This window comes from Bacillus sp. RC242, from assembly GCF_044908245.1.
GTDB classification, from domain to species: Bacteria; Bacillota; Bacilli; order Bacillales; family Bacillaceae_G; genus Bacillus_A; species Bacillus_A mycoides.
Genome location: NZ_JBIYCZ010000015.1, coordinates 57,672 through 115,342 on the forward strand (window position 1 = coordinate 57,672; position 57,671 = coordinate 115,342).

The window sequence follows — 57,671 nt, forward strand, 5'->3', positions numbered from 1 at the left end:
TGGTAAGCTTGATTTAGAAGTAGAATTACCAGAACGTGAAAATAAAGCATACTTCAAGCGTTATGAAGTAACAGAAGATGGGATTTCACCACGTGTTTTACCTGGTATGAAAAATGGTATTCACCATGTTACAGGTGTAGAACATGATGAAACGGGTAAACCATCTGAATCAGCGTTAAATCGTAAAGATCAAATGGACAAACGTTTCCGTAAAATGGCGAATTTACAGTTTAATACCCCTATTTACAAAAATGCTAAGCATGATGACGCAGACGTATTGTTAGTAGGCTTTAACTCAACTCGTGGTGCGATCGAAGAGGCAATGCAGCGTTTAGAACAAGAAGGAATGAAAGTAAACCATGCCCATGTACGTTTAATTCATCCGTTCCCAACAGCTGAAATCGGTCCACTTGTGAAAAAAGCGAAGCGTGTTGTAGTAGTAGAAAACAATGCAACTGGTCAGCTTGCTAACATTATGAAAATGAATCTTGGCAATGGTGAGAAAATTTCTAGTCTTTTAAAATACGATGGAAATCCATTCTTGCCGAAAGAGATTTACAACGAATGTAAAAAAGGGGTTGTATTAAATGGCAACATTTAAGGACTTTCGTAACAGTGTAAAACCAAACTGGTGCCCAGGTTGCGGAGACTTCTCGGTGCAGGCTGCGATTCAGCGTGCGGCAGCTAACGTTGGTTTAAATCCAGATGAGCTAGCTGTTATTTCTGGTATCGGCTGTTCCGGTCGTATTTCAGGGTATATTAATTCATATGGTTTGCATAGTATTCACGGACGTGCTCTTCCGATTGCACAAGGTGTGAAAATGGCAAATCGTGATTTAACAGTTATTGCATCCGGTGGTGACGGTGATGGTTTTGCGATTGGTATGGGACATACAATCCATTCTATTCGTCGTAACATTGATATTACGTACATCGTAATGGATAACCAAATTTACGGATTAACAAAAGGTCAAACTTCACCACGTAGTGAAGCTGGATTTAAAACGAAAAGTACACCACAAGGTTCAATTGAACCATCACTAAATGTTATGGAAATGGCTTTAACAGCTGGTGCGACATTTGTGGCGCAAAGCTTTTCAAGTGATTTAAAAGAATTAACGCAAATTATTGAAGCTGGTATTAATCATAAAGGCTTTTCATTAATTAATGTATTTAGTCCATGTGTTACTTACAATAAAGTAAATACTTATGATTGGTTTAAAGAGAATTTAACGAAACTAAGTACAGTAGAAGGATACGATCCATCTAACCGCATGATGGCTATGCAAACATTAATGGAAAAGAACGGGTTAGTAACAGGTTTAATTTATCAAAATACAAAGCAGCCCTCTTACCAAGAGCTTGTAAAAGACTATAGTGAAAAACCTTTAGTGCAAGCTGATTTGAATATGGATCAGAAAATGTTTGATGAGCTTGTTGCTGAATTTATGTAATGATCGGAGAGAAGGTTGCCACTTGGTAACCTTCTTTTTGAGTGAATAAAAATAATTAATAGATTTGTTTACTTAGAAAATTCTGAATGATAAAATAATATATAAATCGTTGTATAAAAATAGCATGTTCATTAACTGTGAAATGAAATATAGGATAAGAAGCCTTCTTCGTTAAAGTTGGCTAAAGGCTCTATACTATGATAATGTGTATAGGGATAAAGCAATATGCTTTTGGGTAGGACAAGATGAAATAATAAAAAGGGAATGTCTATTTGTGTGGGGAAGACTTCATTCTTACGGATGATTAGATCGATTACTCAAGTTTCAAAGGGCAAGTTATCTCTCATGCTATCTAACATCATTGAGATGGGTCTAAGCGCATTAAAATGGACTACAGAGTGTGTGTATAGTTAAGGGTGAAAGGAGATTACCGATGAACGAGCAACAACGATTAGCAAGTCGACAAGCAAATTCCTCTACGAAAAAAGAAGAGAAAGATTATAGTAAATACTTTGAAAGTGTATACCAACCACCTTCCTTGAAATTGGCGAAAAAGCGTGGGAAAGAAGAAGTTAAAATTGAAAGAGATTTTGGCCTACCTGAAGAGTTTCGCGATTTTGGCGCAGGAAGAAAGTTTTACATTCGTACATATGGCTGTCAAATGAATGAGCATGATACAGAAGTAATGGCTGGGATTTTTACAACACTTGGATATGAGCCAACCTTTTCAACTGAAGAGGCAGATGTAATTTTATTAAATACTTGTGCAATTCGTGAAAATGCTGAAAATAAAGTGTTCGGTGAACTTGGTCATTTAAAATCATTAAAGCGAAGAAATCCGGATCTTATAATTGGTGTATGTGGTTGTATGTCTCAAGAGGAATCTGTTGTAAATAAAATTATGCAAAAAAATCAGCATGTAGATATGGTGTTTGGTACACACAATATTCATAGATTACCGTATATCTTAAAGGACGCAATGTTCTCAAAAGAGACGGTAGTTGAAGTTTGGTCAAAAGAAGGGGATGTAATTGAAAACCTTCCGAAAGTACGTCGTGGTGATATTAAAGCTTGGGTAAATATTATGTATGGCTGTGATAAGTTTTGTACATATTGTATTGTACCGTATACACGCGGAAAAGAGCGCAGTAGACGTCCAGAAGATATTATTAAAGAAATTCGCCATTTAGCTGCGAACGGTTATAAAGAAATTACGTTACTTGGACAAAACGTAAACGCATACGGTAAAGACTTTGAAGATATACAATATGGTCTTGGCGATTTAATGGATGAACTTCGTAAAATCGATATCGCGCGTATTCGTTTTACAACAAGCCATCCACGTGATTTTGACAATCATTTAATTGATGTTCTTGGAAAAGGTGGTAACCTAGTAGAACATATCCACTTACCAGTTCAATCTGGTAGTACAGATATGCTTAAAATTATGGCGCGTAAATATTCGCGAGAACACTATTTAGAGCTTGTACGAAAAATTAAAGAAACAATTCCAAATGCAGTACTAACGACTGATATTATCGTTGGTTTCCCAAATGAAACGGACGAACAGTTTGAAGAGACGATGTCGTTATATCGTGAAGTAGGATTTGATACGGCATTTACATTTATTTATTCTCCGCGTGAAGGTACACCAGCTGCAAAAATGCAGGATAATGTTCCGATGGAAGTGAAGAAAGAGCGATTACAACGCTTAAATACACTAGTGAATGAATATGCAGTTAATAAGAATAAGCGTTATATAGGTCAAGTTGTAGAAGTATTAGTTGAGGGAGAAAGTAAGAATAATCCTGAAGTACTTGCGGGATATACACGTACGAATAAACTTGTAAACTTTGTTGCTTCAAAATCTTTAATTGGTCAGCTTGTGAAAGTAAAAATAACGGAAGCAAAAACTTGGTCTCTTAACGGGGAATTGGTTAAGGAGCCGATTGAGGTGAAATAATAGATGAAAGTATATACGAAAGATGAAATTGTTGAGCAAGCGAAAGAATTAGCGAAAATGATCTCTGAAACAGAAGAAGTCGATTTCTTTAAGCGAGCAGAAGCACAAATTCATAAAAATGAAAATGTAAAGCGAGCAATTGATGAAATAAAAGCTTTGCAAAAACAAGCAGTAAACTTGCAACATTATGGGAAATGGGAAGCTTTGAAAAAAGTAGAAGCTGAAATTGATGCACTTCAAGATAAGTTAGATAATATCCCAGTTGTACAGGAGTTTAAATCTTCACAAACGTATGTAAATGACTTACTACAGCTAGTTGCTAGTACCATTTCTAACAATGTAACAGATGAAATATTAGTTTCAACTGGCGGCGATGTGTTGAAGGGTGAAACTGGTGCAGCAGTAGAAAGTAAAAAAGGAAATTGTGGTTGTTAAAGAGATGTCTTATTGACATCTCTTTTTTTTTGTGGGTTATATCGGAAATTCTTCTCAAAAAAAAGAATGACACATTCCGCTATTGTCACGCATATGATTAAGTGAATAGTGATTGAGGAGGGTTACGAATGTCCGAATTTAGAGAGATTATTACAAAAGCAGTGGTTGGAAAAGGACGTAAGTATACAAAGTCAACGCATACATGTGAATCGAATAATGAGCCAACAAGTATTTTAGGGTGCTGGGTAATTAACCATTCGTACGAAGCGAGAAAGAATGGAAAACATGTGGAAATTGAAGGTTTCTATGATGTAAACACTTGGTATTCATTTGATGGAAACACAAAGACTGAAGTTGTAACAGAACGTGTTAACTACAATGATGAAGTAAGTATTGGGTATCGTGATAAAAACTTCTCTGGTGACGATTTAGAAATTATCGCTCGTGTAATTCAGCCGCCAAATTGTTTAGAAGCTCTTGTATCGCCAAATGGTAATAAAATTGTTGTGACGGTAGAACGTGAATTTGTAACAGAAGTAGTTGGGGAAACGAAAATTTGTGTAAGTGTAAATCCTGAAGGTTGCGTAGAATCAGACGAGGATTTCCAAGTCGATGATGATGAGTTTGAAGAATTAGATCCGAACTTTATCGTCGATGCAGAAGAAGAGTAAGAGAAAGCTAGGGAGAAGTTCTTCCTAGCTTTTTACAGTACATAAGTGGTTCTGCATGAACATGATTCCTTATGAAATGTGCTATAATGAGGAGAGACTCCTGGAATAGGAGATATGGATGTCCGTGAAGTGTGACATATATGAATATAGATTATTATGTAAGAATTATGGAGGAAAGACATGACGCAATATACGCCTATGATACAGCAATACTTAAAGGTTAAGGCAGACTATCAAGATGCCTTTTTATTTTTCCGATTAGGTGATTTTTATGAAATGTTCTTTGAAGATGCGGTTAAAGCAGCTCATGAACTTGAAATTACATTAACGAGCCGAGATGGTGGTAGTAGTGAACGTATACCGATGTGTGGTGTACCACATCATGCAGCTAAAAATTATATTGAACAACTTGTTGAAAAAGGATATAAAGTAGCTGTTTGTGAGCAAGTGGAAGACCCAAAAACAGCTAAAGGTGTAGTACGTCGTGAAGTAGTACAACTAATTACGCCAGGAACGATGATGGAAGGGCGTACAATAGACGAGAAGGAGAATAACTTCTTAGCAGCATTAACACATTTCGAAGATGGATCTTATGCGCTAGCTTGTAATGACTTAACGACTGGACAAAATACAGTGACGTTATTAACTGGTTCAGTAGAAGATATTTTATTAGAAGTGTATGCGACTGGTTCAAAAGAAATTGTTGTAGATTCTACATTTTCAAAAGATGAATTAAATAAGTTAACTGAAACATTAAAAATGACGATTTCGTATGAAGATGCAACAACTATTCCAGAAGGATTAGAACATCTTGTGAAAAGTGTTTCCCAAGCAAAATTAATTAAAGCAATTGGACGCTTATTTAACTATGTGATAAGAACACAAAAACGTTCATTAGATCACTTGCAACCAGTAGAAATTTATTACACGAATCAATTTATGAAAATTGATGTGCATTCAAAACGTAATTTAGAGTTAACAGAGACTCTTCGCACGAAGGAAAAGACAGGCTCATTATTATGGCTATTAGACAAAACAAAAACGGCTATGGGTGGGCGTATGTTAAAACAGTGGATGGAACGTCCGCTTATCCAGAAAGAAAAAGTTGAAGAGCGTTTAGAAATGGTTGAAACGTTTGTAAATGATTACTTCTTACGTGAAGATTTAAAAGAAAAGTTAAAAGAAGTATATGATTTAGAGCGTTTAGCAGGGAAAGTTGCATTTGGTAATGTAAATGCACGGGACTTATTACAATTAAGACGTTCTTTACTGCAAGTACCAGCTATTTTAGAAGCGATTAGTCTTTTAGATAATGCTTATGCAGCAAGGTTAATTCAAGGTGCAGATCCATGTGAGAGCTTAACTGAATTACTAGGAAGAAGTATTCAAGAAAACCCACCGCTTTCTATTAAAGATGGAGATATTATTAAAGATGGCTATAATGATAAGCTTGATCAATATCGTTACGTTAGTAAAAACGGAAAAACGTGGATTGCTGAGCTTGAAAAACGAGAGCGTGATATTACAGGGGTTAAATCATTAAAAATTGGGTACAACCGTATTTTCGGCTACTATATTGAAGTGACGAAGGCTAATCTTGCAGCACTTCCAGAAGGGCGCTATGAGCGTAAACAAACACTTGCAAATGCAGAGCGTTTCATAACAGATGAGCTAAAAGAAAAAGAAACATTAATCTTAGAAGCAGAAGAGAAAATTGTACAATTAGAATACGATTTATTTACAGCACTTCGCGAAGAAGTAAAAGTATTCATTCCGAAATTACAGCATTTAGCGAAAGTAATTAGTGAACTAGACGTACTGCAAAGCTTTGCGACAGTTAGTGAAGAAGAGCAGTTTGTAAAACCTGTTTTAACAAATAAGCGCGAAATCTTTATTAAAGATGGTCGTCATCCTGTCGTTGAAAAAGTATTGAACGGGAAATTGTATGTACCGAATGATTGTATTATGCCGGAGAAGATGGATGTCTTTTTAATTACAGGACCGAACATGTCTGGTAAAAGTACGTATATGAGACAATTAGCACTTGTTACTGTTATGTCACAAATTGGTTGTTTTGTACCAGCGACAGAAGCAGTATTACCTGTCTTCGATCAAATCTTTACGAGAATTGGTGCAGCGGATGATTTAATCTCAGGTCAAAGTACATTTATGGTTGAAATGTTAGAAGCGAAAAATGCAATTGCAAATGCATCAGAGAGAAGTTTAATTTTATTCGATGAAATTGGACGCGGTACATCCACGTATGATGGTATGGCACTTGCGCAAGCAATCATTGAACATATTCATGACCAAATTGGTGCGAAAACATTATTCTCTACACATTATCATGAATTAACAGTGTTAGAAGAAAGTTTAGACCAACTAAAGAATGTACATGTTTCAGCAATTGAAGAGAATGGAAAAGTAGTTTTCCTTCATAAAATTCAAGATGGAGCGGCTGATAAAAGTTACGGAATTCACGTTGCTCAACTTGCCGAGCTTCCAGAGAGCTTAATCGCTCGCGCGAAAGAAGTGTTAGCACAACTAGAAGGACAGGAAGAAATTGTTATTCCGAAACGAGTAGAAGTGAAAGTGCCAGAAGTCGCTCCAGAACCAGTTGTTGTAAAAGAAGAACCAGCAGAAATACAAGAAAAGAAAGAAGAGACTGAAGAAGATTCACAACTATCTTTCTTTGGAGGAGAACAGTCTTCGAAAAATCAAGACAAGCCTGTGCTAAATCCAAAAGAAACGGCAGTACTTGCACAAATTAAAAAGATTGATTTACTCGATATGACGCCTTTAGAAGCGATGAATGAACTGTATCGTTTACAGAAAAAGTTAAAGAAAGGATGAGTAAGTAGATGGGGAAAATTCGCAAACTCGATGATCAACTCTCTAACTTAATTGCGGCAGGGGAAGTAGTAGAGCGCCCGGCCTCAGTTGTAAAAGAACTCGTGGAAAATTCCATCGATGCGAATAGTACATCTATTGAAATCCACTTAGAAGAAGCTGGATTATCGAAGATTCGCATCATCGATAATGGAGATGGTATTGCTGAAGAAGATTGTATCGTTGCATTTGAACGACACGCAACGAGTAAAATTAAAGATGAAAATGATTTATTTCGTATAAGAACGCTCGGTTTCCGCGGAGAGGCCCTGCCGAGTATTGCCTCAGTGAGTGAATTAGAATTAATTACGAGCACAGGTGATGCGCCTGGTACACACCTTAGTATTAAAGGTGGAGACATTATAAAACAAGAGAAAACGGCAAGCCGAAAAGGAACAGATATTACTGTACAAAACTTATTTTTTAATACACCAGCGCGTCTTAAATATATGAAAACTATTCATACAGAGCTTGGGAACATTACAGATATCGTGTATCGTATTGCAATGTCTCATCCAGAAGTATCGTTAAAACTGTTTCATAATGAAAAGAAATTGCTTCATACATCAGGGAATGGTGATGTAAGACAAGTACTTGCATCGATTTACAGCATTCAAGTTGCGAAGAAGCTTATTCCGATTGAAGCTGAATCTCTAGACTTTACAATTAAAGGATATGTAACATTACCAGAAGTAACGAGAGCGTCGCGTAACTATATGTCAACGATTGTAAATGGCCGTTACGTTCGAAATTTCGTATTAATGAAAGCCATTCAGCAAGGATATCATACGTTATTGCCAATCGGACGATACCCAATCGGTTTCTTATCAATTGAAATGGATCCAATGCTTGTTGATGTCAACGTACATCCAGCAAAATTAGAAGTACGCTTTAGTAAAGAACAAGAATTGCTAAAGCTTATCGAAGAAACATTGCAAGCTGCATTCAAAAAAATACAACTCATTCCAGATGCTGGTGTAACAACGAGGAAAAAAGAAAAAGATGAAAGTGTGCAAGAACAGTTCAAGTTTGAGCATACAAAACCGAGAGAATCATCTATGCCTAACATCGTTTTACCAACAGGAATGGATGAGAAACAAGAAGAAACAACGACTGTAAAACAACCAGCACAACTGTGGCAACCGCCGAAGCAAGAATGGCAACCACCACAGTCACTAGTAAGAGAAGAGCAAAGCTGGCAGCCATCCTCTAAGCCGGTAATAGAACAAACGGTTCGAGAGGAAAAGGAATGGACTAGCAACGATGACGATTTTGAATTAGAGGAATTGGAAGAAGAAGTTCACGAAATAAAAGAGATTGAAATGAACGGTAACGATTTACCACCACTTTATCCAATTGGACAGATGCACGGAACATATATTTTCGCTCAAAATGATAACGGGCTATATATGATTGATCAGCATGCTGCGCAGGAGCGCATCAATTATGAATATTTCCGTGATAAAGTGGGACGAGTTACGCAAGAAGTACAAGAATTACTTGTACCGTACCGCATAGATTTATCTCTTACCGAATTTTTACGTGTCGAAGAGCAGTTAGAAGAACTAAAAAAAGTCGGACTATTTTTAGAGCAGTTTGGCCATCAATCCTTTATCGTTCGTTCGCATCCAACGTGGTTCCCGAAAGGACAAGAAACAGAAATCATTGATGAGATGATGGAGCAAGTCGTCAAACTAAAAAAAGTTGATATTAAAAAATTACGTGAAGAAGCAGCTATTATGATGAGCTGTAAAGCATCGATTAAAGCAAATCAATATTTAACGAACGATCAAATATTCGCTTTACTTGAAGAACTTCGTACAACAACAAACCCATATACATGTCCGCATGGAAGACCGATTCTGGTGCATCATTCTACTTATGAGTTGGAGAAGATGTTTAAGAGGGTTATGTAGGTATACTGTCCATAGAGAAAAAATGGTTCCTGGTTATTTTAATAAAATATAGAGAGAAATAAAAAGGAGCGATAGTAACAAGTCGCTCCTTTTTTAACATTCATTTATAAACTAGAAATAACCTACTTGTAATGTATATGTGCTTTCTCATTTTTTTTGTAAGGAAAGGGGTTTTTAATTTACAGATTTATCAGAATTATGTAAAGTGTATATAAAACCATAAAATGGGGTGTTCTTTATGTGTACTAGTTTGACATTACAGACAAAAAACGGTCAGCATCTTTTTGCAAGAACGATGGACTTCACATTAGATTTGAATCAAGAAGTAATAATCATTCCTCGGCATTACCAGTGGAATAATATAACTGGTGAAATCATCAATACGAAACATGCTACGGTCGGAATGGGAATTAATCATCAAGGAAGGATTATTATGGCGGACGGAGTAAATGAAGCAGGTATGACATGTGCAACACTCTATTTTCCAGGATTCGCTACTTATAGTCAAAGCATAGATGACAACAAAACGAATTTGGCTCCATTTGATTTTGTGACTTGGAGTCTCACACAATTCAATTCTGTCAAAGAGTTAAAGAAGTCTGTAGATAGCATTACCTTTTTGGATATACCATTACCGGATTTAGGACTTACGCCACCACTACATTGGATTTTAGCGGATAAATGGGGAGATTGTATTGTACTGGAGCCGACAAATGAAGGATTAAAAATGTATGACAACCCACTAGGAGTGATGACGAATAGTCCGGAGTTTAATTGGCATTTACAAAATTTAAGACAATATATTGGCCTTAAAGCGCAGCCATTCGCGCCAACAGAGTGGAGTGATTTACCATTAAGTGCTTTTGGGCAAGGCTCAGGCTCAATGGGACTTCCTGGGGATTTCACCCCGCCATCAAGGTTTGTGCGGGCAGCATATGGCAAACAAAATATTCAAGATATAGATAGCGAAGAAGAGGGAGTATCGGCCCTTTTTCATATCTTATCAAATTGCGAGGTTCCTAAAGGTGGAGTAATAACAGAAGAGGGTACATTAGATAATACCATATATACAAGCGTAATGTGTATGGAGTCCGGAACATATTATTACCATACCTACGATTGTAGACAGATTATAGCCATTCATTTATTTCATGAAAATTTAGATACAGATGAGATTAAAGCCTATTCGTTCCAACGAAAACAAAAAATATTTTATGAAAACTAAGTAGCTTTGAAACAACGCTTAGTAAATTTTTAAATATATATAATAGAGCAATAATGACCTATAAAAAGTAGGAATCGGAAGGGATATAATTGATAATCTAATAAGTAACCCGAATAAATATCCCTTAAGAAAAAATAGACGCAAAATATTCAAGGTATTATATAAATTCAATACAACGACTTCTAGAAGGGGCATTAAAGTGCTATTATGCAAAGTAAACATGAGCGTACTCCATTTATAAATAGCAACGAACAAAAAAGGTATGGAAAAAATCCATACCTTATATTTATAATTCAAGTTCTTCCATTATCTATGTATAAAAAAAGCGCTGTATATCAGCACTTTTTAAAAGTACATGAGTTGTATAAGAAAGATTTATACATTAATAAAAACATAACTATGCAAGGTCTAATATAGATTCTTATTTGGCACATTGTTACAAGGATTTATGCGATTATTTATTTTTATTATTATTAATTTTTTCAGTATATAAAACCTGCTCTTTATAATGCTTTTTAATTGGGAAGTTATGTGTACCAGAGCCGTTTTTGAAAGTTTTATTGATGGGGTTTTTTAGAGGGACTGTTGTAGTTTCAGTAAATTCGTATGGGTAATTTATTTTAGATTTATCTTCAAACATGAAAATGCCTCCTTTTTAGGATTTCCTGAATTCTTTACTATAACATGATATGCATATAGATTTTTTTTGGACTAGTTATTTATATAGGTTAATGGAATTTAATTACGTAACTACTGAAATATTTCAAAGGAAAACAATGTGAGAAATATATTATAATGATTTCTTTTATTTATTAGCGAAGGGAATCTTGCATATATATTCGTTATAGATTGTTTTTATAATGTAATATATATATAGTTTTCCTGATAATATAATGTGGAATATTATAGTGTTATTAGGTTATTAGGAACATTTAATGTTGTTTCACAACTGAAAGGGAATTGAAAAAAAACTGAAATTTTTCTCATAAAAATTCAATCTTACTTGAAAAATGAAAGGAAAATGAAATTTTTCAAAAGGAATTCTTTGTTAAGATAAAAAGCATACATACAAAAAAGTATTGACATATCTCAAAAAATGTATTTTGAGATATAGTGGGGGAAAAGATGAGATTAGAAAAACAATTAATAAAAAAGATGTATTATGAAACATTCCTAATGGAGAATGAAACACACCCACCTCTTCAAGTACTTGGAGAAGCTTATGTAAACGAAGAAAAAAATGAGATTTCTGATGGATCTTATATTCGTTTTGCACAAGGTGAATTTTATTATCACCATCAAGATTTTGAAGCAGCTATTTTTAAATGGGAGAAAGTTAGTAATGAATTAGCGCCATGGGCACAAAAAAATATTGCGGATGCTTACTTCGAACTTAATAGATTATCAGTTGCTGAAAATGTGTATACTTCCATTACTACTGATAACAAAATACTTATGACCGAAATTGTACTGCAATTACTGTCTCTTTACATCGAGCAAAATAATTTTGATTCAGCTTTCGCTGTTATAAAAGAAGCGGTTTCTTTAAATCCCGATTATCCAAACGTCACAACAATTGCCCGTTCCTTTTATGAAGAACAGCAAGATTTTGATAGTGCAATAGAGCTTGCTGTGAACGAGTTAATTCGAACAGAATCTTATCCGTGGTTTGAGGTCCTAAAAGAATACATCGATAAAGGATTTACTAAAAATATTTCACCAGACTATTTTTATAAAGTATTAGTTACATTAAATAATGTAGATCAAGTACAATTTACGCAAATTGTTTCATCACTTTGGCACAGCTATAAAGATGAACAAAATTACTTATTATGGCTCAACACAATAAATGAATTTTTCATACATATCGAAATACATTCGTCCGATATATGGGACGAAATTTCTTCTCTTTACGAAGAAACATACTTTGAATTAATTCAAGGTCAATATATGCTTAGACAACTACACGATATCATTCCAAATCTGTTAACAAATTGGTTAAAGGTAGTCAATCCCTCTCATGCTGTATTTCCATCTGCAGCAGTATTGGCATGGGATGAGATTTTTCCTTCTAAAATAGATTCAGCGGATATAAAAGATGCGGAAAACCTACTTTCATATTCTATTAATCATGTGAATGGCTTAGAGTATAGTTTACATCTTTTTGAATCTATTACACACTGGGCACAAGAACATAATTTAGAAATGGGTCACCGATTTAGCTGGTTAGTTGGTGAGCTTGCAGATTTAAGAACAAATCGCCTATTAGTAACTGGAACTTCAGGAAACGGAAAAGCGTCGTTTATTAACTCTATTTTAGGAGAAAATATATTAGAAAATTCAATCTCAAATGTAGTTGTTTTTAAAAATGACACTTATACAGAAATTAACGCTATAACAGATTCGGAAATTACAACAACTGAGAATTTCTCTGATTTCCATAACATGATGGCAGTACACCGTCAAACATATAGAGATAGAGCATGTGTTGAATTTAAGTTACCATGCAGATTTTTAAGTAAAAACAAACTTACATGCGTTGTTACACCTAGCTTTAATAGGAACAATGATGCGAGAGATGAGGTGTTTGAATATTTAAATTCTGTAGATGAATTATTATTCGTATTGAATGCGGATTCACCTTTTACTGACAAAGAACGTGACATTCTATTAAGTATCCAAGAACATACACCACATCTACAAGTTCATTTTTTATTAAATAAAATTGATAACATTTACAATGAAGCAGAAGCAAAAAGAGTTATACAAGATACGCAAGTGAGAATTAACACATATTTCCCTAATGCAAGAGTTTTCCCTTATTCTTCGTTATATACAAATAGTAAACAACTAAACGATTTAACTGAGTTTATTCATTTTAACTTTAACTATAAAAATATCGATGCAGAACGTACTGAAAAGCTATTGTTTTTCATTCGAAAAACAATTACATATCTTTTGGATAAACGCGTCGAGAGGGAAAAAGATCTAGTGGATTCTATTAATTCGAATGAAGATATGTTAGTTAAACTTAATGGTTGTATTAATAACCTTACTGCTTTTGAGAAGGAAAAAATTCATTTAATTACAGAATCATATCGTACGATGAAAAGCGAAATTACTAATGATCTTAAAGAACATATTCCGAAACTATTGCAGAGTTGTTCCGATTTAATTAGTGAAGAAAGCGACTTTAGTCACATTGATATTGAACTAAACACAGCGATGAATGGAAGAGTGCAACAATATCTAGAACAAACTGTATTACCTAATCTTGCTCGCTCTATGCAAAATTGGATTGCGACCTCTAATAATGAGCTCCTTCAAAGTCAATTGTACTTAAAAGAAACCAGTGAAGGACTTAATTCTTTATTTGGAGAAAATCGAATACAGTTAGAATGTGACTTTAAAGTAATTGATGACTGGCGCAGAGATACTGATAGAATGACAACTAGAATACAAATGGAAGAAGTAAATATTTTACGCCGATTTACACCAGCGCAATTTTTACTGAAAAGTGCCGGTAAATTATTTGGAGTTCTTCCTAAAAATAAAGCTATGCTATATAACAAATACAAACAGTATTTAGAAAATGAAGATTATACCGATGTAACGACTTCTATTATGAAGAAGTTTTTCTTGCAATTTGAGCTGTTTGAAAACACACAAGAGCGGGATATTAATATGTTCTTTAGAAATCCATTTGGTGCGTTGGAACAAGCTATAGAAAACACTCATTTAGAAATAAAAGAAAAACAAGATAAATTGCATAAAATGAAATCAAACCCTGAAGTTTACCATGATCCTATAAAGCTCTTTGAATTGAGATTACGTCAATGTGAAGTAATCTTGAATATAGGTGAGGATAATTCCTATACAGATGTAACTTTAGAAACAAGCGTAGAATAAAAGTAAAATATATCAGATTTTTTATATAAAATTGCACCATGTGTTATAAGAAAGTAAAAAGGGAGCAACTTTTAATAAGTTGCTCCTTTGCCATTTAGATTATTTTTCAGTTTCTTTAATTTTAGTTTTTACTTCTCCAGTTTTAATTTTATTACTTTCTGAGAAACGTAATAAATCGCCTTCAATAATTTTGTCAGACATTCGTAATTCATTTTGTGCACGGTTAATCATTTCTTGAGCTTCTTTTTTTGGTAAATCTACAACCTCACCTGTTTCTCGATTATAAAAAGTATGATTTGTATATGCATACTGGTCTGTAATAAAGCTACCATCACGTAAAACAACAAAACCGGTATATTCATCTGAAAACATATCATGGCCAAAACGGATATCGTTAGTAGTATCAATCCCTAATAAATTTAGAATGGTAGGTTTCATATCGATTTGTCCCGTAGGCTTTGAAATAGTTTGACCTTCTGTTTGGCCAGGGATATGAATATATAAAGGTGTGCGTTGTAAATTTAAAGTATCAAATTCTGTTATTTGATCTTTTTCTAAAAACTGTGCCATTGCGCGATTATGTTTTTCAGAAATGCCGTAATGATCACCGTATAACACAATAATAGAATCATCATACATTCCCTCGGCTTTTAAACGTTCAATAAATTTTTTAATTGATTCGTCTAAGTAACGTGCTGTTACGATGTAACGATCAAATACGCCATTACCAGAGTTGTATGGTTCAATGAATTTTGTATCTTCATCATACGTAAATGGATAATGGTTTGTTAAAGTAAGGAAACGAGCGTAAAATGGTTGATCAACAGTTTTTAATATATCTACTGATTGATCAAAGTATTCGATATCTTTTAATCCCCAATTTAAATTTGTTTCGGGCGTAATTTTGTAATCAAGTTCATTATAGTAACGATCATAACCAAGAGCGGAGTACATAATATTACGATTCCAGAATGTTGCGTTATTCGCATGGAATACAGAAGTGAAATAGCCTTGCTGACGTAAAATTTCTGGAGTCGCAGTATAATCGTTGTTACCGTGCGTGAAGAATACAGCACCTCGATTTAATGGATACAACGATGTATCTATTAGAAATTCAGAATCCGATGTTTTTCCTTGACCAGTTTGGTGGAAAAAGTTATCGAAATAATAGCTTTCATTTATGAATTCATTTAAGAATGGCGTAACTTCTTGACCGTTAACTGATGCACCTATTAAAAAGGTTTGCAAAGATTCAAGAGTAACGACAATTACGTTTTTTCCTTTCGCTGCACCAAACATATTAGGATTTGGTTCACTTTGGTTTGATTTTACGTAGTTTTCAGTTTCTTGTAATTTACTACTATCTGCAAGTGCCTTTTGGGATCCAGCCTTTACTTGTAGTGTTAAATCATATACTTGATGAGTGTATAGTCCTAAATTTTTCACAAGCATTACGCGGTCGAAGGATCTCGTTAATAATTCAGGTCGTTCTTTTTCTGCAAGCTGTAGATTTGCAAAAAATACACCAATTGTTAAAAGAAAATATAATAAGCGTGAAGAATGAGTTACACGTTCTGTTTTAAAGACTATTGCTTTCTTTTTTAATAAAATAAAGAAGAAAATAATGTCTACGAATGCGAGTATAGTTTTGTAGTTCAATATTTCTATAATACTGCCGCCTAATTGGCCGAAGTTTGATGTTTGTCCAAGTACTGGTAACGTAACGAAATCATTATAAAAATCATAGAACATTACATTCCCAACAAGTACGATTGTTAATAAGAGATTAATACATAGCGCTATATAATTTCTCTTTTCACCGGTTGCAAATAATGCTAATCCAACAAATGCTAACGATGCAGCGAGAGGGCTAATAAACAAAATAAGTTCTTGTGTAGAAGACTCAATTTTTAAATCAAAACTGAATCGCGTAATAAGATATGTTTTTAACCATACTGCTAAAGCAATTATTATAACAAAGCTTATATTTTGCAGTTGTAAATTTATTTTATTTTTCATTTTTACACCTTCTTTATAGAATTTATTTAACTAATGTTATATATTATATTTTTATAACTATTAGAGTGTGGTGAACCATTTAGATTATATTTTTCTAAAGGTAATAATTTGAAGTATTCATATACATATAATGGAGAATTTTAAAGCGAAGTAACATAAATCTAATTTTTTTAGAAACGGAGCAGAAAAAGTCATAGTTGTAGTAAAAAATACTTATAGACATCCTAACATATTAAACACTACGGCGATGTTACAAAATATCGAACAAATGAAAGTGAAAATGAATAGATGATTTTTAAACTATTGACATTTAACCAGTTTAAATTTTCAGAAAAGAAAGCTTGAAGAAAACGGTTATATTAATTAGTAGAAAACTACATTCTATATAGAATGTAGTTTTTCATGTGTGTTCAATATATCCCGTAAAATCCTGATTCTTTGTGGCTTAATCATCAGCGGGGGAGGGATAATAATTTCGTTAAAGCTATTATTAGATAAGTAAAGTGTTGGTGAAACTTAAAACATTTGACTGGTATCTTAATTAAAAAGTTTAAATACCTGATAAATATTTTCCAACATACAGACCACTTGCAGCTGCTTGAGATAATGAATGAGTGACGCCTGAACAATCTCCAATTAAAAATAGCCCATTCATACTTGTTTCAAAATGGTTATTGATTTTTATTGTAGGAGCGTAGAACTTTCCATCAATTCCATATAATAAAGTATCTTTATCGATAGGTTCTTGGATAAATTGTTCTAAACGTAATAAAAATTTTTTGAGTCCTTCAATATATAATGGAGGAATTTCTTCATTCAAATCTCCATAATCTCCGTGTAGTGTAGGCTGTATACGATTATGTTTCATGTTGTTCTCCGCTGTAGGTTGTTTCTTTATTAAGTCCTCTAAACGCTGTATAACAATCCGATTTCGTCCTTGGTTAATGCTTTTAATAATTGAACTTGCGTATACATTTGCTTCTTTGAGAGTTGGAAAATAGCGCGGGATAAATAAAGTGAAATTTAAGTTAGAAGTGCCAGTTCCTTGCTCTCGAAAATTTTGACCGTCAGGCATAACTAAACCTTCTTCATACTTTCGAATAATGCGTCCTTTTGGATTCATACAGTAAGTAGTAGCCGTGAAATGTTCATGCTGATAAGAAAGTTTCGTCTCAAATGTATCTTTTAATATAGAACGTAATTGATGTTCTTTCATCTCTACCCTAATACCTAAATCTATACGGGTTTGCTCCTGTGCAATTTCAAGGGAAGAGCACATTTCTTTTAACCAATCCGTTCCAGAACGCCCAGTTGCAAATACTAATTGCTTAGAATGGACAGTTCCTTGATTTGTAGATATTTTAAAATGGTCTTGCTGCTTAACGACATGTTGTACATCTATATGAAATCGGATATTTATTTTCGTAAGTAAAAATTCGTAGAGCTGCTGAAAAATGTTACTTGAAAGTGTAGTACCAAGATGCCTTACTTCTGTTGTTAGCATTTGTAAACCACAAGCTTCAGCTCTCTTAGTGAGATTTAGATTTTCTGTAGAATATTTTGAAACGGAACTTCCACCAAACTGACATAGAATTTCATCTACTTCAGCCATGAGTTGTATAAAAGCTTTTTTACCTACTTTTTGCTCAAGTTCGCCACCAAATCCATTTGTATAATTAAATTTCCCTTCAGACTTTCCTAAACCACCAAATCCGAAATATTTATCACATGTAGTACAATTACACACTTTTCCTTGGTCTAAAGGACAATGGCGATCTTTTAGCGCTTTACCTTTATCAAGAATTAAAATCTTTTTGTTACTTTGGGCTAATGAATAAGCCATAAAGATGCTACTTACTCCAGCTCCGATAATTGTAACATCATACATATTCTTTCACCTGCTAACGAATAGTTTGTTTTTTATTTTCTTAGTGTATAACACTTTTATGAAGTTAAGAAATAGCTTTTATTAATAAAGAGGGAGTTTTTGAACTTGATGCTTTTTTAATTTCTCCGAGTGGTGGAGTAAATACAAATGTTTTTATTTGAAAGAAGAAATAGATTTAAATGATCACTATGTCATATGATTAATAAAATCTTACATATAAAAAAACAGACCTTTTAAGTGAAGAGGTCTGCTAATCATTGGAAATAGTTGTTAAGTGCATAAATTTGAAGAGAATTATAGTTTTATTTAGCGAAGACGTGGTTACCGATTACCGCTACTGTTTGACGTGTCGTAATCCATTTGTTTGTTGAAGTTTTTGGATTATAAAAATAAAGCCAATCAGAATTTATTCCATTTGTAGAGATAGCCTCTTCTACTGCCATTTTTGCTTCTGCGCTTGCAGGCTGATTAATTCTACCATCAGTAACAGGAGTAAATGCATATCCGCGTTTAATAGGTTCATAAATAACACCTGTTATTGTATTTGGAAAACCATTTGCATTTACACGATTCAAGATAACTTTCGCCACCGCTACTTTTCCTTTATATGATTCGCCACCTGCCTCAGCAGTAACTAAGCGTGCCATTAAGTCTTTTTCTTTTTCTGAAATACTTGAATTGATTTTTAAATGTTGTCCTGTATAAAGCTTGTTTCCGACTGTATTGTTAATTTGTTTTATAGATTGAACGGTAACATTGTAACGCTTTGCTATAATTTCTAATGAATCTCCCGGCTGTACTTGATAAATAATTTGTCCAGAGATGTTCTTAGGTTTGTCGTTTTGATGAACAGTGACCTCATTTGATTTCATGGATCCTGGAATATGTAACTGTTCACCAATAAAAGTTTGATCTTTTCCTTTATTATTTGCTTGTTTAATAGATTGTATTGAAACTCCATATTGTTTACTGATACCCCAAAGTGTATCATTCTTTTTTACTGTATGAATGGTGGAAGCCTCAGCTACACCTTGATTACATACGAATGTAATTGCTGCCGCAGATAAAGGAATTATATGTTTTATTTTTAATAATTTCATTGTAAATCCTCCCAATAAAAAATTAAGTTTTAACTGTTGAGTAATGTAGTTCAGAGTATATAAGGTATGTATTTATATTTTAATATAAGTATATTAGCACGTATAGAATAAATAATCATTATAAGTTTTTTATTTATATCATGTAGGACCCAAATATGAAATATTGCATATGAAAGCCCATTGAAGTTCGAGTTGTTGCTTACTATAATTTATCTAGTGAAAAGGGATATTAAATTTTTTTAATGCATTGAGATGAGAATATGTGGATGTTTTTAAATTTTACTTCTATGCAATATTCCATATTTATGAAACATTATTTATTAAGTAGTTTATATTATATTCAATAAGTTTGATATAAAACAGAAAAAGAGAGGGATAAAAATGAGCAATAAGAAGTTTATTTTGAAATTATTCATATGTAGTACTATACTTAGCACATTTGTATTTGCTTTCAATGATAAGCAAGCAGTTGCTGCTAGCGCTGGTAATGGGCTTGAAAACTGGTCAAAATGGATGCAACCTATACCCGATAACGTACCGTTAGCACGGATTTCAATTCCAGGAACACATGATAGTGGAACGTTCAAGTTGCAAAATCCGATAAAGCAAGTATGGGGAATGACGCAAGAATATAATTTTCGTTACCAAATGGATCACGGAGCTAGAATTTTTGATATTAGAGGGCGTTTAACAGATGATAATACGATAGTTCTTCATCATGGGCCATTATATCTTTATGTAACATTGCATGAATTTATAAATGAAGCGAAACAATTTTTAAAAGATAATCCAAGTGAAACGATTATTATGTCTTTAAAAAAAGAGTATGAGGATATGAAAGGGGCAGAAGATTCATTTAGTAGTACGTTTGAAAAAAAATATTTTCCTGATCCTATCTTTTTAAAAACAGAAGGGAATATAAGACTTGGAGATGCTCGAGGAAAAATTGTGCTACTAGAAAGATACAGTGGTAGTAATGAATCTGGAGGATATAATAATTTTTATTGGCCAGATAATGAGACGTTTACGACAACTGTAAATCAAAGTGTAAATGTAACAGTACAAGATAAATATAAAGTGAGTTATGATGAGAAAGTAAAATCTATTAAAGATACGATAAATGAAACGATTAACAACAGTGAAGATTGTAATCATCTATATATTAATTTTACAAGCTTGTCTTCTGGTGGTACAGCATGGAATAGTCCATATTATTATGCGTCCTACATAAATCCTGAAATTGCAAACTATATGAAGCAAAAGAATCCTACGAGAGTGGGCTGGGTAATTCAAGATTATATAAATGAAAAATGGTCCCCAATACTTTATGAAGAAGTTATAAGAGCGAATAAGTCACTTGTAAAAGAGTAAAGATTGTCATAGTAAGAAGCGATGAAATACATCGCTTCTTTTTTGTTTTCTAAAAATTAACATCAAATATAGCTTTACATATCGTACGTTCATGATAGAAAAAAATCGAAACTTAAGCTATAATTACTACATATAAAATTTGTACCTATAAATTTTATATGTAGTAATGAATTTGATTTGTTGTAATGAAACGGAGGTATATACTATGAAGTTTCCACATGATTTTTTATTCGGAGCTGCTTCAGCTTCTTATCAAGTAGAAGGTGCATGGAATGAGGATGGAAAAGGTGTTACGAATTGGGATGAGTTTTCAAAAATTCCTGGCAAAACATACGATGGAACAAATGGTGATATAGCGGTTGATCATTATCATCGATATAAGGAAGATGTTCGTTTAATGGCTGAGATGGGATTGGAATCGTATCGTTTTTCGATTTCTTGGGCGAGAATATTGCCGACTGGAGATGGAGAGGTAAATGAAAAAGGAATTGAATTTTATAACAATTTAATTGATGAATGTTTAAAGTACGGGATTGTACCGTTTGCCACTTTATATCATTGGGATCTACCATTACCGTTAGAAAAAGATGGTGGGTGGACGAATAAACGAACAGCAGAGGCTTTTGTAAAGTATGCAGAAATTTGCTTTAAGGCATTTGGTGATAGAGTGAAACATTGGATTACTTTCAATGAAACAGTAATGTTTTGTGGATTAGGCTATTTAAAAGGTGCACATCCACCAGGAATACAAAATGATGTTCCAAAGTATTTTCAAGCGACTCATTATGTATTTTATGCGCATGCGAAAACAGTTGCGGTGTACAAGCAGCTGAAACAGTATGGGGAGATTGGGATTACACATGTTTTCTTACCTGCTTATAGTGTGGATGATCAAAAAGAAAATATACTAGCAGCAACTCATGCGAATGAATATGAAACGTATTGGTACTACGATCCAGTTTTAAAAGGTGAGTATCCGTCTTATGTTGTACAACAATTAAAGGAAAATGGGTGGACTCCTAATTGGACGGTTGAAGAATTAGAAATCATTAAACAAAATGCCGAAAAAAATGATTTTATCGGCTTGAATTATTATCAGCCAATACGAGTAGAAAGATATGATATGGATATAAAGAGCGAGGAGCATTCTCGAGAAAACTCAACACTTGCTCCAGGTAATCCTTCTTTTGATGGTTTTTATCGAACAGTAAAAATGGATGATAAAACATATACCAAATGGGGTTGGGAAATATCTCCCGAAGGTTTCTTAGATGGATTGCATATGTTGAAAGCGCGTTACGGTGACATAAAGATGTATGTAACGGAAAATGGACTTGGTGATGAAGATCCAATCATTGACGGAGAAATTGTAGATGTTCCGCGAATTAAATTTATTGAAGAGCATTTAAAAGTAATGAAGCGTGCAATTCAAGAGGGAATTAATTTAAAAGGTTATTATGCATGGTCAGTTATTGATTTGTTAAGTTGGTTAAATGGATATAAAAAGCAATATGGCTTTATTTTTGTCGATCATAATGATAACTTAAAACGTAAGAAGAAACTTTCGTTTCATTGGTATAAACATGTGATCGAAACGAGAGGAGAAGAGTTATAACAGATAAAAGAGTATTTTAGGAGAAAGTGTATGAGTGCAAAGTATAAACAAATTGCAGATGTGTTAGAGCAAAACATTCGAGATGGGCTTTTTAATGAAACGAAAAAATTACCTACAGAAGAAGCGTTGATGAATCGATTTGAAGTAAGCCGTAATACGATACGTAAAGTAATTAGTCAACTTGTGAATAGAGGTTATATTTTTCAAGTGCAAGGTAGTGGTATGTTTTTACGTGAAACTTCTGTAACAGATTACATTAATTTAGGAAGTTTACGTGGATTAACGAAAAATCTCGTTTCACAAAATATTGAAACGAAAGTGCTAGAGATTGAAGTAATAGAGGCAAATGAAGAGATAGTAGAACGGATGCAATGTGAGATTGGAACTAGGCTATATTTTTTGAAGCGCTTAAGAATTGTAGATGGTAAACCATTCTCTATTGAAGTAAGTTATTTCAAAAAAGATATCATCCCATATTTGAATGAAGAAATAGCATTAAGTTCTGTATACAGTTATTTCATTGAGGATTTACGATTAAATATTGGCTTTGCCGATAAAGTTATTAGTTGTGAAAAAATAAATAAAGAAAATGCAAAGCTTTTAGAACTAAATGAAGGTGATCCAGCGCTTCTTATTGAAAATACAGTTTATCTTGTAAATGGAACAATTTTCGAGCTATCTCAATCAATGTTTCATTATGAAAAGACTAAACTTTTAAATCGGATTAATTTTAATTGAAAATGAATATAAGTAGCCTTGTAAAAAAGCAACTGGTCCTAAGTGAGCAGTTGCTTTTTATTTTTAAAGTGGATGAGCAAAAAAACACAAAAGTGGTTGGTCCGTTTTTTATAAACTTCTATTATGATAAGAGAAGAAAGGTAGTATTTTATTCATGCTTTAAAATAGACTGGCCTTAGAGAGGTGGAAGACAATGAGTTTTGCGATTTCACTAGTTGTTATTATTGTAGTTGTATCACTGTTTGGGACCGTACTAGTCGCACGAAATGTAGAGGAGAATTACGGTAAGTCTACAAAGAGGAATGTGAAAAACTTATCCGCTATCTATATCATTCTTCTTTTAGTGCTTCTTGTAGGAGTTACTTGGTATGCGGTCGTTATTTTATAAAGTTTGTATATGATGAAGGAGTTAATATATTGATGAAAAATGAGCGCCACGTTTTAGTTGTTTTCCCGCATCCGGATGATGAGTCGTATTGCGTGGCTGGAACAATTTTGGCTTATACTGAGCAGAAAGTCCCTCTTACTTATGTTTGCCTAACGTTAGGTGAAATGGGGAGAGCGATGGGAAATCCTCCTTTTGCAACACGTGAATCCTTATATGCTATAAGAGAGAAAGAACTAAAGAGCGCTACTAATATTTTAGGGATTAAAGATTTACGTATGATGGGATATCGTGATAAAACGCTTGAATTTGAAACTCCTGGAGAATTAAGAAGTGTAATACAAAAATATGTGGAAGAATTGAATCCTTCGTTAGTCATTTCTTTTTATCCGGGATATGCAGTGCATCCAGATCATGATGCAACAGGAGAAGCGGTAGCCAGGGCGTTAGCTAATATTCCGGAAAATAAAAGGCCAACATTTTATGCTGTAGCTTTTTCAAATAATCATGAAGCAGAAATAGGACCTCCAAGTTTTAAAAATGAAGTAAAAGAATATGTTCCAAAAAAGCTCGAGGCATTGCAAGCACATGCATCACAATTTGCGACTAAGGTAACGGAACTGAAAAGAGAGTATGAAGATGGTGTTCCAGAAACAGTTGAGTGGTTAGAAAGAGAACCGTTTTGGATATATTCATTCAAAGATAAAAATATGTGATGCTACATCTGAAGGTGATGAATATGTATTTTGAATATAAGAATCGAAAGGTTTTTTACAATATAGAAGGATCGGGGCCTGTCATATTGTTTTTACACGGTCTTGGAGGAAATTCGAATAATTGGTTATATCAAAGAAAATACTTCAAGAAGACATGGACCGTAATCTCACTCGATTTACCTGGGCATGGGAAATCCGAAGGGATGGAAATTAGTTTTAAAGAATATTCAAATGTTTTATATGAGTTATGTAATCATTTAAAGCTAAAATCAGTAACAATTTGTGGTCTTTCAAAAGGAGCTAGAGTGGGTATCGATTTTGCTATTCAATATCCACGTTTTGTTTCTAGCTTAATTGTTGTAAATGCATTTCCCTATTTAGAACAGGCAGATCGTAAAGAACGACTTGAAGTATATGATTTACTTAGCTTACAGGATAAAGGGAAAACTTGGGCGGATACGTTATTGAGAGCAATGGGAGTAGAAGATAATGATGCAATTGTCCGAGGATTTCATCAATCCCTACAAACGATTCATCCGATTCATATTCAAAGGTTATTTGCTGAATTAGTTGATTACGATCAAAGACCATACCTGTCTAACATTGCATGTCCTGCATTAATAATACGAGGAGAGAATGATTATTTTGTTCCGGAAAAGTATGTGAGAGAATTTGAAAAACACCTGAGAAACGTGACTTTCGTTGAGTTGAAAAATAGTGGGCACTTACCTTATTTAGAACAGCCTACTAGCTTTAATGTGACGGTAGAGGCATTTTTAAATCATGCGCTTGATTAATACCATTTTTACAGTGAATACTGTTATTAATGAGTTCAGGACACCAGCTTGGAGAGGAGGGAACTAAATGGAATGGCAACCGAATCGTGAAGATAAGATACCAGTTTATAAACAAATTGCTGATTACATTGAAAGAGGCATTTCTACCGGTGAATTCCCTTCTGATAGAAAATTACCTTCCGAGCGTATGTTAGCACAGAATTTACAAGTGAACCGGAGTACGGTCGTAGCTGCTTATGAAGAATTGAAATCACTTGGGGTAGTAGAACGGAAAAAAGGAAGCGGCACCCGGGTGAATACAGATATATGGGGTGTGTCACATAAACGAATACCGAACTGGGGTAGGTACGTTGAGGATGGATCATTCTTACCTAATGTACCACTTGTTCAGCAAATTCGAACGGAAACACAAAAAGATGATTTAATCAATTTAGCGAGTGGTGAATTGTCATCAGATTTAATTCCGAGTGATAGATTTCGAACAATTTTGTCGGAGAAAACATTTATGGGAAATCTCGGTTATGACCATCCGCTTGGAAATGAAATGTTGCGAAAAACCATTGCGGCACATGTCGAGCAATATAAACAAATAGAAGCAGATTCAAGCTCTATTCTTATTACATCTGGAGCTCAGCAAGCACTTAATCTTATCGTTCAATGTTTGTTAAAGCCTGGAGATGCGATTGCAATTGAGGATCCCTCCTATTGTTATTCACTTCCGATGTTTAAATCAGCAGGTTTAAAAATATTCCGTTTACCAGTTGATCAGCATGGTATGAATCCAGATGACTTAATCGATTTGCACAAAAAGCATCGCATTCGTATGGTGTTTTTAAATCCGGATTATCAAAATCCAACTGGAACGGTACTTTCATTGGCAAGACGTAAAAAGGTTTTAGAACTATCTTCTGAATTTGGTATACCGATTGTAGAAGATGATCCGTATAGTTTGACTTCTTTTAATGGAGAAGTGAATCCAACATTGAAATCGATGGATCAAAATGGGAATGTTCTTTATGTGAGCTCATTATCAAAAATTGTTGCATCAGGATTACGTATTGGTTGGGTAATTGGCCCCACGCGCGTAATTGAGAGATTGGCAGATGCGAAGCAGCAAGTTGATTTCGGTCATAGTGTATTTACACAGTGGGTAGCGAACCAATTTTTAGAATCTGAGGATTTTCATACGCATATTACGATGCTTCGTGGACAACTGAAACAAAGAAGAGATGAGTTAATTAGAAAGCTTGAAGAAATATTAGGGGACCAGATTGAATTTTTTGTTCCTGAGGGCGGAATACATTTATGGTGCAAAGTGCAAGGAACGTTTGATGAATATCATTTACTAGGTGAATCTATACAAAATGGTGTAGCATTTGTCCCAGGAAGCGTCCTAGGTTCGAAAAGTGAATATATCCGATTTACTTTTGGCAGAGCGAATGTAGAACAAATTCAGCTTGGAGTTACAAGGTTTGCGGAAACATTAAATGAGATTTCATAATAGTGAAGCGTAATATGGAAATGAGGGAAAGAAATGAAGTACGTGACGCTTTTACTTCAAGTAGGCGTGCTATATGTGTTTAGCTTAGCTGGTACGTGGATTCAAGGAGTATTCCATCTATCTATGCCAGGAAGTTTAATAGGGATGTTAATATTGTTCCTACTCCTTTCTACTCGTATTTTGCCATTAAAGTGGTTTGAGGTAGGTGCAGAAAAGTTAATAGTATTTTTACCCTTATTTCTAATTCCTTCGACAACAGGATTAATGGAATATGGATCTTTTCTTTTAAGTAAGGGGAGTATTATATTCCTTTTAGTAGTTGCAAGTACGGTAGTAACATTGATTGTTTCAGGGTATGTAAGTCAATTATTAGTAACATCAAAAAAATAAAATCGACAAGGTGCGCTATTCAAATGGTCTTAATTTTTATTACTGTAGTAATTTATTTATTGGCGACAAAGCTATATAAAAAATTTGCGTTTCCATTTACGTTACCGGTATTAACAGTTACAGCAATTATGATTTGTTTATTTTTGATATTTGGTATTTCTCATCATGAGTATAAGGAAAATGGGGGAGACATTCTTTCAGGCTTTTTGAGTCCTGCAATTGTAGCGTTAGCCATACCTCTATTTAAAGAGCGAAAGATACTTATGAAAAACTTTTTAGCGATACTAATCGGCGTAGTGATAGGTATAGTGGCTTTAACGAGTATGAATGTAGTGATTGGTGGAATTTTAAATATAGATAAGGAACTTATATTAACAACTTTACCACAATTAGCGACAATGCCCATTGCCATTTCATTAGCGGATCAAATTGGTGGCATTCCATCTATGACCTCTAGTTTTGTAGTTGTTGCAGGAATAACAGGTGCTATTATCGGACCGACAGTACTTAAGTTTTTCCGTATAACAAGTACGATTGGAAAAGGAGTGGGGATGGGCTGCGCATCACATATTATTGGTGTGAGCCGTCTAGTGAAAGAAGGAGAGAAAGAGGCAACTATCGGTTCGGTAACGATGATTGTAACAGGGATACTTATTAGTATATTAGTACCTTATGGAGTGAAATTTTTGTTTTGAAAATTAATGAATCGTAATAAGGAGTATAACACTACTCATTTTAGAGCGTAATGGAGATGATGAAAATGACAACATGGTTTATAGTTACATTATGTATTTTTGGTGCTCTTAAAGTACTAGTTTCTAGTATGCCAACTTCTGTTGTAGAATCAATTATTAGTAGATTTGAGTTACACCAAAAACTTGATGAGGAAAATACTACTGTAACGGTAGATGGGGAAAGTATAGAAGGAGAAATGAAACTTCAAGTTATTCATGAATTTAACGAGGCTTTATTTTTAGATAAACATTATTTTCCGCCGCAAGGGAATGGTACACCGATAGTCATTGAGACGAAGAAAGGAAAAAGAGAGATTAGATTTTCTATATATAGCTACGAGGAACACGTTGATGTAGTAAAGCAATATAAGAAGAAAGTAGTTGCATATCGTTTGCGATCAAAAAGCCTTCAAAGTCGTTCAGTAGCAGTAACTGAAGATTATGCTTAAGGAGAGACCGTTATTATAACGGTCTCTTTATTATAGGTAGGGTCTATATAATTATTAAACTTTTATTCATATCGTAGTCCATTTGAAAGTTCTTCAATAGCTTTCCAATCATCAACAATAATTTGCTTATTATTTTTATGAATTATATTGTTAGTTATTAGTTTTTCAATGACTCGATTAAGATGACGGGTAGTTGTCCCGACTAATGAGGCAATTTCATGATGATCTTTAGTATGAATTTCTCGCCCAAATAAATTAGAAGGATTTCGGGCTGTACATAAATAACTAGCAAAGCGTGTCTCCACAGAAGCCAGTAAATTGATACGTGAAGCTGTTGTGCAAGTTTGAAGCTTATAAGTGACATGATGAATTAGCTCTTGAAGAAAGACTACATCGTGTAATAAGTAACTTGTTACATAATTTTTATCGATAAAAAGAAAATCAGACTGTTGTTCGGAAGTTACATGAGATTGTATGTCTACGGATTGAATTAATTCAATATCCCCCATGATAGAAACTGCAGAACAAAATCGTAGTAATAATGCTTTACCTGTAATTACACTTGAAGTTATTTTTGTACGTCCTGACATTTGAATATAAAGGCCGTCGATAGCTGCACCTTCTTGTAATATAGTTTCTTTTGCTGCGTATCTGCGAATCTCAAATGGATGATTGAATTGTTGGAATAGCTTCTTTATGTACTCATTATTTAAGTAGCTTAATAATAAGGTATTATCTGCAATCTTTTGCATAATGTTTCTCCTTTTGGGACATCTGTCCTGTTTATTATAAAATAATTCATATACATTAAAAAGAAAGGAGTGATGTATATGAAATTTATTTTTGATATTGATGGTACTATTTGTTTTAAAGGAAACGCAGTAACGAAAGAGATTATTCAAGCGCTAGACGTTTGTCATAGTATAGGGCATGAGATTATATTTGCATCTGCTAGACCAATTAGAGATTTATTACCTGTTCTACCAACTCATATGCATCATTATTCAATGATTGGTGGAAATGGTGCTTTTATCGCAAAGGATAGAGAAATTGTTGAAGTTATACGTTTTGACATTGAAACAGTAAGTGCTATGCGTTCAATCATAGAAAAGTATAGTCTTTCATATTTGGTAGATAGTCAATGGAATTATGCTTATACAGGAAGTGAGAGTCACCCTATCTACAAAAACATAGACCCTAATCAGTTGGCTATTAATATGAATATTGATGAAATTGGTGAAGTAGTAAAAGTGGTTTTATTTCCTGATAATATAAAAAAAGAATTAATCATAAATGCGTTGGAAGAACTTCCTATAAGAATATATGAGCACGATAAAGAGGGGGTTATTGATATAAGTCCGCCACATATTGATAAATGGGAAGGTTTAAAACGATTAGGTATAAAAGAGGGAGAATTCGTAGTGTTTGGTAATGATTCGAACGACTTATCAATGTTTATACATGCTAAGGAAAGTATTTGTGTTGGGAGTCATGAAGTATTAATAAAACATGCGTCTATATGTTTAAAGATTGACGAGCAAAGTATTGTTGATAAAATTATTAAGTTAGCAGAGTCATATGCATAAAAATGTGTATGTGAAACATAATAAAAGCGGGTACTAAAAAGATTGTTTGCCTTTTAGTACCCGCTTTTATTAATAATTGACTGATAGACTTTCCATATGAAAAATAAAAATAACATATATCCAAACAAAGAATAACTATGCTGCCAATCCGTACTATGTACAAATAAGCCTAGCCTCTCAGCAACTTGTTCAAAAATACTAGCACAAAGCCCTATTAAAATAATAAATAGAGTTCTAGAAACTGCAGATAATGTTTTTGAAATTTGTATGAAAATGATTGTTAAAATTGGTAGCACAAACAACGTAAAGCCTATGTTAACTGAAAATATAGATGAGAAAGGTCTAACTGGAAAGGAATATATTTGTGTATGCACAAAGAAAGCATCTAAGCAAGTTCCAATAATAGAAGAAAGTAAGACTGTAACTAATAATGCTAAAAAATCATTCTTCTTCTCGAAGGAGGACATTTTTCTTTGCGAGAATTGCGAGTTCAATTTTTTCGAGTGTTTTGCAGTAGTCTTCTGTAATTTGTCCATTTATATTTTCCTCCTTATCAACTAAATAATTTACAACTTGCCAATCGTTAAACCAATCTTCATTTTCAACTTCTTCATGTTTCATATCCCGCCATGCATAGATGAGTGCAGGGCTGTATATACGATACGCGTCACTACGTAACTGGCATTTCTTTATCCGGCGTTTATAAAACTCACGCGAAAAAGATTCATTTACACTAGAAAATAAATGAGGCCAGTAATCTTTTCTTGAGCCTGTATGTGGATGGTGATCGACCCAGTTTATTATTTGAGATAAAATATGTGTATCCCGAAATAACAATGAATACAACCGTTTTCCAAGTGAAATTCGTTCATGCAAAGAGGTGAAATGTTTCATTGTATCACCAAATAGTAATACTTTTTGCTTTTTATCATTTTCGTAAAATGGGAAAAGGATATGATTAAACTGAAAAAAATCAAAGAGTTTAAATCCAATACTATTTAATACAGTCTTTTTAAAGTGTACATTTTGAATAACTCTTTTTTCTAAGTAGCTTTGTTCATTAATAATAGTTGCAATAGCTAACGTTTTTTTGTTACCTGTTTTCCAAAAATCGTTCCACATCGTTTCCATAAATGTAGAAACATTTAGGTGAGGGAGGAGGTGAAATAGCCTTTGCGATCTTTTTACACTTTGTTCATATAGCAAAAATTGAGGATATATATCTTGGAAAATAAGCCAATTTCCCCTTTCTAAAAAAGAAAAAAATGTAATTTGATCTTTCTCTGATAAAATTCTCGTATATAAATCTCCCTTTAAATCGGTCATATTCCAGCCACCGTTACGTGATACGATATGCCCAAGTAGTGCCCAATGTATTTCTGGATATTGAATGTAAAATTGGTAGTATGCACGTGTTCTTGTGACGTTATTTTTATTTAGTTCTTTTGTCTGAGCTTTAATTTTATCGATGATAAGTTGCTCTTCTTTCGTTAATTTACACATTGTATCAGAATGGATGAGGTTGCTTTTTTGTATTAACTCATTTTTCACGTCGAATAGGGAGAGAGGGAGTACTTTGGAAGGTTCGTTATTTGTGTTGCTTGAATTGCTTCGGTACATTCCATTACCTCCCTTTGCCATGAGTTTAAATGTGGTATTGGTTATGGATCATTCCATTTATCCCGCTATTAACGAGCAGTAAGACTCCCATCTCAAAAGTCGGCTAAAGCAAAGAAGTTAGGTGAGGGTGGGGCTGCTCGTAAAAGCCCGATTGATTCAACTAATAATCAGTGGGGGATGGACAAAATCCTCACTAATTAAAGTTTCACTTTATTTTATTACGAGTATAAGAAATAAATGAGCGGTGTTTTTTAAACCAGTAATATAGTTATCATTCAAACAGTATAAAGAAAATCTAATTGCTAAGAAGTGAAATGAAAAACAGAAACTATTAAAAAATAGTTTCTGTTTTTTTATTTTGTCAATTAAATGTAACAAACGACGATTATGATTTGAATCAATTGAAAATAATTCAATAACCTTAATAAATACAATTTGAATTGAAATGTATGGTAGGAGGAAAAGGAATGCGTAATAAAATAATTTTAATTACTGGTGGTACAGGTTCGTGGGGACATGAACTTATAAAACAACTATTAGAAAAATCACCGAAAGAAATTAGAGTTTTTTCAAGGAATGAAACGGTTCAGTTTGAAATGCAGCAACAGTTTATAAATGAAGAGAGATTAAAATTTATTATTGGAGATATTCGTGATAAAGAGCAACTAGTATATGCTTGCCAAGGTGTACATTATGTATTTCATCTTGCAGCTTTAAAGCATGTTCCAGTATGTGAATATTATCCTTATGAAGCTATAAAAACAAATATACATGGTACGCAAAATGTAATTGAAGCATCTATCCAGAATCAAGTTGAGAAAGTTATATATGTTTCAACTGATAAAGCGGCCGATCCATCAAATACGTATGGAATGACAAAAGCAATTGGTGAAAAATTAATGGTTCATGCGAATGTGCAAACGAAGAAAACAAAATTCATTTGTGTTCGTGGCGGAAATGTTTTAGGAACGAGTGGAAGTGTGGTACCGCTTTTTAAAAAGCAAATTAAGCAATCTTCAAAAGTAGGGATTACCGATGCAAATATGACTAGATTTTTCTTAACCATTGAAGATGCTGTTGGATTGTTATTTAAAGCAGCATCTGAAGGAAGAGGAGGAGAAATCTTTGTTATGAAAATGCCAGCATGTAAAATAACGGATTTAGCGAAAGTATTGATTGAAGATTCGAAAAAAGAAAACGTGAAGATAAAAGAGGTAGGAATAAGACCTGGTGAAAAATTAAGTGAAATGCTTTTATCTGAGGTAGAGAGTAAAACAAGTATTAGTTTTGATCAAAATTATTTTGTGGTACTACCGACTATTCCTATAGAAGGACTTCAAGAATATTATGCTAGTTATCCGCTTGTGGATGTGAATAGTTTTAGTTCTCAACAAGACTTACTTACAAAATATGAGGTGAAACAAATGCTAGAAAAAGGAGGGTTTTTACGATGAAAAAAAATGCGAGCCTTTTAATAACTGGTGCAAATGGCTTCACAGGACGTCATGCTTACCAATATTTTTTAGAGCAGGGCTTTCATGTAATTCCTATGTTTCAAAATCGTTCACATAGAGAAAAAATCGAAAATGGTATTACTTGTGATTTAACAAATAAGAGTGAAGTAATGAAGGTAATTAAACAAATAAAACCAGACTATGTATTGCATTTAGCAGGAAGAAACTCAGTTAATGAGTCTTGGACAGCTTCTCTGGAATATATAGAGATTAACGTAATAGGGACTTTATATTTATTAGAAGCCATTAAGCAGGAAGCCTCGCATTGTAAAACATTAGTTATAGGATCTGCATTGCAAGCAGATAGTATGAAAAACATAAAAGTTTCAAATCCATATAGTTTAAGTAAAACTATGCAAGTCATTATTGCAGAGGCTTGGGGCGGATTAATGGATTCAAATATTATCATTGCAAAGCCTTCAAATTTAATTGGTCCAGGAGTATCGAATGGTGTTTGTTCAATTCTCGCAAAAAAAATGATAGATATAGAATCGGGTAGAAGTAAAGCGATTATTGAAGTAAACAGTTTGAAAGATAGTAGGGACTTTCTAGATGTACGTGATGCAATTAAAGCGTATCATGTGTTATTACGTGATGGTATAAATGGAAAACAATATAATATTGGATCAGGAGTAAAACGCTCTTTATTAGATGTATTGGAGCAATTTAAAGGATTAACACAGCTGAATTTTACTATAAAAGAAAAAGAGAATAGTGGGAGCAGCTCAAATGAAAATTTATTATTAGAGGATATAAAAAAATTAGGATGGATCCCAGAAATTCAATTTCAGCAATCATTAAAAGATGTACTTGAATATGCGAAGTGTAGTGAAATCTGCATTCAATAAAAATATAAAAGGATATAACAAATATATGAATTGTTATGAAGCGATAGATAATCAAAGTACGCTATTTCTTTCGATTGTTGATACGTTGGATTGGAAAGATGAAGAAGCGCATGTGTTGCACCTCTATGAGGCAATAAATCAATATCGAGCGTATGTGGAAGAAAAAAAGGTTGATCGAATAAAGCCAGCACTAGAGACTAGAACTAGGCATGTGATTCAAGTTTTTGCTCAGTATGAGTGTAGTGAGTATGGAAATGATTTTTATGAACTCATCAAAGATCTCTTACAAGATATAGGACTTGAGTTAAAGATTAATATAAAGCTAGATTTTTAATGATAAAGGTGGATATAAGTTATGAATAAAAAGATTCTCTTTACTGGGGGCGGTACAGCCGGACACGTAATGATTAATATGGTATTGATTCCTAAATTTATAGAAAAAGGATGGGGAGTTGAGTATATTGGATCTCAAAATGGAATTGAAAAATTATTAGTCCAAAATGTTAAGTATAATAGTATTTCAACCGGGAAGCTTAGGAGATATTGGGATTGGGAGAACTTTAAAGATCCTTTTAAAATTATAAACGGTTGTTTACAAAGTTATAAATTAATTAAGAAAATGAAGCCTGACGTTATCTTTTCGGCAGGAGGATTTGTTTCAGTTCCTGTAGTTATAGGGGCATGGTTAAATCGTATACCTATAATAATACGTGAACCAGATAGTACGTTAGGGTTGGCAAATAAAATAGCATTACCTTTTTCTAAAAAACTATGCACAACATTTCCTCAAACAGGGGGTAATGTAAGTACTGAGAAGAAGGTTTATGTAGGGCCAATTGTAAGGGAAGAAATTGAGAGAGGTAACGTATTACGAGGAAGAAGCTATTGTAAATTTCAGCAAGATAAACCGGTATTGTTAATAATGGGTGGGAGTCAAGGTGCTAAGTGGATAAATGATATGGTAAGGAAAAGTTTAGATACATTATTATTAAATTTTAATATTGTTCATATGTGTGGTAAAGGGAAGGTGGATCCTTCTATCGGAATGGAAGGTTATATGCAATTTGAATATATAGGGGAAGAGTTGCCACATATACTGAATATGGCAAGTGTTGTAGTTTCCAGGGCTGGTTCTACTGCTATTTCTGAATTGTTATTTTTGAAGAAACCGATGTTGCTTATTCCGTTAACTAATGGTTCCAGTAGAGGGGATCAAGTTTTAAATGCTGACCATTTTGCACGACAAGGATATGCGGAAGTTTTACTTCAAGATAGAGTAAACAGTAGTACATTTACACATGCAGTAAATAAGTTGTATACAAATAAGGAGAGATATATTCAAAACATGAATGGATATAAGAAAACAAATGATGAGGGGATTCATCAATTAATAGATATAATAAATGAAGTGGTGAAGTAATAGAAATTTAAATAGAAATACAAAAGGAAAGAAGGTATCTTCTTTCCTTTTTACTATAGTTGCTCAAATTCATTATTACTTATACCGATTAGCTATGTACTATTGGTGAATACCGATTTCTAATAGCTCAGTAAATGCATTAGTATGAATAGGTTTACTGTAATAGTAACCTTGAATAAACTGACATTTATTTTTTTGAAGGAAATTTACGTGTTCTTTCGTTTCTACGCCTTCAGCAATGACAGACATTCCTAATGTATTTGCTAATGTGATGATTGTTTTAATGATTTCCATTCCATCTTCACACGTTTCAGACATTGTAATAAATTCTCTTGGGATTTTTAACGTATCGATTGGATATAAAGGTAAGTAGGCTAGGGAAGAATAGCCTGTACCAAAGTCGTCGATTGAAATGTGAATCCCTAAACTTTTTAGTGTACGCAGTTTTATCAATGTTTCTCTCTCATCCATCATTGCAATTCGTTCTGTTAATTCTAGATCAAGGGAACTTGCTGGTAAGCCTGTAGTTGCTAAAGTAGAAGAAATAGATTTTACAAAGCCGTCTTGTTCAAATTCTTTAGCAGATAAATTTACCCCTATTTTTAAATGCGAATATCCGAGTGCGTGCCAACGTTTCATTTGCTCACAAGCCTGCTGTAATGTCCATTTTCCTATTGGAATAATTTGTAGTGTTTCTTCTGCAATCGGAATAAACTCGTATGGAGAAATAACACCTAATTCAGGATGATTCCACCTGATTAAAGCTTCTGCACCGATAATTTTATTAGATTCACTATCAACTTGAGGTTGATACAAAAGGAACAATTCTTCATTTTGTATTGCGTTTGGTAAATCTTTTTCTAATCGTAATCGTCTTTCGATTTTTTTAGCGATTACATCGTCATAAATAGAGACAGAGTTGAGCTCTTTTGCCTTTGCATCATACATTGCAACATTAGCGTTTTTCAGAAGTGTAGCGGTATCGATTCCGGAATGTGGATAAATGGAGATACCGATACTCAGTGATAAAGTTAATTTATGCTCATGTATGACAAACGGCTTTTCCGTGCTTTCAAATAATTGGTTACATAACTCGAATAAGGAATCTTCGTCAGTATAGTTTTCAATTAAGATTGTAAACTCATCACCACCGATTCTTGACAGATGAGTATGTGATGGAAGACATGATTGGAAACGTTTTGCTACTTCTTCTAATATGTAATCACCTGACGAATGTCCAAGTGTATCGTTAATTACTTTAAAGCGATCTAAATCTAAATATAATAATGCAAACTCACTTTGTGTTGCTTTAGCATTTTTTATAAATTTTCTTAGCTTTCTATGGAAAAAGGATCGATTCCCAATTTTCGTTACAGTATCGTGGAATGCTAAATATTTTATTTCTTCTTGTTGTTTTTTTAGTGCGGTAATATCCTTTACCATAATATAGCTTCCTGAAATTTGTCCATCTATCATAATAGGAACGATGGTAACGTATAAAAAATAAGTAAAGCCATCTTTATATTGAGAACTAAGTTGTAAGGATGCTGATTCTTGTTGTTTAACTTTTTCTAATGCAGATATCAGTTTATGTTTATCTGCATCTAAAATAATAGAAAAACATGTCTCACCAAGTAACTCGTTCGTTGGTGCTCCAAGTAGTATACTTCCTGCTTTATTTACATTTAAGAATATTCCATTTAAATCAATCGTAAAAATGGGATCAGGATGATATTCATATAATGATTTGAATTTTTGTTGTTTCTGAGATAGGGCCTCTGATTTATGGACTAAATCAGAAGTTCTTAAAGTAACTTTTTCTTCTAGTTGAGCATTAAATACTTGTAAACGTTTTGTTAGGGTGTCGTTTTGCATACGCACAATAGAATGGCGAATAAGTACGAAAACAAAAGCGATACAATTTCCTGTAATGAGAGTTGAAGATGATGTTTGTTCTTTTAACGTAAACCCGATTAGTATTGCAACAGCAAGATAGGGAAATACGACTAAAACTTTCTTTCCTAGTATAGGGTTTACAATGAAATAATTTTTATGGCTATTATCATCTTCTGAAATAGACCCAGCTATTGCGATAAGCAATATAGGTATTCTATATAAAAGACGTAAAAATGTTATAGTGTCAGTTGATAAATGGGTATTTAAGTAAAAATAAATATAGTTAAAAGTTGCAGAACTAATTAATACAAAAATAAAGATATAAATTTTCCGCTTGGACTTAAAAATTGTTGGGCGGAAAAAGAGACTAACACCTAGTAGAAGAAATAATAGATCTGCAATTGGATATAGAAATGAAAGGAAAATATCTGCGAGTGAAAGTGAGAATATATTTAAATTTGGCTGATTAAATAAATACCATTCTAATGTGAATATGGAAGTAAGTACTATACATATATCACAAATAAAGAAAGCTTTTTCCCATTTATTGCATTCTTTTAAGACCTTATAGCAAAAAGCGATAAGGCAGAAGAATAGAAAAAACATGTAAAATACATCAGAAATAGTAAAATGATGTATTGGAAGTTCGAAAAAGGTATCTTGATACGTATATACTACTTTTCCTAATAAAAAACTACCAATTGCAATTGTAATACATATCCAAAAAGGATTTGAACTAACTTTTTTAGAGTATATAGAGTAAATTAGCGATATAAATGTAATGACTTCAACGATGAGTGAAGCGAAGCGTACATTGAAATTTGAAAAATTAGTAGGGAATAGAAAGAAAAACATAAAATAGATTGAATAGCATATTAATGTTGTGATTAATATACATAGCTGTAAATTTTTATTTAATTTCAAAAAAATCACCTTCTTTAAGTATGTACTATATTCGTAATATCTATACATAATAATATTACTTAAGGATTGTATCAGATTTCCTTATAAAAAGCATGCTTATAAGGAAAAAATGAAGAATGTAATACTTCTTAAAATTGAAAAAGTATTGAGTTCAATGATTTTTCAATTTATAAGGAATGCAGATAGAATTTGTATATTTAGTCATCCTTTAGATTTTAAAGGTTTTTTAGTGATTTGCAAGCGGAGATGTAAAATTGCATATAAAGTGATGGGAACTTCTCTCTAGATGAGGGGAGTTTTTCGTTATTAAAGTGTATTAAGTAAGACCTTTGTATGTACCTATTCTCATACTAATGAGGGATTAAAGAAACGTGTTGATTATATACAATAATATGTAATACAGTAATTGATTTTTAATATGGAGGGAAAATCACGATGAAATGGGTGAAGTTTAGAATAGCACGTCCAACTGATAAATTTGAAGAGGTTATTGCATTCTATGAAGAGGGATTAGGTTTAAAACGTATAGGTGAGTTTTATGATCATGATGGTTATGATGGAGTCATGTTTGGTCTACCGGATGAAGAATATCATTTAGAATTTACAAGACATATAGATGGAAGCCCATGTCCAGCCCCAACAAAAGATAATTTACTTGTGTTTTATATAAGAGAATATAATGAAATAGAAAAAGTGAGTAAAAGGCTGCATGCAATGGGATACGATGAAGTAGAACCAGAAAATCCATATTGGAAAGAAAAGGGGATTACTATAGAGGACCCAGATGGTTGGAGAATTGTATTGATGCAAATAGAAGAATGAGGCTAGAGAAATTTCGAATTTTGATAGAGTTAGTGGATTATTGTTAGTATGTCCTGTTGTTGTAGCGCAACGAGAAAAAAGGCTTCTCCCAGATAAACAGGTAATTGTAAGAGAGGAAGAATTTTTAAATACGCTTACTTCAACCGAAAGGGAAGAATTTTGTGAGTTAGCAGTGGTTGCGAATGAGTATACATATAAGCGTTTCAAAGAAGAAATTAAGCCAGGGCTAGATATTGCTAATGATGGGTTTATTGAAAGATTACAAAAGAATTACTCTCTTACTTTGGACTTCCAGCATAAAAAATATGAGAAACCCGTTCTTTTATTAGCTGGAAGACAAGATACATCGGTAGGTTATCAAGATATTGTAGGAATCATTGAAGATTACCCAAGAGCGACATTAGCGGTATTAGATATGGCGGGACATAATTTACAAATCGAACAGCCTGAATTATTTGAGAGTTTAGTTTCGGAGTGGGTTAGACGAACTGCTCAGCAGAGTTCATAAAAAAGAATAAATTAATATTTTGATTGTATTCAAGTTTTGATACAGAAAAGATTAAAGTAAGTAATTAACTTATAAAAATTTTCAAGGAGGAATTATGAATACATATATCTATATGGTTAGGCATGGTGAATCACCAAAATTAGAAGGAGATGAAAGAACACGTGGATTAACTGAGAAGGGAATTTTAGATGCTCATAGAGTAACTGAGATATTAGAAACAGAGGGAATTGATACTTTCATTTCAAGTCCGTATAAGAGGGCTATGTTAACGATAGAAAGGTCAGCTAATTACCATGAAAAAGAAATAGTAGTATATGAAAATCTCAAAGAGTGTAGGTTTTTAAGTGAGGATAAGATTATATCAGATAAGGAAGTGTATCCACTCGTAAAGAAGATGTTCTCTAATCCAGATTTCACACTAACTGGAGGAGAATCGTATGTGGATTGTCAGAGAAGAGTAGTGAAAATATTAAAAGAAATATTAATGGATTTTCAAGGACATAAAATTGTAGTTGGTACACATGGGCTTGTAATGACACTAATGATGAACTATTTTGATAACCAATATGGGCTTGAATTTTTAATGAATACATCAAAACCAGACGTATATAAGCTAGAATTTAAAGACGAGCAATTAATAAATGTAGAGAGATTATGGAGAGAAGAATGAAATGGAGTATATGGAGTGTGTTTTAAAAGTTACTTTTGAAACACACTTTTTTTTGAAGAGAAAGCATCTTTATCAACTATTTTTAGAATGTTAAATCAATAAGTAATTATTCAGTTTTTGAATAGTTTATTGAGAAATTGGTTTAGGGAAACAACTTTAAATGTGACAAAACTCCAAACGCTGGATTTATATTCAATAGGAGAAAAAGATGTAGAATTTTGTCTTGTTGTACGTGTTTACTTTTCATTTCGTTACATATAGGCTTTGTGGTGTAGGGGGGAGAAATCGCCTTTACACTAAAATTATAAGGGGGTCATTGTGATGAAAAAAATGAAAAAATTTGCAGGAGTAGCTCTAGCGGGTTCAATTGGATTAAGTGGACTACTATTTTTAGAACCAAGTGTAAGTACTGCAGAAACACCACAAGCGAAAGAGGAGAAGTTCAATACTATTAATGTAGCGATGAATCAAAGTGAATCTTATTTATTGAGTGGTAGAAGTATTGATATTCTTTCAGGAGATAAAGAAGCGGTACAACTAAGTAATTATACAGTTCAGTTCAATAAACCAGGTAAGTATGTTATTAGAGTAAATGGTTGTATTTATAATGATGTATATACTTTTATTGTGAATGAGTAGTATATGCTTTTGATGTTTAATTAAATATATATTATCGGATGAAAAAAGAAACACCCTATTTGCGGTGGGAATCGTAAATAGGGTGAATTATTTGTAAGAAAGTTAATGAAAAGAGTAATTGGTATTAAGTTATGTTTTATATATTTTCATTAATTCGCTCTTTGTTTTTGTTATGTAAAATATGTAAGAGTGCTTGAAATACCTTAAATGAATGCTGGAATATTGGACTTTGAATAAAAGTGTATAGAAAAGTTACGATAAAAATAGGACCTCCTAGCATGTATCCAATGACTAGTACAAAGCATTCTACAATGATTCGAGCACGACTAATAGATAACCCAGTTTTGTCAGAAATAGTAAGCATGAATCCATCGCGAGGTCCAGCGCCAATCCCAGCCGCAACGTACATACCGCCCCCAATTCCTGTAATTGCAATACCAGAAAATAAAATGAGTAAGTTTATCCATAAATAATCACTAGCGTTTGGAAGGATGTTTGATCGTAAGAAAAAGTCCATAATAGGACCGATAAGTAGTGCATTTAAAAATGTACCTACGTTTATATATTTTGGATCTACTAATAAAGAGATAAGAACGAGGCATAACCCACATATGACACTCCAAGTACCAAGTGTCCATCCGAATCGTTCATAGAGAGCCATATTTAATACTTCCCAAGGGTGTAAACCGAGGAATTTAACTTTGACTGCGAGAGCATTTCCAAGTCCAAAAAAAATTAATCCTAGGAAAAAAAGAAAATAGCGAAAGAGAGTTAGCCTCATCTTTAAAACCTCCCAATATATAATGATGTATATTACATGTTTGAATTTAAATGTACAAATGTTATGTCTTTTTATGATTTATTAAAAATGTAAATGGATATATATTTTCACAGTCAAAAAAGTTAAAATATTTCGTTATAAGGATTATAATAGAGAAAGAAATATAAAAGGAGTGAACGAATTTGAAACAAGAACTTATTGAAAGATTTACGAGATATGTGAAGATTGATACACAATCAAATGAAGAAAGTCATACAGTACCAACAACACCAGGACAAATTGAGTTTGGTAAGTTATTAGTGGAAGAGTTAAAAGAGATTGGATTATCAGAAGTGACGATGGATGATAATGGTTACGTAATGGCAACACTGCCTGCTAATACAGATAAGGATGTTCCTGTAATCGGCTTTTTAGCTCATTTAGACACAGCAACAGATTTCACGGGGAAAAACGTAAAACCACAAATTTATGAAAATTTTGATGGAAAAGCAATTACGTTAAATGAAGAGTTAAATGTTGTGTTAACACCTGAACAGTTCCCAGAATTGCCATCATATAAAGGCCATACAATCATTACAACTGATGGTACAACACTTCTAGGAGCTGATGATAAAGCTGGTCTAACAGAAATCATGGTAGCAATGAACTATTTAATACATAATCCGCAAATTAAACATGGGAAAATAAGAGTAGCATTCACACCAGATGAAGAGATTGGCCGTGGACCATCGCATTTTGATGTAGAAGAGTTTGGTGCATCCTTTGCCTATACGATGGACGGAGGTCCATTAGGTGGTTTAGAATATGAAAGTTTTAACGCTGCAAGCGCTAAGTTAACCTTTAAAGGGACAAATACACATCCTGGAACAGCGAAAAACAAAATGCGCAACGCAAGTAAACTTGCTATGGAATTTGATAGATACTTGCCAGTAGAAGAGGCACCAGAATATACAGAGGGATATGAAGGGTTTTATCATTTACTTTCTTTAAATGGTGATGTTGAGCAAAGTAAAGCTTACTATATTATTCGAGATTTTGAACGTAATCATTTTGAAGCGCGTAAAAATACCATTAAAGATATTGTGAAAAACATGCAAGAGAAGTACGGCGAAGAGGCAATCGTTTTAGAGATGAATGATCAATATTATAATATGCTTGAAAAAATTGAACCGGTGAGAGAAATTGTTGATATTGCTTATGAGGCAATGAAAAGTTTAAATATTGAACCAAATATTCATCCGATTCGCGGCGGGACAGATGGATCTCAATTATCATATATGGGATTACCAACACCAAACATTTTTACTGGCGGTGAAAACTACCATGGTAAATTTGAATATGTTTCGGTAGATACTATGGAAAAAGCTGTTCAAGTTATTGTAGAAATCGCAAGACGCTTTGAAGAACAAGCTTAAAAAGAGAACCAAGTAGTAATGAAGTGCTACTTGGTTCTTTTCTATAGTAAAACATACAAAGTGAAACTTGTTACAAGACGTTTGTAAAAGGGGGAAATGTTATGAGTGAAAATCAGTATCATGGTTATATAGGGACATATACAAAAGCAGAGAGTAAGGGGATTTATAAATTTATACTTGATACGAACATCGGAGAACTTAAAGGGATTGAATTAGCAGCTCATATAGGAAGTCCGACATATGTAACGATTAGTCATAACAACGAGTACCTTTATTCTGTTGCGAAAGATAATGGGTTAGGTGGAATTGCTAGTTTTTCCATTCATAATAAATCCGGTAATCTAAATTCGATTAACATGCAAGTTTTAGAAGGGGTATCGCCGTGCTATGTAAGTGTGAATCGGGAGAATAGTATAGTAGTAGCAGCGAATTATCATAAAGGAACAGTTGAATCTTATATAGTGAAAAAGGGTAGTGGAAGTATAAATACTGCTACGACAATTGTAGAACATAAAGGTTCAGGACTGAATAAGGAAAGACAAGAAAAGGCGCATGCTCATTATGCGAATTTTACTCCTGATGAAAAATATGTAGTAGCAGTTGATTTAGGAATAGACAAGGTGATTACATATAAAGAAAGTGACGGAGGATTAATGGAAGCTGCTTGTTTATCTGTTAAACCTGGTAGCGGTCCGAGACATCTTGTATTCCATCCCAATAAACATCTTGCATACGTTATGACGGAACTAAGTTCAGAGATTATTGTACTGCAATATGATGCACATAGTGGTAGTTTTAAAGAAAAACAATATATCTCTACATTACCTGAAGATTATAGTGAAGAAAGTTATGGAAGTGCAATTTATATCTCTTCAGATGGCAAATTTGTTTACGCAGCAAATAGAGGGCATAATAGTATCGCAGTTTTCCGAGTAAATGAGCATAATGGAGAGCTAACTTTTATTGAAACAGTATCGACAGAAGGAGATTGGCCACGGGACTTTTCTTTAGATCCGACAGAAAGATTTTTAATTGCTGCGAATGAAAAATCTAATACATTGACTTTATTCTCTAGAAATGAATTAACGGGGAAATTAGTGCTCTTACAGGATGGAATAAGTGCGCCAGAACCGGTATGTGTGAAGTTTTTGCATGTGAAAAAGTAGATAGGAGAACATTTATGAATTTCAAAGATTATAAGGTCTGTCATATATATGGACAACAAATGTGGCATGATCAAGCTATTATTATTGGAAATAAAGAAGGGTTAGAGCAATTAAGGGATATGATTGATTTGGCAATAAATGAAAATCAAAGTGAAGAAGTTTTCTTTCCAGTTGATTTCGAAGGATATACTTTAAAAGTCATGTGTGTAGAAGACGATGAGAAGTTAGAACACTTATCTTTACCATATCATGATGAAAACTATTATACAAAAAGCGATGATGAAATATCACCTGAAAATATATTAAAAAAAAGCACTTAAAAATGCTTTTTTTTAATATAGCACCCGCCACAAATAAAAAGTCGCGTAAGACTCCCAATTTGTCCAATTTGATGCAAATTCTTTTATTTCATTTTTAGTCGGTTTCTTTTCGGAACCTGTTATAAATTTAATTGCATTATGCAAACCAACATCATCAATTGGAAAAGCTGAAGGGAATCGTAAACAACGCATCAAAACATAGTGAGCTGTCCATGGCCCTATACCGCGAATGCTAGTTAATTGTTTTTCAGCTTGCTTCACATCTTGTATTTGTAATAGAGATTCTTTTGATAATTTACCTTCTGTAATGAGCTGCGCGACGTCAATTAAGTATTCGCACTTTCTTGTAGTCATTTTTAATGTTGCGAGATCTTCTACATCTAAATTTGCTATTACTTCAGGTGATGGGAATATCCAATGTTTTCTACCGTTCCAATCTACATAATCACCAAAATTTTCGACTAATCTTCTTTTTAGAGTATAGGCATATGTGAGGTTGATTTGTTGACCTAGAATCCCCCAGCATAGTGCTTCAAATAAATCCGGAATTCCCAAAGTACGAAGACCGTAAAATTCTTTAATGGGTTTTTGAAGGAGTGGGTCGTGTTTAGCTAATTTATAGAAGGGAGCTAAATCAGTAGTTAAATCAAACCACTCTTTTACATAGTTAGATACGGCATCGTGTGCCCATTTTTCAGAGACATATGATTCTCCTAAAAAACGTATTTGAATATTACTATCGGCATTCAAACCAATTTCAATTAATGGATTTATGTTTTGAACAGGAATGACTTTATAGATTTTATTGTTTTCAATATGAAACATACATTCATTTTTAGAACGCGATAGATAGCGTAAGTTTTCTTGAAAACTAAATTCTTTTGGAACGACTAAAGACAATATTTCATTACAATCCTCTGTCATATTTACTCCTCCCGAAGCGCTTCTAATTTGAGCAATTCTTTTTTCATTTCTAAACCACCTCTAAAACCGGTAAGTTTACCATTTTTCCCAATAACGCGGTGACAAGGAATAGTGATAAGCAGAGGATTTGCCCCAACGGCAGTCCCAACTGCACGTACAGCGTTAGGTTTTTGAATTCTTTCCGCAATCTCTGAATAAGAATGTGTCTCCCCATAAGGAATTTCACGTACTGTATTCCAAACAGCTAATTGAAATGCAGTTCCGTAAACATCGATAGGAATTGTAAAGGTTTCTAGTTTGGTTTCCAAATACTCGATAAGTTCTTTTGTGTATGTTTGCAGATAATCTGGATTTTGGATGAATGTATGTTGTGGCAGTTTTTTGCTAGCCCACGTATTTAGTTCTTCAAAAGTTTCATTTTGCGATCCGATGAAGCATAATCCATTTGAAGTAGCTGCAATATGCATACGCCAATGTTTATGAATAAGCAATGTCCAATATATAGTTTTATTTTCATATGGTTTCATTATTTCATACCTCTTTTATTCCGTTCTTTTTTCGATATTCAGTAGGGGTAAATCCTGTCTTCTTTTTAAATAAAGTCGCGAAATACTCCGGATTTTCTATCCCGACATCAGTACTAATTTCCATAATGGATTGATTTGTATGTGAAAGGTATTCTGTCGCTTTTTTAATTCTGAATTGCTGTATATATTCTATTGGACTAATCCCTACAATTTTCTTGAAAGTGCGTTGTAGATGATAAGGGCTACCATGGCATATTTCTGCGAGTAAGTCGAGGGTTAACACGTCACAATAATGTTTTTGGATATATTCTTTAATTTGCTCTACCCATTCTTCATTAGGTAAAGTTAGCCCGTTTGGTTTACAACGTTTACACGGACGAAAATTTTCATGTAATGCTTGCTCTGCCTTAAGAAAAATACGTACATTGTTTTTATTCGGTATTCTCGATTTACATGATGGTCGGCAAAAAATACCGGTTGATTTTACAGCGTAAAAGAATTTGTCATCATATGTGGAGTCATTATGAATAATTGCTTGCCAATACTCATTTGTTACTGTGAACTCTTCATTATGCACAGAACATCACCTCTGGCATTAGTATAACCTGAATAAAGTACGTATGTACGCATTTATGAATGTAAGAGCAAGATTACAAAGATGAAACTATGATAGGGTATCTATTTTGTGTTAGCATGAAAATTGAAAATGCACATCAAGAGGAGGAACATAGATGAAGTTGATTTCATGGAATGTAAATGGTTTGCGAGCAGTTATTGCAAAAGGTGGATTTTTAGAATATCTTGAGGAATCAAAAGCTGATATATTTTGTTTACAAGAGATTAAATTACAAGATGGGCAAATTGATTTAAATCCAGAGGGATACTATACATACTGGAATTATGCTGTGAAAAAAGGCTACTCAGGAACGGCTATTTTCACGAAAAAAGAACCGCTTTCTGTTACATACGGTTTAGGGATTGAAGAGCATGATCAAGAAGGACGAGTTATTACGTTAGAATTCGAAGATTTTTATATGATAACGTTATATACACCAAACTCCAAACGTGGATTAGAACGCTTAGATTACAGAATGAAATGGGAAGATGATTTCAGGGCCTATATTAAGCGATTAGATGAAAAGAAACCAGTTATTTTTTGTGGAGATTTAAATGTTGCCCATAAAGAAGTAGATTTAAAAAATCCGAAAAGTAATCGGAAAAATCCTGGTTTTTCGGATGAAGAAAGAGAGAAATTTACATGTGTTTTAGAGGCGGGATTCATTGATACGTATCGCTATCTTTATCCCGATCAAGAAGGAGCGTACTCATGGTGGTCATACCGTATGGGTGCAAGAGCGAAAAATATCGGTTGGCGTTTAGACTACTTTGTGATTTCTGAAAGGCTAAAACATAAAATTACCGATGCGAAAATTAATAGTGAAGTGATGGGATCGGACCATTGTCCAGTTGAATTACATATAGATTTCTAAAAAAAGAAGTATCTTCCTGAAAAAAGGAGATACTTCTTTTTTGTTCAGTTTGTTAAAATTTTTTAAATCATTCTTGAAATAATCTGATATTAAATATATACTTAATAACGATAATCATTATCACTGGTAGTGATTATCGTGGGATGAGGGTTGTAAAGAATTTAATACTAGGGGAAGTGAACGAGAATGGCTCTCCATTTTACGTAGATTTATTAATGATGTGAAATATAGATGAGGATTATGTTTCATATAATTAAGTTTCATTGTTGAAATAATATATTTGAAGATTTCGAGAGGAGATATATAAAGATGAACAAGAAGTTATTTACATTAGGGATGGTTACAGTTTTAAGTGTTGGTTTAGCAGCATGTAATAGTGCAGACAAAACTTCTGGGGAACAAAAACAACAGACAAAGGCTACGGAAACGAAAAAAGACGAAAAGCGAAAGATTACATATTTAGGTAAAGAATATACAGTACCAGCAAAAGTAGATAAAATTGCGACAGCTAGTTTAGAGTCAATGGAAGATGCGGCAGTACTTGGAATTAAACCGGTAGGTGCAATTACGGTTGGTGGGAAATTACCAGGGAACGTTGCAAAAGATTTAGAAGGTGCGAAATCTGTCGGTGAGAAAATGGAACCCAACTTTGAAACATTACTTCAATTAAAACCTGATGTTATTACATCAAGTACGAAATTCCCAGCAGAAGCGGCTGAGAAATTTACGAAGGTAGCTCCAACAATCCCAATATCACATGTTTCTACAGATTGGGAAGAAAACTTAAAATTAATGGGAGAACTATCTGGTAAAAAAGACAAAGCAGAAAAAATTATTAAGGATTATAAAGCAGACGCTGAAAAAGCGAAAGCAAAAATTGGAGATAAGTTAAAAGATAAAAAGGTACTTGTAATAAGATTAAGAGCGAATACATTATTCGTTTATCCAGAAGGAGTATACTTCAACCCTGTAATTTATAAAGACCTTGGATTAACTGCTCCAGAACAACTTAAAAATGTAAAAGCGCAAGAGAAACTCTCTTTAGAACAACTGGCTCAAATAAATCCAGATTACGTATTTTTACAATATGAAGCAAGTGAAAATAATAAACCAAAAGTACTAGAAGAAATAGAAAGTAATCCAATTTGGCAAAGTGTAAATGCTGTAAAAGAGAAGAAAGTATTTGTAAATACTGTAGATCCTATTGCACAAGGTGGTACTGCTTGGAGTAAAACAGTATTTTTAAAAGAAGCAGTGAAAAATTTGACTAAATAATAAAATTAGTAAGGTGCGTTGAATGATATGCGGAAAATAAATTCACTTCCAATGATAATTTTATGCTTAGCACCCATATGTATTTTACTTACTGTTATTTTATCTATCTTATATGGGACAAAAAATATCGATTTTGAAACGACGTGGAATGCATTGTTTCATTTTGATTCGAGTAATGTAAATCATAATATTATTGTTACATCTCGTTTACCAAGGGTAATTGGAGCTCTTTTAGTTGGAGCTTTTCTAGCCATATCAGGAGCACTTATGCAGGGGATGACAAGGAATTATCTTGCATCCCCTTCTATTATGGGTGTGACGGATGGTTCTGCTTTTGTTATTACAATGTGTATGGTATTCCTTCCGGGAATGTCTTCAGTCAACATGATTTTATGTTCTATGCTGGGTTCAGCATTAGGCGCGGGGATTGTTTTTGGATTTGGTTCACTGCTTAGAAACGGATTGTCACCTGTAAGATTAGCAATTATAGGAACCGTGATAGGGACATTTTTAAGTAGTCTTTCTGCCGCAATTGCTTCTTATTTTCAAGTCTCTCAAAATATTAGTTTTTGGTACAATGCGAAATTAGATCAAGTAGATCCCAATATACTTAAATTAGCAATTCCTTTTGGTATAGTTGGTATTATTTTAGCACTTCTTATTTCAAAATCTATTACAATCCTTTCATTGGGAGAAGAAGTGTCTATTAATTTAGGACAGCGTACGAAAATTATAAAAATGACTGCAATTTTATCTGTTGTATTTCTGACTGGCACAGCAGTTGCTTTAGTAGGGAAAATAGGTTTTGTAGGACTAATTATTCCTCATATTACCCGCTTTTTAATCGGTGTAGATTATAAATGGATTGTGCCTTGTGCTGGAGTAATTGGTGGTGTGTTTCTTGCTTTATGTGATGTGTTAAGCAGATTTGTAAACTATCCATTTGAAACACCAATAGGCGTTGTTACGTCTCTAATTGGAATTCCTTTCTTCCTTTATTTAATTCGTACAAGAGGGGGAGAGAGACATGCTTAAAGGCTCAAGTCAGCGTTTTGTAATGACTATGGGTACTATTATACTTTTAATTTTATGTACCATTTATATTAGCTTAACGAATGGTACATTTGATATTACAATTATGGACGTCTTTCGAACAATTTTTCGGATTGATCCAGTCCCGGAACATGATTTAGTTATATTTGATTTTAGACTGCCGCGAATCATAATTGCTGGCCTAGTAGGATTAGGTCTAGGGATAGCTGGCGCTGTTATTCAAGGGATTACGAGAAATGGTTTAGCAGATCCGGGTATTTTAGGAGTAAATGCTGGTGCAGGAACTGCAATCGTAATTTTTATGTTCTTTTTCCAAGGACAAATAAAGAGTACGGATTGGATTTCTATAATGATGATGCCGATGTTTGGCTTAGTTGGAGGGTTAGGCGCGGCTATATTAATTTATATATTTTCTTGGCGAAATGGAAAGTTAGATTCACAGCGTCTGTTACTAACAGGGATCGCAATAGGGTCAGGTTTCGGAGCGTTTTCTATGTATTTATCATTGAAAATGAAAGCAACTGACTTTGAAATGGCAGCTGTCTGGGTTTCAGGTAGCATATATAATGCAAACTGGAAATACATTATTGCAATGTTGCCGTGGCTTATTATATTAATTCCAATTATAAAAAAGAAAGCTTATTTGCTAGATTTATTTCAATTGGAAGAAACGAGTATTACAAGTCTAGGTGTTTCAGTAGAAAGAGAGAAGTCTATTCTATTATTAAGCAGTATTGGACTTGTAAGTGCATGTGTTGCTGTTTCAGGAAGTATTGGATTTATTGGTCTAATGGCGCCACATATAGCCAAAAGACTTGTTGGCATTCAACATAAATATGTAATTCCTACATGCGGAGTAATTGGGATGCTACTTGTAATTGCTTCAGATTTTATCGCAAAAACAATTTTTATGCCTGCAGAATTGCCTGTAGGGATTGTTATTGCTATTGTCGGTGTACCGTATTTCTTATATTTACTTTATAAGGCGAAAGCGTAAGAGGAGGAAATACAAGTGAATATTTTAAGTGCAAAAAACTTGGAAGCAAATTATGAAAAACTTACAGTGTTTCGCGATTTAAATGTGGAAATACAAAAGGGAAAAGTAACGACAATTATAGGTCCAAATGGATGCGGAAAATCGACATTATTAAAAACGATGGGAAGAATTTTAAAACAAAAAAGCGGTAAAGTATATTTACAAGGACAAGATTTAAATACGATTTCAACGAAAGAAATCGCGAAACAGTTAGCTTTGCTTCCGCAAAATCCGATTGCCCCGGGAGAGATTAAGGTAGAAGAGTTGGTTTCTTATGGGCGTTATCCACATCGTAATAACGTGAATAAGTTAACTTCAAAAGATAAAGAAATGATTGATTGGGCATTAGATATTACCAAAACATCAGCGTTTCGAACGAGACAAATTGCGAATTTATCAGGTGGACAAAGACAAAAAGTATGGCTAGCAATGGCCTTAGCGCAAGAGACGGAAGTTTTATTATTAGATGAGCCAACGACATACCTTGATATGTCACACCAATTAGATGTACTGCAAATCGTTGAGAAACTGAATAAAGAACATAATTGTACGGTCGTAATGGTATTACATGATATTAACCACGCAGCTAGATTTTCAGATAAAATTATCGCAATGAAAGAAGGAAACATTATTACAACTGGTAGTCCTATAGAAATTATTACAAACGAGGTGCTAAAAGAGGTATTTCATATCGATGCGCGTGTCATGATAGATCCATATAACGGAGCTCCCGTTTGCTTCGGTTATGATAGTGTATTTCAAGAGGAAAAAGTAGAGATGTATGTAACGAGTTAAGGGGGGATGTGCATAATGAATACTGCTATTGAAAAACAACAAATTATTGTATCTAATACCGAACAGTGGAAAATGTATTCGACATTAGAGAATCGTGAGTATCAAATTCATATTTCAAAACCGAAGCAGCCAGCACCGGATTCTGGTTATCCTATTATATATGTATTAGATGGGAACGCCTTTTTCCAAACGTTCCATGAAGCTATTAAAATACAATCGGTAAGAGCAGAAAAAACAGGTGTGTCACCAGCAATTATAGTAGGTATTGGTTATCCAATTGAAGGCGCATTTTCAGGAGAAGAAAGATGTTATGATCTTACACCTGTCGTAATTTCAAAAGATGCCCCGTTAAAACCGGACGGTAAACCGTGGCCTAAAACAGGGGGAGCACATAACTTCTTTACTTTTATTGAAGAAGAATTGAAACCACAAATTGAAAAGGAATTTGAGATTGATAAAGGAAAGCAAACGTTATTTGGACATTCTTTAGGTGGTCTATTTGCTTTACATATACTATTCGCAAGCGTAAATGCCTTTCAAAATTATTTTATAAGTAGTCCATCTATTTGGTGGAATAACCAATCCGTGCTTGAAAAAGAAAAGAATCTTATAAATGAATTAAACAATGCTAAGGTTGAAACGGGAGTATTCCTTACAGTTGGGTCATTGGAACGAGAGCATATGGTTGTAGGTGCAAACGAATTATCAGAGCGCCTTCTCCAAGTAAAACACGATCAGTTTAGATTTATGTTTTATGAAGCTGAAGGGGAGAATCATGCATCTGTTGTGCCGACATCTTTAAGTAAAGGGTTAAGATTTATTAGTCAGTTGTAGAATAATCGATAATAGCACAAAAAGAATCCCATAGTATGTGGGATTCTTTTTGTTGTATAAACATATTTAAGGTATAAACGATAAACATTCAAATAAACATTTGAATGTTTATCGTTTATAAGGTATACTACATACATAATCAAATATGTATTTGAATAAGAGGTGTTACATATGAAGGAAGAACATTGTGAACTTTGTTATCATGATGAGCAAAACGTAAAACATGCAAGTGATATGTTAGAGAAAGAAAATATAAGTAGTGTAGCGAAAATGTTTAAGGCACTTGCAGATGAAACACGTTTGAAAATTGCTTATGCGTTGTATACGGAAAAAGAGCTTTGCGTACGTGATGTCGCAAGTATTATTCATAGTAGTATTGCAACAGCTTCACATCACTTAAGGCTATTACAAACGATAGGATTAGCGAAAAAGCGTAAAGAGGGGAAACTTGTTTTTTATTCATTAGATGATTCTCACGTAAATGGATTAATTGAATTAGCGTTTAGTCATAGTAGTGAACTGAATAAGAAAGAACTTGATATGTAATCATGCATTTTCATAAAGATACTTCTTTATGAAAATGCAACTTTAAAAGGAGAGGAGATAATAAGTATGGTAAAGCTAGTTTTAATACGGCACGGACAAAGTGAATGGAATGTTGAAAATCGGTTTACAGGTTGGACGGATGTTGATTTATCCAATAAAGGTTTGGAAGAAGCAAGAGAAGCCGGAGTAATGCTGAAAGCTAATGGTTTCTCATTTGATATAGCATATACATCTGTTTTGAGAAGAGCGATGCGTACTTTATGGATTACTCTCGAAGAAATGGATTTGATGTGGATACCTGTTCATAAAACATGGAAATTAAATGAGCGTCATTACGGTGCGCTTCAAGGATTAAACAAGGAAGAAACAGCGAGAAAATATGGTGATGAACAAGTAACTTTATGGAGACGTTCAACAAATGTACGCCCACCATCACTTACAAAAGATGACAAAAGATATGAAGCGGCACATCCGAAATATAGAGATTTAAAAGATCATGAGTTTCCTCTTACAGAAGATCTAGAAGATACAGAGAAACGAGTTGTTTCATATTGGGATGAAGAGATAGCTCCTAATGTAAAAGCTGGTAAACAAGTAATTATTGCAGCACATGGAAATACAATACGTGCTTTAGTAAAACATTTAGATCAAATTTCAGATGAAGATATAGAGAATGTAAACATTCCAACAGGAACACCATTGGTTTATGAATTGGATAACGATTTAAAACCGATAGACCATTATTATTTGAATAGGGAAATTTGTATAAAATAAACACTTTAATATACCCTACCGATGTATTGTATATTTATAATGGAGGTGATTTATATTGTTACATTATACGGTCGTAAATAAAAAGAATTGTGAGTCATGTGGATTATGTACTTCTATAGCACCTGATATATATCAATTAGATGGAAGAGGGAAATCATTTAGTGCATTAGATAATAATCAAGGAATAATGGGAATCCCAAAAACTTTCTTGAAAGCAATGTTGGCGGCAAGTGACGGCTGTCCAACAAGTTCGATTCAGGTAAGAAAAGAGCCATTTATAAATAAGTGAAAATTCAATAGAGGAATTATTAAAGACAAAACAAAATTAAAAGGAGGAATTTATATGGGACATCATCAAGGTCACCAACATCATGGACATACTCACGGGCATTCGCATGGACATCATCATTTTGAGGAGAGCAGGAAAGGGAATAGAAAAGGGTTAATTACAGCTTTAGTAATTACAGCAACTATTATGTTCCTTGAATTTTTTGGAGGACTAGTTACAAATAGTTTGGCCTTATTATCTGATTCAGGACATATGTTAAGTGATACAAGTTCATTATTATTAAGTTTAATTGCAATAGGACTTGCAGCTAGAACGGTTACTTCTACAAAAACATATGGATATTATCGTTTTGAAATATTAGCAGCATTAATTAATGGAATTACATTATTTGTTGTAGCAGGGCTTATCGTATGGGAAGCAATTGGTCGTTTTTTTGAACCACCAACTGTAGCAAGTGGTCCAATGATGTTAATCGCATCAATTGGTTTACTAGCGAATTTAATTAGTGCATGGGCTCTTATGAGACAAGGTGATGTGAAAAATAACGTCAATTTACGTAGCGCATATTTACATGTTCTTGGAGATGCTTTAGGTTCAGTTGGTGCGTTAGTAGCTGGTGCACTTATGTCTTTATTTTCATGGTATATTGCAGATCCAATTATCTCAGTAATTGTAGCGCTATTAATTTTAAAGAGTGCATGGGGAGTAACAAAACATTCCATTCATATACTTATGGAGGGTACACCTGTTTCAATTAAGATAGAACAAGTTAAGCAAGCTATTAAAGAAGTAGAGGGTGTACGTGATATACACGATCTCCACATTTGGACAATTACATCAGGATTAGATGCATTAAGTGTCCATGTAATGATTGATAAAAAACAGGACGATCAAGAAGTGCTTCAAAATATTATTACTATGTTAAAACAGGAGTTCCATATTGAACACGCTACAATTCAAATTGAAACGCTTAAGATTAAGCATAGTGAAATGGTCATTTAATAAAATTGAACAAAAAGGCTATGGAGGAAATTCTCCATAGCCTTTTTGTTCACATAAGTAGAATTGTCCTTTTTGAACGTTTTGTTTCAACTTTTCGTCTAAAGAGACAAAAAGTTGTCACAATTCCGTCACAATTAGCATAAACATAAAATAGACGAAATGAACTTACTTCCAAAAGGGCTTGGTTAATTCAATTTATGATTAGTAAAGCTGAAAAAGCGCGGATTTAAAGTTCACTATATTCTCAAGGAGGTAGATCGTATGAAAACTATTCTTGCTATCGCTGGGCTTATTTGGGTTTTATCACATGGCATTCCAATTTATGAAGGAGAACAAATTCGCAGTGCTCTGAATAAAAATTTTAATGAATATCATATCATTGATCGGCAAGATAATGTTGTGACAGTTCGTGTAAATGACTGTTTTCATACGGTAACCGTTGAAGGAACTTCAGTAGTGAATGATACAAAAGTATGTGACCAGCAATAATTATATATAGGAAGAAAAAAGCCTCAATTTAAATGTGAGAAGATTGAGGCTTTTATATTTGTGGGCGAATAATAAGTGGGGAATGGACAATCCCCGCTTATTATTGTTTCATTTTATCCCGCATTAGCTACCCATAAAAGCTCGATTGGTGAGGGGTGATTAAAGTTTCACTTTATTGAGTTTTGATGGGAGATGAAATGCTTTTTTGAAAAAAAGAAAGGGTATCATAATAATTGAGACTGAGAAGCTAATAATGTGTTAAGGATAATCATAAAGCGAAAATATACTCATATGGGGTATCATACATAGATATTTGATGATATAATTGATATACTCATAAAAGCAATTGTTTTATTGGATGAAGAGAAACTTTAAGAAGGTGATAATATGGATCATAAGGACCATGAATCAGTAACACATAGATCAGAAAAAGAAAAAGAACAAATTATAAATAGATTAAAGAGAATTGAAGGCCAAGTCCGTGGTATTCAAAATATGATTGAAAATGATCGTTATTGCGTGGATATTTTAGTTCAAATTTCTGCGATTAATGCAGCGATGAAAAAGGTAGGAATGGGTGTCTTAAAAAATCATACGAGTCATTGTGTTTCAGGAGCTATTAAAAATGGTAATGGTGACGAAGCAATTGAAGAATTAATGACAGTATTTGAACGTTTTTCAAAAGCATAAAAGCCAAGCTAGTATTTGACTAGCTTGGCTTTTGTTTATATAGGAGAAGATATATAAATTCATAATTGGAGCAAAAAAATAAAGATTTTAGAAAAGAATTAAAATCATGATACAAAACCATTGATTACCTTAGGGGGGTATGGTAAGATGTAGTTGTGATTAACAAACAATGAAGAAACAAGAGGAGGATTTTAAATGGAACAGTTAACATTACAAGTTGAAGGTATGTCTTGTGGACATTGTGTAAATTCTATCGAAGGCAGCGTGAAAGAACTAAACGGTGTTGAACAAGTGAAAGTTCAATTATCAGAAGGAACTGTTGAAGTTACTATCGACTCATCAGTTGTAACGTTAAAAGATATCGTTGCTGTAATTGAAGATCAAGGATACGATGTTCAATAATTATTTTTAGATACGGAAATAAATCGTACTTTAAACGAAGTACGATTTATTTTGCTAATAATTATACCTTATAAGGGTATATAGAGGTGAGAGACATGAATGAACAAAAAGAGGCCAATCTTCAAATATCAGGAATGACATGTGCAGCATGTGCAAATAGAATTGAAAAAGGTCTTAAAAAAGTAGAAGGTGTTCAAGATGCAAATGTAAATTTTGCACTTGAAAAAACAAAAATTATATACGATCCAACTAAAACTAATCCGCAACAATTTAAAGAAAAAGTTGAATCGTTAGGATATGGAATTGTAAGTGATAAAGCTGAGTTTACTGTTTCGGGAATGACATGTGCAGCATGTGCGAATAGAGTAGAAAAACGTTTGAATAAGCTAGAAGGTGTGAATAAAGCAACAGTAAATTTTGCTTTAGAATCGGCTACAGTTGACTTTAATCCTGATGAAATTAATGTAAATGAAATGAAGAGCGCGATTACAAAGTTAGGATATAAATTAGAAGTAAAATCAGATGAGCAAGATTCATCAACAGATCACCGCTTAAAAGAAATTGAGCGACAAAAGAAGAAGTTTATTTTTTCGTTTATTTTATCATTTCCGTTATTGTGGGCAATGGTGAGTCATTTTTCATTTACATCTTTTATTTATTTACCTGATATGCTTATGAACTCTTGGGTGCAGCTAGCTCTTGCAACTCCAGTTCAGTTTATCATTGGTGGGCAGTTTTATGTTGGAGCTTATAAAGCGTTACGTAATAAAAGCGCCAATATGGATGTTCTCGTTGCACTTGGAACGTCTGCAGCATATTTCTACAGTGTGTATTTAAGTATTAGGTCGATTGGTTCTTCGGAACATATGACAGACTTGTATTTTGAAACGAGTGCAGTACTTATTACATTAATTATTTTAGGTAAATTATTTGAGGCGAAAGCAAAAGGACGCTCGTCAGAAGCAATTAAAAAATTAATGGGACTACAGGCGAAAACCGCTACTGTTGTACGAGATGGAACAGAAATAAAAATTTTAATCGAAGAAGTGGTAGCCGGTGATATCGTTTATGTGAAACCAGGGGAAAAAATCCCGGTAGACGGGGAAATTGTAGAAGGAAAGTCAGCAATAGATGAATCGATGTTAACAGGCGAGAGTATTCCGGTTGATAAAACAATTGGAGATGTAGTAATCGGTTCTACAATGAATAAAAATGGATTTTTAAAAGTTAAGGCAACTAAAGTAGGAAGAG

At 33.5% G+C, this 57,671-nt stretch carries 56 protein-coding genes and 1 pseudogene (2 of these 57 cut by a window edge); 45 read left to right on the forward strand and 12 right to left on the reverse strand.

The genetic code is table 11. The features are described 5' to 3' along the window. The 8 genes from ABH957_RS23380 to ABH957_RS23415 form a co-directional block, all read left to right on the forward strand. A protein-coding gene (locus ABH957_RS23380) for a 2-oxoacid:acceptor oxidoreductase subunit alpha (protein ID WP_404512322.1) crosses the window boundary here: on the forward strand, positions 1-601 show its 3' portion. Its footprint begins 1,157 nt before the window's first position; 601 of the gene's 1,758 nt are visible here — the last part of the coding sequence; its start codon lies beyond the left edge, outside the window; the stop codon is at positions 599-601. Further along, on the forward strand, positions 588-1,454 hold the full coding sequence (locus ABH957_RS23385; protein ID WP_002088040.1) for a 2-oxoacid:ferredoxin oxidoreductase subunit beta: 867 nt from the start codon (positions 588-590) through the stop codon (positions 1,452-1,454). The genes ABH957_RS23380 and ABH957_RS23385 overlap by 14 nt, the downstream gene beginning before the upstream one ends. A gap of 433 nt (positions 1,455-1,887) precedes the next feature. After that, positions 1,888-3,417 (forward strand): tRNA (N6-isopentenyl adenosine(37)-C2)-methylthiotransferase MiaB, encoded by a 1,530-nt coding sequence (gene miaB, locus ABH957_RS23390; protein ID WP_404447986.1) that lies wholly within the window; start codon positions 1,888-1,890, stop codon positions 3,415-3,417. Between the two features lie 3 nt (positions 3,418-3,420). Continuing rightward, the gene (locus tag ABH957_RS23395) at positions 3,421-3,852 is read left to right on the forward strand and encodes a YlbF/YmcA family competence regulator (RefSeq protein ID WP_002033698.1); all 432 of its coding nucleotides are present in this window, start codon (positions 3,421-3,423) and stop codon (positions 3,850-3,852) included. 128 nt (positions 3,853-3,980) lie between these two features. Further along, positions 3,981-4,523, forward strand: coding sequence for an outer spore coat protein CotE (gene cotE, locus ABH957_RS23400; RefSeq protein ID WP_002014610.1), 543 nt, complete (start codon positions 3,981-3,983; stop codon positions 4,521-4,523). A 180-nt stretch (positions 4,524-4,703) separates the two neighbouring features. Next, complete coding sequence (mutS, locus tag ABH957_RS23405) at positions 4,704-7,376, forward strand: DNA mismatch repair protein MutS (protein WP_002128699.1); 2,673 nt, start codon at positions 4,704-4,706, stop codon at positions 7,374-7,376. A gap of 8 nt (positions 7,377-7,384) precedes the next feature. Next, on the forward strand, positions 7,385-9,328 hold the full coding sequence (mutL, locus tag ABH957_RS23410; protein ID WP_002167757.1) for a DNA mismatch repair endonuclease MutL: 1,944 nt from the start codon (positions 7,385-7,387) through the stop codon (positions 9,326-9,328). A gap of 238 nt (positions 9,329-9,566) precedes the next feature. Then, positions 9,567-10,553, forward strand: coding sequence for a choloylglycine hydrolase family protein (locus ABH957_RS23415; RefSeq protein ID WP_372488811.1), 987 nt, complete (start codon positions 9,567-9,569; stop codon positions 10,551-10,553). 454 nt (positions 10,554-11,007) lie between these two features. Here the strand turns inward: ABH957_RS23415 and ABH957_RS23420 are convergent, their stop codons facing one another. Beyond that, a complete protein-coding gene (locus tag ABH957_RS23420; protein WP_000461142.1) occupies positions 11,008-11,193 on the reverse strand; it encodes a hypothetical protein in 186 nt (61 codons plus the stop codon). Positions 11,194-11,678: 485 nt separating this feature from the next. Between ABH957_RS23420 and ABH957_RS23425 the strand changes: the two genes are divergently transcribed. Further along, positions 11,679-14,462, forward strand: coding sequence for a dynamin family protein (locus ABH957_RS23425; protein ID WP_404457391.1), 2,784 nt, complete (start codon positions 11,679-11,681; stop codon positions 14,460-14,462). A gap of 99 nt (positions 14,463-14,561) precedes the next feature. Here the strand turns inward: ABH957_RS23425 and ABH957_RS23430 are convergent, their stop codons facing one another. The 3 genes from ABH957_RS23430 to ABH957_RS23440 form a co-directional block, all read right to left on the reverse strand. Beyond that, on the reverse strand, positions 14,562-16,481 hold the full coding sequence (locus ABH957_RS23430) for an LTA synthase family protein (protein ID WP_404512324.1): 1,920 nt from the start codon (positions 16,479-16,481) through the stop codon (positions 14,562-14,564). 550 nt (positions 16,482-17,031) lie between these two features. After that, positions 17,032-18,369 carry an NAD(P)/FAD-dependent oxidoreductase gene (locus ABH957_RS23435; protein WP_404448001.1) on the reverse strand — a complete coding sequence of 446 codons (1,338 nt, stop codon included), beginning with the start codon at positions 18,367-18,369 and terminating at the stop codon, positions 17,032-17,034. A 302-nt stretch (positions 18,370-18,671) separates the two neighbouring features. Beyond that, on the reverse strand, positions 18,672-19,469 hold the full coding sequence (locus ABH957_RS23440) for a cell wall hydrolase (RefSeq protein ID WP_404448004.1): 798 nt from the start codon (positions 19,467-19,469) through the stop codon (positions 18,672-18,674). 381 nt (positions 19,470-19,850) lie between these two features. Between ABH957_RS23440 and ABH957_RS23445 the strand changes: the two genes are divergently transcribed. The 10 genes from ABH957_RS23445 to ABH957_RS23490 all read left to right on the forward strand — a co-directional run bounded on the left by ABH957_RS23445 (position 19,851) and on the right by ABH957_RS23490 (position 28,165). After that, complete coding sequence (locus ABH957_RS23445; protein WP_404457387.1) at positions 19,851-20,840, forward strand: phosphatidylinositol-specific phospholipase C; 990 nt, start codon at positions 19,851-19,853, stop codon at positions 20,838-20,840. A 205-nt stretch (positions 20,841-21,045) separates the two neighbouring features. Then, positions 21,046-22,455, forward strand: a complete 1,410-nt coding sequence (locus tag ABH957_RS23450) for a glycoside hydrolase family 1 protein (protein WP_103458250.1) — start codon at positions 21,046-21,048, stop codon at positions 22,453-22,455. Between the two features lie 30 nt (positions 22,456-22,485). Beyond that, a complete protein-coding gene (locus ABH957_RS23455; protein ID WP_002033710.1) occupies positions 22,486-23,193 on the forward strand; it encodes a GntR family transcriptional regulator in 708 nt (235 codons plus the stop codon). 193 nt (positions 23,194-23,386) lie between these two features. After that, positions 23,387-23,581 carry a hypothetical protein gene (locus ABH957_RS23460; protein WP_002066705.1) on the forward strand — a complete coding sequence of 65 codons (195 nt, stop codon included), beginning with the start codon at positions 23,387-23,389 and terminating at the stop codon, positions 23,579-23,581. A 32-nt stretch (positions 23,582-23,613) separates the two neighbouring features. Further along, positions 23,614-24,294 (forward strand): bacillithiol biosynthesis deacetylase BshB2, encoded by a 681-nt coding sequence (gene bshB2, locus ABH957_RS23465; protein ID WP_404491799.1) that lies wholly within the window; start codon positions 23,614-23,616, stop codon positions 24,292-24,294. After that, positions 24,294-25,091: an alpha/beta fold hydrolase gene (locus ABH957_RS23470; RefSeq protein ID WP_404491798.1), complete on the forward strand. Its 798-nt coding sequence runs from the start codon at positions 24,294-24,296 to the stop codon at positions 25,089-25,091. The genes bshB2 and ABH957_RS23470 overlap by 1 nt, the downstream gene beginning before the upstream one ends. Before the next feature lie 67 nt (positions 25,092-25,158). After that, complete coding sequence (gene pdxR / locus ABH957_RS23475) at positions 25,159-26,592, forward strand: MocR-like pyridoxine biosynthesis transcription factor PdxR (RefSeq protein ID WP_002088019.1); 1,434 nt, start codon at positions 25,159-25,161, stop codon at positions 26,590-26,592. Between the two features lie 33 nt (positions 26,593-26,625). Then, entirely contained in the window at positions 26,626-26,982 is a 357-nt protein-coding gene (locus tag ABH957_RS23480) for a CidA/LrgA family holin-like protein (RefSeq protein ID WP_002088017.1), read from the forward strand. A gap of 23 nt (positions 26,983-27,005) precedes the next feature. Continuing rightward, the gene (locus ABH957_RS23485; protein WP_404448019.1) at positions 27,006-27,677 is read left to right on the forward strand and encodes an LrgB family protein; all 672 of its coding nucleotides are present in this window, start codon (positions 27,006-27,008) and stop codon (positions 27,675-27,677) included. Positions 27,678-27,742: 65 nt separating this feature from the next. Next, complete coding sequence (locus tag ABH957_RS23490; protein ID WP_404457384.1) at positions 27,743-28,165, forward strand: YfmQ family protein; 423 nt, start codon at positions 27,743-27,745, stop codon at positions 28,163-28,165. A 62-nt stretch (positions 28,166-28,227) separates the two neighbouring features. Here ABH957_RS23490 and ABH957_RS23495 read toward each other — a convergent pair whose 3' ends face one another. Continuing rightward, complete coding sequence (locus ABH957_RS23495; RefSeq protein ID WP_098168943.1) at positions 28,228-28,917, reverse strand: Crp/Fnr family transcriptional regulator; 690 nt, start codon at positions 28,915-28,917, stop codon at positions 28,228-28,230. Between the two features lie 78 nt (positions 28,918-28,995). Here ABH957_RS23495 and ABH957_RS23500 point away from each other — a divergent pair, with 78 nt between their 5' ends. Beyond that, positions 28,996-29,751, forward strand: coding sequence for an HAD-IIB family hydrolase (locus ABH957_RS23500; RefSeq protein ID WP_404512326.1), 756 nt, complete (start codon positions 28,996-28,998; stop codon positions 29,749-29,751). Positions 29,752-29,804: 53 nt separating this feature from the next. On the opposite strand, the gene ABH957_RS23505 is transcribed toward ABH957_RS23500, so the two are convergent. Further along, on the reverse strand, positions 29,805-30,218 hold the full coding sequence (locus tag ABH957_RS23505; RefSeq protein ID WP_404457454.1) for a CBO0543 family protein: 414 nt from the start codon (positions 30,216-30,218) through the stop codon (positions 29,805-29,807). Beyond that, positions 30,193-31,371 carry a DUF2515 domain-containing protein gene (locus ABH957_RS23510; protein WP_404457380.1) on the reverse strand — a complete coding sequence of 393 codons (1,179 nt, stop codon included), beginning with the start codon at positions 31,369-31,371 and terminating at the stop codon, positions 30,193-30,195. Before ABH957_RS23510 ends, ABH957_RS23505 begins: the two co-directional genes overlap by 26 nt. A 467-nt stretch (positions 31,372-31,838) precedes the next feature. On the opposite strand from ABH957_RS23510, the gene ABH957_RS23515 reads away from it, so the two are divergent. The 4 genes from ABH957_RS23515 to ABH957_RS23530 are packed head-to-tail and all read left to right on the forward strand — an operon-like array spanning position 31,839 to position 35,153. Further along, positions 31,839-32,825 carry a UDP-N-acetylglucosamine 4,6-dehydratase family protein gene (locus ABH957_RS23515; RefSeq protein ID WP_404491776.1) on the forward strand — a complete coding sequence of 329 codons (987 nt, stop codon included), beginning with the start codon at positions 31,839-31,841 and terminating at the stop codon, positions 32,823-32,825. Then, entirely contained in the window at positions 32,822-33,733 is a 912-nt protein-coding gene (locus tag ABH957_RS23520; protein ID WP_404457376.1) for an SDR family oxidoreductase, read from the forward strand. Before ABH957_RS23515 ends, ABH957_RS23520 begins: the two co-directional genes overlap by 4 nt. A 25-nt stretch (positions 33,734-33,758) precedes the next feature. Beyond that, positions 33,759-34,067 carry a DUF6572 domain-containing protein gene (locus tag ABH957_RS23525; protein ID WP_060752180.1) on the forward strand — a complete coding sequence of 103 codons (309 nt, stop codon included), beginning with the start codon at positions 33,759-33,761 and terminating at the stop codon, positions 34,065-34,067. A 21-nt stretch (positions 34,068-34,088) separates the two neighbouring features. Then, positions 34,089-35,153: an undecaprenyldiphospho-muramoylpentapeptide beta-N-acetylglucosaminyltransferase gene (locus tag ABH957_RS23530; RefSeq protein WP_404457374.1), complete on the forward strand. Its 1,065-nt coding sequence runs from the start codon at positions 34,089-34,091 to the stop codon at positions 35,151-35,153. Positions 35,154-35,252: 99 nt separating this feature from the next. Here ABH957_RS23530 and ABH957_RS23535 read toward each other — a convergent pair whose 3' ends face one another. Continuing rightward, positions 35,253-37,973: a putative bifunctional diguanylate cyclase/phosphodiesterase gene (locus ABH957_RS23535; protein ID WP_404512328.1), complete on the reverse strand. Its 2,721-nt coding sequence runs from the start codon at positions 37,971-37,973 to the stop codon at positions 35,253-35,255. 435 nt (positions 37,974-38,408) lie between these two features. Between ABH957_RS23535 and ABH957_RS23540 the strand changes: the two genes are divergently transcribed. The 4 genes and pseudogenes from ABH957_RS23540 to ABH957_RS23555 all read left to right on the forward strand — a co-directional run bounded on the left by ABH957_RS23540 (position 38,409) and on the right by ABH957_RS23555 (position 40,612). Further along, on the forward strand, positions 38,409-38,795 hold the full coding sequence (locus tag ABH957_RS23540; protein WP_113936867.1) for a VOC family protein: 387 nt from the start codon (positions 38,409-38,411) through the stop codon (positions 38,793-38,795). A gap of 19 nt (positions 38,796-38,814) precedes the next feature. Then, a pseudogene (locus ABH957_RS23545) lies at positions 38,815-39,303 on the forward strand (alpha/beta hydrolase); the annotation flags it as partial. Between the two features lie 94 nt (positions 39,304-39,397). Then, the gene (locus ABH957_RS23550) at positions 39,398-39,973 is read left to right on the forward strand and encodes a histidine phosphatase family protein (RefSeq protein ID WP_404457371.1); all 576 of its coding nucleotides are present in this window, start codon (positions 39,398-39,400) and stop codon (positions 39,971-39,973) included. 321 nt (positions 39,974-40,294) lie between these two features. Beyond that, a complete protein-coding gene (locus ABH957_RS23555; RefSeq protein ID WP_404448040.1) occupies positions 40,295-40,612 on the forward strand; it encodes a hypothetical protein in 318 nt (105 codons plus the stop codon). 136 nt (positions 40,613-40,748) lie between these two features. Here the strand turns inward: ABH957_RS23555 and ABH957_RS23560 are convergent, their stop codons facing one another. Next, on the reverse strand, positions 40,749-41,393 hold the full coding sequence (locus tag ABH957_RS23560) for a YczE/YyaS/YitT family protein (protein ID WP_404448043.1): 645 nt from the start codon (positions 41,391-41,393) through the stop codon (positions 40,749-40,751). A gap of 182 nt (positions 41,394-41,575) precedes the next feature. Here ABH957_RS23560 and pepT point away from each other — a divergent pair, with 182 nt between their 5' ends. From pepT to ABH957_RS23575, 3 genes are all read left to right on the forward strand, one after another. After that, on the forward strand, positions 41,576-42,808 hold the full coding sequence (gene pepT, locus ABH957_RS23565) for a peptidase T (RefSeq protein WP_404457369.1): 1,233 nt from the start codon (positions 41,576-41,578) through the stop codon (positions 42,806-42,808). A gap of 101 nt (positions 42,809-42,909) precedes the next feature. After that, entirely contained in the window at positions 42,910-43,974 is a 1,065-nt protein-coding gene (locus ABH957_RS23570; RefSeq protein ID WP_404457368.1) for a lactonase family protein, read from the forward strand. Between the two features lie 14 nt (positions 43,975-43,988). Beyond that, entirely contained in the window at positions 43,989-44,294 is a 306-nt protein-coding gene (locus ABH957_RS23575) for a hypothetical protein (RefSeq protein WP_016362105.1), read from the forward strand. 12 nt (positions 44,295-44,306) lie between these two features. On the opposite strand, the gene ABH957_RS23580 is transcribed toward ABH957_RS23575, so the two are convergent. From ABH957_RS23580 to ABH957_RS23590, 3 genes are read right to left on the reverse strand one after another with little or no spacing between them, the layout of a single operon-like run. Beyond that, the gene (locus tag ABH957_RS23580; protein WP_002128661.1) at positions 44,307-45,218 is read right to left on the reverse strand and encodes a DNA-3-methyladenine glycosylase 2; all 912 of its coding nucleotides are present in this window, start codon (positions 45,216-45,218) and stop codon (positions 44,307-44,309) included. A 2-nt stretch (positions 45,219-45,220) separates the two neighbouring features. Next, positions 45,221-45,745, reverse strand: coding sequence for a methylated-DNA--[protein]-cysteine S-methyltransferase (locus ABH957_RS23585; protein ID WP_002014654.1), 525 nt, complete (start codon positions 45,743-45,745; stop codon positions 45,221-45,223). Between the two features lie 4 nt (positions 45,746-45,749). Continuing rightward, positions 45,750-46,322 (reverse strand): bifunctional transcriptional activator/DNA repair enzyme AdaA, encoded by a 573-nt coding sequence (locus ABH957_RS23590; protein WP_002014656.1) that lies wholly within the window; start codon positions 46,320-46,322, stop codon positions 45,750-45,752. A gap of 154 nt (positions 46,323-46,476) precedes the next feature. Between ABH957_RS23590 and ABH957_RS23595 the strand changes: the two genes are divergently transcribed. The 14 genes from ABH957_RS23595 to ABH957_RS23660 all read left to right on the forward strand — a co-directional run. Next, positions 46,477-47,235 (forward strand): exodeoxyribonuclease III, encoded by a 759-nt coding sequence (locus tag ABH957_RS23595; protein ID WP_404512330.1) that lies wholly within the window; start codon positions 46,477-46,479, stop codon positions 47,233-47,235. A 309-nt stretch (positions 47,236-47,544) separates the two neighbouring features. Beyond that, positions 47,545-48,510, forward strand: a complete 966-nt coding sequence (locus tag ABH957_RS23600; RefSeq protein WP_002087985.1) for an iron-hydroxamate ABC transporter substrate-binding protein — start codon at positions 47,545-47,547, stop codon at positions 48,508-48,510. Positions 48,511-48,537: 27 nt separating this feature from the next. Continuing rightward, a complete protein-coding gene (locus ABH957_RS23605; RefSeq protein ID WP_002066739.1) occupies positions 48,538-49,545 on the forward strand; it encodes a FecCD family ABC transporter permease in 1,008 nt (335 codons plus the stop codon). Further along, complete coding sequence (locus tag ABH957_RS23610; protein WP_002087982.1) at positions 49,538-50,560, forward strand: FecCD family ABC transporter permease; 1,023 nt, start codon at positions 49,538-49,540, stop codon at positions 50,558-50,560. Before ABH957_RS23605 ends, ABH957_RS23610 begins: the two co-directional genes overlap by 8 nt. A gap of 15 nt (positions 50,561-50,575) precedes the next feature. After that, complete coding sequence (locus tag ABH957_RS23615; RefSeq protein WP_219303370.1) at positions 50,576-51,394, forward strand: ABC transporter ATP-binding protein; 819 nt, start codon at positions 50,576-50,578, stop codon at positions 51,392-51,394. A gap of 15 nt (positions 51,395-51,409) precedes the next feature. Beyond that, positions 51,410-52,228, forward strand: coding sequence for an alpha/beta hydrolase (locus tag ABH957_RS23620; protein WP_404448059.1), 819 nt, complete (start codon positions 51,410-51,412; stop codon positions 52,226-52,228). Between the two features lie 171 nt (positions 52,229-52,399). Further along, the gene (locus ABH957_RS23625) at positions 52,400-52,774 is read left to right on the forward strand and encodes an ArsR/SmtB family transcription factor (protein WP_404512332.1); all 375 of its coding nucleotides are present in this window, start codon (positions 52,400-52,402) and stop codon (positions 52,772-52,774) included. 66 nt (positions 52,775-52,840) lie between these two features. Beyond that, positions 52,841-53,548 (forward strand): 2,3-diphosphoglycerate-dependent phosphoglycerate mutase, encoded by a 708-nt coding sequence (gene gpmA / locus ABH957_RS23630; RefSeq protein WP_404448065.1) that lies wholly within the window; start codon positions 52,841-52,843, stop codon positions 53,546-53,548. Between the two features lie 55 nt (positions 53,549-53,603). Then, entirely contained in the window at positions 53,604-53,837 is a 234-nt protein-coding gene (locus ABH957_RS23635) for a ferredoxin (RefSeq protein ID WP_219375941.1), read from the forward strand. Between the two features lie 54 nt (positions 53,838-53,891). Continuing rightward, entirely contained in the window at positions 53,892-54,839 is a 948-nt protein-coding gene (locus ABH957_RS23640) for a cation diffusion facilitator family transporter (RefSeq protein ID WP_404491770.1), read from the forward strand. A gap of 261 nt (positions 54,840-55,100) precedes the next feature. Beyond that, positions 55,101-55,328 (forward strand): hypothetical protein, encoded by a 228-nt coding sequence (locus ABH957_RS23645; protein WP_000849103.1) that lies wholly within the window; start codon positions 55,101-55,103, stop codon positions 55,326-55,328. Positions 55,329-55,715: 387 nt separating this feature from the next. Then, positions 55,716-56,018, forward strand: a complete 303-nt coding sequence (locus ABH957_RS23650) for a metal-sensing transcriptional repressor (RefSeq protein ID WP_002014668.1) — start codon at positions 55,716-55,718, stop codon at positions 56,016-56,018. 195 nt (positions 56,019-56,213) lie between these two features. Then, positions 56,214-56,420, forward strand: a complete 207-nt coding sequence (gene copZ / locus ABH957_RS23655; RefSeq protein ID WP_002066751.1) for a copper chaperone CopZ — start codon at positions 56,214-56,216, stop codon at positions 56,418-56,420. A 95-nt stretch (positions 56,421-56,515) separates the two neighbouring features. After that, positions 56,516-57,671: the 5' portion of a heavy metal translocating P-type ATPase gene (locus tag ABH957_RS23660; RefSeq protein ID WP_404491769.1), read on the forward strand. It continues 1,265 nt past the right edge of the window; 1,156 of the gene's 2,421 nt are visible here — the first part of the coding sequence; it begins with the start codon at positions 56,516-56,518; its stop codon lies off the right edge, out of view.

Excerpts from the sequence above, each read along its gene's own strand:
- ABH957_RS23500 (WP_404512326.1), top strand. The coding sequence starts at position 28,996 with ATGAAATTTATTTTTGATATTGATGGTACTATTTGTTTTAAAGGAAAC.
- ABH957_RS23450 (WP_103458250.1), top strand. The coding sequence starts at position 21,046 with ATGAAGTTTCCACATGATTTTTTATTCGGAGCTGCTTCAGCTTCTTAT.
- ABH957_RS23585 (WP_002014654.1), bottom strand. The coding sequence starts at position 45,745 with ATGAAACCATATGAAAATAAAACTATATATTGGACATTGCTTATTCAT.
- ABH957_RS23505 (WP_404457454.1), bottom strand. The coding sequence starts at position 30,218 with ATGTCCTCCTTCGAGAAGAAGAATGATTTTTTAGCATTATTAGTTACA.
- ABH957_RS23515 (WP_404491776.1), top strand. The coding sequence starts at position 31,839 with ATGCGTAATAAAATAATTTTAATTACTGGTGGTACAGGTTCGTGGGGA.
- ABH957_RS23550 (WP_404457371.1), top strand. The coding sequence starts at position 39,398 with ATGAATACATATATCTATATGGTTAGGCATGGTGAATCACCAAAATTA.
- ABH957_RS23445 (WP_404457387.1), top strand. The coding sequence starts at position 19,851 with ATGAGCAATAAGAAGTTTATTTTGAAATTATTCATATGTAGTACTATA.
- copZ (WP_002066751.1), top strand. The coding sequence starts at position 56,214 with ATGGAACAGTTAACATTACAAGTTGAAGGTATGTCTTGTGGACATTGT.
- ABH957_RS23560 (WP_404448043.1), bottom strand. The coding sequence starts at position 41,393 with ATGAGGCTAACTCTCTTTCGCTATTTTCTTTTTTTCCTAGGATTAATT.
- mutL (WP_002167757.1), top strand. The coding sequence starts at position 7,385 with ATGGGGAAAATTCGCAAACTCGATGATCAACTCTCTAACTTAATTGCG.
- ABH957_RS23580 (WP_002128661.1), bottom strand. The coding sequence starts at position 45,218 with ATGACAGAGGATTGTAATGAAATATTGTCTTTAGTCGTTCCAAAAGAA.
- ABH957_RS23645 (WP_000849103.1), top strand. The coding sequence starts at position 55,101 with ATGAAAACTATTCTTGCTATCGCTGGGCTTATTTGGGTTTTATCACAT.
- ABH957_RS23650 (WP_002014668.1), top strand. The coding sequence starts at position 55,716 with ATGGATCATAAGGACCATGAATCAGTAACACATAGATCAGAAAAAGAA.
- ABH957_RS23420 (WP_000461142.1), bottom strand. The coding sequence starts at position 11,193 with ATGTTTGAAGATAAATCTAAAATAAATTACCCATACGAATTTACTGAA.
- pdxR (WP_002088019.1), top strand. The coding sequence starts at position 25,159 with ATGGAATGGCAACCGAATCGTGAAGATAAGATACCAGTTTATAAACAA.
- cotE (WP_002014610.1), top strand. The coding sequence starts at position 3,981 with ATGTCCGAATTTAGAGAGATTATTACAAAAGCAGTGGTTGGAAAAGGA.
- ABH957_RS23385 (WP_002088040.1), top strand. The coding sequence starts at position 588 with ATGGCAACATTTAAGGACTTTCGTAACAGTGTAAAACCAAACTGGTGC.
- ABH957_RS23520 (WP_404457376.1), top strand. The coding sequence starts at position 32,822 with ATGAAAAAAAATGCGAGCCTTTTAATAACTGGTGCAAATGGCTTCACA.
- ABH957_RS23455 (WP_002033710.1), top strand. The coding sequence starts at position 22,486 with ATGAGTGCAAAGTATAAACAAATTGCAGATGTGTTAGAGCAAAACATT.
- miaB (WP_404447986.1), top strand. The coding sequence starts at position 1,888 with ATGAACGAGCAACAACGATTAGCAAGTCGACAAGCAAATTCCTCTACG.
- ABH957_RS23575 (WP_016362105.1), top strand. The coding sequence starts at position 43,989 with ATGAATTTCAAAGATTATAAGGTCTGTCATATATATGGACAACAAATG.
- ABH957_RS23395 (WP_002033698.1), top strand. The coding sequence starts at position 3,421 with ATGAAAGTATATACGAAAGATGAAATTGTTGAGCAAGCGAAAGAATTA.
- ABH957_RS23435 (WP_404448001.1), bottom strand. The coding sequence starts at position 18,369 with ATGTATGATGTTACAATTATCGGAGCTGGAGTAAGTAGCATCTTTATG.
- ABH957_RS23620 (WP_404448059.1), top strand. The coding sequence starts at position 51,410 with ATGAATACTGCTATTGAAAAACAACAAATTATTGTATCTAATACCGAA.
- ABH957_RS23610 (WP_002087982.1), top strand. The coding sequence starts at position 49,538 with ATGCTTAAAGGCTCAAGTCAGCGTTTTGTAATGACTATGGGTACTATT.
- gpmA (WP_404448065.1), top strand. The coding sequence starts at position 52,841 with ATGGTAAAGCTAGTTTTAATACGGCACGGACAAAGTGAATGGAATGTT.
- ABH957_RS23430 (WP_404512324.1), bottom strand. The coding sequence starts at position 16,481 with ATGAAAAATAAAATAAATTTACAACTGCAAAATATAAGCTTTGTTATA.
- ABH957_RS23460 (WP_002066705.1), top strand. The coding sequence starts at position 23,387 with ATGAGTTTTGCGATTTCACTAGTTGTTATTATTGTAGTTGTATCACTG.
- ABH957_RS23480 (WP_002088017.1), top strand. The coding sequence starts at position 26,626 with ATGAAGTACGTGACGCTTTTACTTCAAGTAGGCGTGCTATATGTGTTT.
- ABH957_RS23510 (WP_404457380.1), bottom strand. The coding sequence starts at position 31,371 with ATGTACCGAAGCAATTCAAGCAACACAAATAACGAACCTTCCAAAGTA.
- ABH957_RS23415 (WP_372488811.1), top strand. The coding sequence starts at position 9,567 with ATGTGTACTAGTTTGACATTACAGACAAAAAACGGTCAGCATCTTTTT.
- ABH957_RS23470 (WP_404491798.1), top strand. The coding sequence starts at position 24,294 with ATGCTACATCTGAAGGTGATGAATATGTATTTTGAATATAAGAATCGA.
- ABH957_RS23600 (WP_002087985.1), top strand. The coding sequence starts at position 47,545 with ATGAACAAGAAGTTATTTACATTAGGGATGGTTACAGTTTTAAGTGTT.
- ABH957_RS23625 (WP_404512332.1), top strand. The coding sequence starts at position 52,400 with ATGAAGGAAGAACATTGTGAACTTTGTTATCATGATGAGCAAAACGTA.
- ABH957_RS23485 (WP_404448019.1), top strand. The coding sequence starts at position 27,006 with ATGGTCTTAATTTTTATTACTGTAGTAATTTATTTATTGGCGACAAAG.
- ABH957_RS23495 (WP_098168943.1), bottom strand. The coding sequence starts at position 28,917 with ATGCAAAAGATTGCAGATAATACCTTATTATTAAGCTACTTAAATAAT.
- ABH957_RS23525 (WP_060752180.1), top strand. The coding sequence starts at position 33,759 with ATGAATTGTTATGAAGCGATAGATAATCAAAGTACGCTATTTCTTTCG.
- mutS (WP_002128699.1), top strand. The coding sequence starts at position 4,704 with ATGACGCAATATACGCCTATGATACAGCAATACTTAAAGGTTAAGGCA.
- ABH957_RS23605 (WP_002066739.1), top strand. The coding sequence starts at position 48,538 with ATGCGGAAAATAAATTCACTTCCAATGATAATTTTATGCTTAGCACCC.
- ABH957_RS23570 (WP_404457368.1), top strand. The coding sequence starts at position 42,910 with ATGAGTGAAAATCAGTATCATGGTTATATAGGGACATATACAAAAGCA.
- ABH957_RS23540 (WP_113936867.1), top strand. The coding sequence starts at position 38,409 with ATGAAATGGGTGAAGTTTAGAATAGCACGTCCAACTGATAAATTTGAA.
- ABH957_RS23555 (WP_404448040.1), top strand. The coding sequence starts at position 40,295 with ATGAAAAAAATGAAAAAATTTGCAGGAGTAGCTCTAGCGGGTTCAATT.
- ABH957_RS23490 (WP_404457384.1), top strand. The coding sequence starts at position 27,743 with ATGACAACATGGTTTATAGTTACATTATGTATTTTTGGTGCTCTTAAA.
- ABH957_RS23530 (WP_404457374.1), top strand. The coding sequence starts at position 34,089 with ATGAATAAAAAGATTCTCTTTACTGGGGGCGGTACAGCCGGACACGTA.
- ABH957_RS23425 (WP_404457391.1), top strand. The coding sequence starts at position 11,679 with ATGAGATTAGAAAAACAATTAATAAAAAAGATGTATTATGAAACATTC.
- ABH957_RS23595 (WP_404512330.1), top strand. The coding sequence starts at position 46,477 with ATGAAGTTGATTTCATGGAATGTAAATGGTTTGCGAGCAGTTATTGCA.
- bshB2 (WP_404491799.1), top strand. The coding sequence starts at position 23,614 with ATGAAAAATGAGCGCCACGTTTTAGTTGTTTTCCCGCATCCGGATGAT.
- ABH957_RS23640 (WP_404491770.1), top strand. The coding sequence starts at position 53,892 with ATGGGACATCATCAAGGTCACCAACATCATGGACATACTCACGGGCAT.
- ABH957_RS23440 (WP_404448004.1), bottom strand. The coding sequence starts at position 19,469 with ATGAAATTATTAAAAATAAAACATATAATTCCTTTATCTGCGGCAGCA.